This window comes from Vibrio sp. 5S239 (assembly GCF_041439575.1).
GTDB lineage: Bacteria > Pseudomonadota > Gammaproteobacteria > Enterobacterales > Vibrionaceae > Vibrio > Vibrio kanaloae.
On sequence record NZ_JBGOOM010000019.1, the window covers coordinates 1 to 57,671 of the forward strand.

53 protein-coding genes, 1 tRNA gene and 1 other annotated feature (1 of these 55 running past the window's edge) are annotated in these 57,671 nt (G+C 44.6%); of the genes, 25 read left to right on the top strand and 29 right to left on the bottom strand.

Annotation, left to right across the window (positions count from 1 at the left end):
• Positions 1–319: 319 nt before the first annotated feature.
• Genes pgsA through uvrY form a run of 3 tightly spaced genes read right to left on the bottom strand, consistent with a single transcriptional unit; the run spans position 320 to position 3,418 of the window.
• Positions 320–877, bottom strand: coding sequence for a CDP-diacylglycerol--glycerol-3-phosphate 3-phosphatidyltransferase (pgsA, locus tag ACED48_RS14490; protein WP_017055120.1), 558 nt, complete (start codon positions 875–877; stop codon positions 320–322).
• 46 nt (positions 878–923) lie between these two features.
• Positions 924–2,756: an excinuclease ABC subunit UvrC gene (uvrC, locus tag ACED48_RS14495; protein ID WP_029626781.1), complete on the bottom strand. Its 1,833-nt coding sequence runs from the start codon at positions 2,754–2,756 to the stop codon at positions 924–926.
• A 17-nt stretch (positions 2,757–2,773) separates the two neighbouring features.
• The gene (gene uvrY, locus ACED48_RS14500) at positions 2,774–3,418 is read right to left on the bottom strand and encodes a UvrY/SirA/GacA family response regulator transcription factor (RefSeq protein WP_017055118.1); all 645 of its coding nucleotides are present in this window, start codon (positions 3,416–3,418) and stop codon (positions 2,774–2,776) included.
• Between the two features lie 425 nt (positions 3,419–3,843).
• Here uvrY and ACED48_RS14505 point away from each other — a divergent pair, with 425 nt between their 5' ends.
• Positions 3,844–6,207, top strand: coding sequence for a DNA polymerase II (locus tag ACED48_RS14505; RefSeq protein WP_017055117.1), 2,364 nt, complete (start codon positions 3,844–3,846; stop codon positions 6,205–6,207).
• Positions 6,208–6,298: 91 nt separating this feature from the next.
• Here the strand turns inward: ACED48_RS14505 and ACED48_RS14510 are convergent, their stop codons facing one another.
• Positions 6,299–7,066 carry a hypothetical protein gene (locus ACED48_RS14510; RefSeq protein ID WP_017055116.1) on the bottom strand — a complete coding sequence of 256 codons (768 nt, stop codon included), beginning with the start codon at positions 7,064–7,066 and terminating at the stop codon, positions 6,299–6,301.
• A 137-nt stretch (positions 7,067–7,203) separates the two neighbouring features.
• Between ACED48_RS14510 and yeiP the strand changes: the two genes are divergently transcribed.
• The 3 genes from yeiP to ACED48_RS14525 all read left to right on the top strand — a co-directional run bounded on the left by yeiP (position 7,204) and on the right by ACED48_RS14525 (position 8,743).
• Positions 7,204–7,773 (top strand): elongation factor P-like protein YeiP, encoded by a 570-nt coding sequence (yeiP, locus tag ACED48_RS14515; protein WP_017055115.1) that lies wholly within the window; start codon positions 7,204–7,206, stop codon positions 7,771–7,773.
• Positions 7,774–7,783: 10 nt separating this feature from the next.
• Positions 7,784–8,113 carry an HI1450 family dsDNA-mimic protein gene (locus ACED48_RS14520; RefSeq protein ID WP_017055114.1) on the top strand — a complete coding sequence of 110 codons (330 nt, stop codon included), beginning with the start codon at positions 7,784–7,786 and terminating at the stop codon, positions 8,111–8,113.
• Between the two features lie 147 nt (positions 8,114–8,260).
• Entirely contained in the window at positions 8,261–8,743 is a 483-nt protein-coding gene (locus ACED48_RS14525) for an RNA methyltransferase (RefSeq protein WP_017055113.1), read from the top strand.
• A gap of 231 nt (positions 8,744–8,974) precedes the next feature.
• On the opposite strand, the gene rluB is transcribed toward ACED48_RS14525, so the two are convergent.
• From rluB to ACED48_RS14540, 3 genes are all read right to left on the bottom strand, one after another.
• Positions 8,975–10,009 carry a 23S rRNA pseudouridine(2605) synthase RluB gene (gene rluB, locus ACED48_RS14530; RefSeq protein ID WP_017055112.1) on the bottom strand — a complete coding sequence of 345 codons (1,035 nt, stop codon included), beginning with the start codon at positions 10,007–10,009 and terminating at the stop codon, positions 8,975–8,977.
• A 159-nt stretch (positions 10,010–10,168) separates the two neighbouring features.
• Positions 10,169–10,789: an L-threonylcarbamoyladenylate synthase gene (locus tag ACED48_RS14535; protein WP_017055111.1), complete on the bottom strand. Its 621-nt coding sequence runs from the start codon at positions 10,787–10,789 to the stop codon at positions 10,169–10,171.
• 55 nt (positions 10,790–10,844) lie between these two features.
• Entirely contained in the window at positions 10,845–11,714 is an 870-nt protein-coding gene (locus ACED48_RS14540) for a PHP domain-containing protein (protein WP_017055110.1), read from the bottom strand.
• Positions 11,715–11,834: 120 nt separating this feature from the next.
• Here ACED48_RS14540 and ACED48_RS14545 point away from each other — a divergent pair, with 120 nt between their 5' ends.
• From ACED48_RS14545 to trpA, 7 genes are all read left to right on the top strand, one after another.
• Entirely contained in the window at positions 11,835–11,960 is a 126-nt protein-coding gene (locus tag ACED48_RS14545) for a trp operon leader peptide (RefSeq protein ID WP_017055109.1), read from the top strand.
• Positions 11,907–12,021 (top strand) — a sequence feature (Trp leader region). (Overlaps the previous gene by 54 nt.)
• A gap of 125 nt (positions 12,022–12,146) precedes the next feature.
• Entirely contained in the window at positions 12,147–13,754 is a 1,608-nt protein-coding gene (locus ACED48_RS14550; protein WP_017055108.1) for an anthranilate synthase component 1, read from the top strand.
• Positions 13,755–13,756: 2 nt separating this feature from the next.
• A complete protein-coding gene (locus ACED48_RS14555; protein WP_017055107.1) occupies positions 13,757–14,401 on the top strand; it encodes an aminodeoxychorismate/anthranilate synthase component II in 645 nt (214 codons plus the stop codon).
• Between the two features lie 9 nt (positions 14,402–14,410).
• Entirely contained in the window at positions 14,411–15,406 is a 996-nt protein-coding gene (gene trpD, locus ACED48_RS14560) for an anthranilate phosphoribosyltransferase (protein WP_017055106.1), read from the top strand.
• A 25-nt stretch (positions 15,407–15,431) separates the two neighbouring features.
• The gene (trpCF, locus tag ACED48_RS14565) at positions 15,432–16,883 is read left to right on the top strand and encodes a bifunctional indole-3-glycerol-phosphate synthase TrpC/phosphoribosylanthranilate isomerase TrpF (RefSeq protein ID WP_017055105.1); all 1,452 of its coding nucleotides are present in this window, start codon (positions 15,432–15,434) and stop codon (positions 16,881–16,883) included.
• A 131-nt stretch (positions 16,884–17,014) separates the two neighbouring features.
• A complete protein-coding gene (trpB, locus tag ACED48_RS14570; RefSeq protein ID WP_017055104.1) occupies positions 17,015–18,205 on the top strand; it encodes a tryptophan synthase subunit beta in 1,191 nt (396 codons plus the stop codon).
• The gene (gene trpA, locus ACED48_RS14575) at positions 18,205–19,011 is read left to right on the top strand and encodes a tryptophan synthase subunit alpha (RefSeq protein ID WP_017055103.1); all 807 of its coding nucleotides are present in this window, start codon (positions 18,205–18,207) and stop codon (positions 19,009–19,011) included. The genes trpB and trpA overlap by 1 nt, the downstream gene beginning before the upstream one ends.
• 117 nt (positions 19,012–19,128) lie before the next feature.
• Here trpA and ACED48_RS14580 read toward each other — a convergent pair whose 3' ends face one another.
• Both ACED48_RS14580 and ACED48_RS14585 read right to left on the bottom strand, forming a co-directional pair.
• Positions 19,129–19,926 carry a slipin family protein gene (locus tag ACED48_RS14580; RefSeq protein ID WP_017055102.1) on the bottom strand — a complete coding sequence of 266 codons (798 nt, stop codon included), beginning with the start codon at positions 19,924–19,926 and terminating at the stop codon, positions 19,129–19,131.
• A gap of 69 nt (positions 19,927–19,995) precedes the next feature.
• Positions 19,996–21,402, bottom strand: coding sequence for a nodulation protein NfeD (locus ACED48_RS14585; protein WP_017055101.1), 1,407 nt, complete (start codon positions 21,400–21,402; stop codon positions 19,996–19,998).
• Positions 21,403–21,811: 409 nt separating this feature from the next.
• On the opposite strand from ACED48_RS14585, the gene ACED48_RS14590 reads away from it, so the two are divergent.
• Positions 21,812–23,131, top strand: coding sequence for a dicarboxylate/amino acid:cation symporter (locus tag ACED48_RS14590; protein ID WP_371692163.1), 1,320 nt, complete (start codon positions 21,812–21,814; stop codon positions 23,129–23,131).
• A 120-nt stretch (positions 23,132–23,251) separates the two neighbouring features.
• Here the strand turns inward: ACED48_RS14590 and ACED48_RS14595 are convergent, their stop codons facing one another.
• Both ACED48_RS14595 and hisC read right to left on the bottom strand, forming a co-directional pair.
• Complete coding sequence (locus ACED48_RS14595) at positions 23,252–24,025, bottom strand: ABC transporter substrate-binding protein (RefSeq protein WP_017055099.1); 774 nt, start codon at positions 24,023–24,025, stop codon at positions 23,252–23,254.
• Between the two features lie 10 nt (positions 24,026–24,035).
• The gene (hisC, locus tag ACED48_RS14600) at positions 24,036–25,160 is read right to left on the bottom strand and encodes a histidinol-phosphate transaminase (protein WP_017055098.1); all 1,125 of its coding nucleotides are present in this window, start codon (positions 25,158–25,160) and stop codon (positions 24,036–24,038) included.
• Positions 25,161–25,340: 180 nt separating this feature from the next.
• Here hisC and ACED48_RS14605 point away from each other — a divergent pair, with 180 nt between their 5' ends.
• The 5 genes from ACED48_RS14605 to ACED48_RS14625 all read left to right on the top strand — a co-directional run bounded on the left by ACED48_RS14605 (position 25,341) and on the right by ACED48_RS14625 (position 28,578).
• Positions 25,341–26,231, top strand: coding sequence for a LysR substrate-binding domain-containing protein (locus tag ACED48_RS14605; RefSeq protein ID WP_017055097.1), 891 nt, complete (start codon positions 25,341–25,343; stop codon positions 26,229–26,231).
• A 210-nt stretch (positions 26,232–26,441) separates the two neighbouring features.
• Positions 26,442–26,990: a septation protein A gene (locus tag ACED48_RS14610; protein ID WP_017055096.1), complete on the top strand. Its 549-nt coding sequence runs from the start codon at positions 26,442–26,444 to the stop codon at positions 26,988–26,990.
• A 302-nt stretch (positions 26,991–27,292) separates the two neighbouring features.
• Entirely contained in the window at positions 27,293–27,691 is a 399-nt protein-coding gene (gene yciA, locus ACED48_RS14615; RefSeq protein ID WP_017055095.1) for an acyl-CoA thioester hydrolase YciA, read from the top strand.
• Between the two features lie 193 nt (positions 27,692–27,884).
• A complete protein-coding gene (locus ACED48_RS14620) occupies positions 27,885–28,181 on the top strand; it encodes a YciI family protein (RefSeq protein WP_004741234.1) in 297 nt (98 codons plus the stop codon).
• 1 nt (position 28,182) lies between these two features.
• Positions 28,183–28,578 carry a GspS/AspS pilotin family protein gene (locus tag ACED48_RS14625; protein WP_017055094.1) on the top strand — a complete coding sequence of 132 codons (396 nt, stop codon included), beginning with the start codon at positions 28,183–28,185 and terminating at the stop codon, positions 28,576–28,578.
• Between the two features lie 92 nt (positions 28,579–28,670).
• On the opposite strand, the gene metE is transcribed toward ACED48_RS14625, so the two are convergent.
• Positions 28,671–31,034: a 5-methyltetrahydropteroyltriglutamate--homocysteine S-methyltransferase gene (gene metE, locus ACED48_RS14630; RefSeq protein WP_017055093.1), complete on the bottom strand. Its 2,364-nt coding sequence runs from the start codon at positions 31,032–31,034 to the stop codon at positions 28,671–28,673.
• A 281-nt stretch (positions 31,035–31,315) separates the two neighbouring features.
• On the opposite strand from metE, the gene ACED48_RS14635 reads away from it, so the two are divergent.
• Complete coding sequence (locus tag ACED48_RS14635; protein WP_017055092.1) at positions 31,316–32,227, top strand: LysR substrate-binding domain-containing protein; 912 nt, start codon at positions 31,316–31,318, stop codon at positions 32,225–32,227.
• 111 nt (positions 32,228–32,338) lie between these two features.
• On the opposite strand, the gene ACED48_RS14640 is transcribed toward ACED48_RS14635, so the two are convergent.
• Positions 32,339–32,539, bottom strand: coding sequence for a DUF4250 domain-containing protein (locus tag ACED48_RS14640; RefSeq protein WP_017055091.1), 201 nt, complete (start codon positions 32,537–32,539; stop codon positions 32,339–32,341).
• Positions 32,540–32,652: 113 nt separating this feature from the next.
• On the bottom strand, positions 32,653–33,333 hold the full coding sequence (locus tag ACED48_RS14645) for a hypothetical protein (RefSeq protein WP_017055090.1): 681 nt from the start codon (positions 33,331–33,333) through the stop codon (positions 32,653–32,655).
• Positions 33,334–33,661: 328 nt separating this feature from the next.
• On the opposite strand from ACED48_RS14645, the gene ACED48_RS14650 reads away from it, so the two are divergent.
• Complete coding sequence (locus ACED48_RS14650; RefSeq protein WP_017055089.1) at positions 33,662–35,977, top strand: YgiQ family radical SAM protein; 2,316 nt, start codon at positions 33,662–33,664, stop codon at positions 35,975–35,977.
• 111 nt (positions 35,978–36,088) lie between these two features.
• On the opposite strand, the gene ACED48_RS14655 is transcribed toward ACED48_RS14650, so the two are convergent.
• Positions 36,089–36,727: a helix-turn-helix domain-containing protein gene (locus ACED48_RS14655; RefSeq protein WP_017055088.1), complete on the bottom strand. Its 639-nt coding sequence runs from the start codon at positions 36,725–36,727 to the stop codon at positions 36,089–36,091.
• A gap of 132 nt (positions 36,728–36,859) precedes the next feature.
• On the opposite strand from ACED48_RS14655, the gene ACED48_RS14660 reads away from it, so the two are divergent.
• Positions 36,860–38,074 carry a benzoate/H(+) symporter BenE family transporter gene (locus tag ACED48_RS14660; protein WP_017055087.1) on the top strand — a complete coding sequence of 405 codons (1,215 nt, stop codon included), beginning with the start codon at positions 36,860–36,862 and terminating at the stop codon, positions 38,072–38,074.
• A gap of 74 nt (positions 38,075–38,148) precedes the next feature.
• On the opposite strand, the gene ACED48_RS14665 is transcribed toward ACED48_RS14660, so the two are convergent.
• From ACED48_RS14665 to ACED48_RS14675, 3 genes are read right to left on the bottom strand one after another with little or no spacing between them, the layout of a single operon-like run.
• Complete coding sequence (locus ACED48_RS14665; RefSeq protein WP_017055086.1) at positions 38,149–38,613, bottom strand: GtrA family protein; 465 nt, start codon at positions 38,611–38,613, stop codon at positions 38,149–38,151.
• Positions 38,600–40,087 carry a glycosyltransferase family 39 protein gene (locus tag ACED48_RS14670; RefSeq protein ID WP_017055085.1) on the bottom strand — a complete coding sequence of 496 codons (1,488 nt, stop codon included), beginning with the start codon at positions 40,085–40,087 and terminating at the stop codon, positions 38,600–38,602. Before ACED48_RS14670 ends, ACED48_RS14665 begins: the two co-directional genes overlap by 14 nt.
• Positions 40,084–41,103: a glycosyltransferase family 2 protein gene (locus ACED48_RS14675; protein ID WP_017055084.1), complete on the bottom strand. Its 1,020-nt coding sequence runs from the start codon at positions 41,101–41,103 to the stop codon at positions 40,084–40,086. The genes ACED48_RS14670 and ACED48_RS14675 overlap by 4 nt, the downstream gene beginning before the upstream one ends.
• A 125-nt stretch (positions 41,104–41,228) precedes the next feature.
• Here ACED48_RS14675 and ACED48_RS14680 point away from each other — a divergent pair, with 125 nt between their 5' ends.
• The 4 genes from ACED48_RS14680 to ACED48_RS14695 all read left to right on the top strand — a co-directional run bounded on the left by ACED48_RS14680 (position 41,229) and on the right by ACED48_RS14695 (position 45,178).
• Positions 41,229–41,906 (top strand): response regulator transcription factor, encoded by a 678-nt coding sequence (locus tag ACED48_RS14680; protein ID WP_017055083.1) that lies wholly within the window; start codon positions 41,229–41,231, stop codon positions 41,904–41,906.
• Positions 41,903–43,201 carry a HAMP domain-containing sensor histidine kinase gene (locus ACED48_RS14685; RefSeq protein WP_017055082.1) on the top strand — a complete coding sequence of 433 codons (1,299 nt, stop codon included), beginning with the start codon at positions 41,903–41,905 and terminating at the stop codon, positions 43,199–43,201. The genes ACED48_RS14680 and ACED48_RS14685 overlap by 4 nt, the downstream gene beginning before the upstream one ends.
• A gap of 92 nt (positions 43,202–43,293) precedes the next feature.
• Positions 43,294–44,223: a pyridoxal-phosphate dependent enzyme gene (locus ACED48_RS14690; RefSeq protein WP_017055081.1), complete on the top strand. Its 930-nt coding sequence runs from the start codon at positions 43,294–43,296 to the stop codon at positions 44,221–44,223.
• 217 nt (positions 44,224–44,440) lie between these two features.
• Positions 44,441–45,178 (top strand): dienelactone hydrolase family protein, encoded by a 738-nt coding sequence (locus tag ACED48_RS14695; protein ID WP_017055080.1) that lies wholly within the window; start codon positions 44,441–44,443, stop codon positions 45,176–45,178.
• A 78-nt stretch (positions 45,179–45,256) separates the two neighbouring features.
• Here the strand turns inward: ACED48_RS14695 and ACED48_RS14700 are convergent, their stop codons facing one another.
• The 5 genes from ACED48_RS14700 to ACED48_RS14720 form a co-directional block, all read right to left on the bottom strand.
• Positions 45,257–46,510, bottom strand: a complete 1,254-nt coding sequence (locus ACED48_RS14700) for a D-amino acid dehydrogenase (RefSeq protein ID WP_017055079.1) — start codon at positions 46,508–46,510, stop codon at positions 45,257–45,259.
• Positions 46,511–46,736: 226 nt separating this feature from the next.
• Positions 46,737–47,663, bottom strand: a complete 927-nt coding sequence (locus tag ACED48_RS14705; protein ID WP_017055078.1) for a LysR family transcriptional regulator — start codon at positions 47,661–47,663, stop codon at positions 46,737–46,739.
• Positions 47,664–47,870: 207 nt separating this feature from the next.
• Positions 47,871–47,961 (bottom strand) — tRNA-Ser (locus ACED48_RS14710).
• A 163-nt stretch (positions 47,962–48,124) separates the two neighbouring features.
• Complete coding sequence (locus ACED48_RS14715; RefSeq protein WP_017055077.1) at positions 48,125–48,574, bottom strand: L-alanine exporter AlaE; 450 nt, start codon at positions 48,572–48,574, stop codon at positions 48,125–48,127.
• A gap of 248 nt (positions 48,575–48,822) precedes the next feature.
• On the bottom strand, positions 48,823–51,276 hold the full coding sequence (locus ACED48_RS14720; protein ID WP_017055076.1) for a hybrid sensor histidine kinase/response regulator: 2,454 nt from the start codon (positions 51,274–51,276) through the stop codon (positions 48,823–48,825).
• A 171-nt stretch (positions 51,277–51,447) separates the two neighbouring features.
• Between ACED48_RS14720 and ACED48_RS14725 the strand changes: the two genes are divergently transcribed.
• Positions 51,448–52,017 (top strand): UPF0149 family protein, encoded by a 570-nt coding sequence (locus tag ACED48_RS14725; RefSeq protein ID WP_017055075.1) that lies wholly within the window; start codon positions 51,448–51,450, stop codon positions 52,015–52,017.
• A 115-nt stretch (positions 52,018–52,132) separates the two neighbouring features.
• On the opposite strand, the gene ACED48_RS14730 is transcribed toward ACED48_RS14725, so the two are convergent.
• The 6 genes from ACED48_RS14730 to tolA all read right to left on the bottom strand — a co-directional run.
• Complete coding sequence (locus ACED48_RS14730; protein ID WP_017055074.1) at positions 52,133–53,164, bottom strand: potassium channel family protein; 1,032 nt, start codon at positions 53,162–53,164, stop codon at positions 52,133–52,135.
• 179 nt (positions 53,165–53,343) lie between these two features.
• Positions 53,344–54,405: a quinolinate synthase NadA gene (gene nadA, locus ACED48_RS14735; RefSeq protein WP_017055073.1), complete on the bottom strand. Its 1,062-nt coding sequence runs from the start codon at positions 54,403–54,405 to the stop codon at positions 53,344–53,346.
• Positions 54,406–54,614: 209 nt separating this feature from the next.
• On the bottom strand, positions 54,615–55,403 hold the full coding sequence (gene ybgF, locus ACED48_RS14740; protein ID WP_017055072.1) for a tol-pal system protein YbgF: 789 nt from the start codon (positions 55,401–55,403) through the stop codon (positions 54,615–54,617).
• A gap of 33 nt (positions 55,404–55,436) precedes the next feature.
• Entirely contained in the window at positions 55,437–55,979 is a 543-nt protein-coding gene (gene pal, locus ACED48_RS14745; protein WP_017055071.1) for a peptidoglycan-associated lipoprotein Pal, read from the bottom strand.
• A gap of 111 nt (positions 55,980–56,090) precedes the next feature.
• A complete protein-coding gene (gene tolB / locus ACED48_RS14750; protein WP_017055070.1) occupies positions 56,091–57,446 on the bottom strand; it encodes a Tol-Pal system beta propeller repeat protein TolB in 1,356 nt (451 codons plus the stop codon).
• Between the two features lie 17 nt (positions 57,447–57,463).
• Positions 57,464–57,671: the 3' portion of a cell envelope integrity protein TolA gene (tolA, locus tag ACED48_RS14755; RefSeq protein ID WP_017055069.1), read on the bottom strand. Its footprint extends 860 nt past the window's final position; only the last 208 of its 1,068 coding nucleotides appear in the window; the start codon falls outside the window, past its right edge; the stop codon is at positions 57,464–57,466.

The following is a 57,671-nucleotide window of genomic DNA, read 5'->3' on the forward strand; positions in this document are numbered from 1 at the left end:
AACCGAGGTCCACGGATTTGCAATCCGCTGCATAGCCACTCTGCCAAGGCGCCTTAGTAACTCCAGTCGAATCGCTCATTGCCATCCTCTTGGGTACGGGATGCATTTTACGGATTCAGACGATTGAGTCAATATTATTTTTGTATTTTTAATTCGTTTGGGTAGATTTCATACGAAACAGGCCAAATAGCTGACTTTATGTTCAAAACACACTGTGAGCGGGTTATTCAAAGGAGATCTATATCACATTAGATGTCCAGTATTGACAACTTAACCTAAGGTTAAAGATCAAAAAAGCGAGCCTCAGCTCGCTTCTTCATCAATGATGTTTCTCGTCTAACAAATCGTCTTTGGCGGCCATCAAGTATTGCGCCATAGACCAGTAAGTTAGAAGCGTTGCAGCATAGAGCGCAATATAACCAACCCAAACCATCCAATCGTCATAACGCCAAATAAGTACCCATAACGCGAACATTTGAGAAACTGTTTTAACCTTACCAACCCAAGACACAGCAACACTTGCACGTTTGCCGATTTCCGCCATCCATTCTCGAAGAGCGGAAATAATAATTTCGCGAGCAATCATAGTTACCGCTGGAATAGTAATCCAAATTGAGTGGTAATGTTCAGTAATAAGTATAAGAGCAGTTGCAACAAGTACTTTATCAGCGACAGGGTCAATAAATGCACCAAAGCGAGAGGTTTGTCCAAGCTTGCGTGCCAGCATGCCATCTAGCCAATCGGTGAAACCCGCAACCCAAAAGACCATTGCAGCAGCAAAAGGAGCCCATTCATAAGGTAAGTAAAAAACCACAACGAACACTGGAATCAGAAATAGTCGCAGCAAGGACAAAATGTTAGGTATATTTAAACGCATTTTATTAGGCTCTTATTAATCGCGCGTCAATGGTGCGGGATTTTTACTATTGTTTCAATGCTTGATAAATATTTTCTGCCAAAGAATGACTAATGCCCGGCACTTTGGTTATTTCTTCGACAGTTGCACGTTTAAGTTCTTGTAAGCCCCCCATATATTTCAGTAATGCTTGGCGACGTTTTGGTCCTACCCCTTCGATTCCTTCCAGTGCACTGGTTCGACGCGTCTTACCTCGTTTCGCCCTGTGTCCCGCAATTGCATGATTATGGCTCTCGTCACGGATGTGTTGAATTAGATGTAACGCTGGCGCATCGCTGGGTAAGTTAAATTCTTCGCCTTCTAAGGTCACTAAGGTTTCTAGGCCAGGCTTACGAGTCACCCCTTTTGCAATACCCATCATTCTTGGTCTAACCGGCCAATCTCCCCAGTATTTAGAAATAATCTCATAAGCACTATTTAACTGCCCTTTACCGCCATCAATAAAGATGATGTCTGGGATCTTATCGACATCAAGCTGCTTCGAATAACGCCTCTCCAGCGCCTGAGCCATCGCCGCGTAGTCATCGCCGCCTGTAATATCCATGATGTTGTAGCGACGGTATTCTGGTTTAACTGGTCCTTCTGGGTTGAATACCACACAAGAAGCGATCGTGCTTTCACCCATGGTGTGGCTGATATCGAAACACTCCATGCGTTTGATAGCATCCATCGACAGCACTTCTTGAAGCTCTTTAAAGCGCTGATTGATCGTCATCTTATGATTAATCTTGGTGGTTATTGCCGTTAATGCGTTGGTATTCGATAGCTTAAGGTAACGGCCTCGAGTCCCAGAAGGATTGGAGTTGAAGTGTATCTTTCGGCCTGCGACTTCACACAATGCTTCTTGAATAGGTGTGACATCATCCATCAAATCGGCATTTAAAATTAAACGAGTCGGGATGGTTCTCGCTTCATTGTGCGCTAGATAATACTGGCTTAAAAAGCTCGAAAATACCTCTTCTCGCACCGTATTGTTGGGGATTTTAGGGAAATGGCTTCGGCTACCTAAGATTTTGCCTTGGCGAATCATCAAGATGTGAATACACGCCACGCCATTCTCTTGGGCAAATCCCAACACGTCCATATCTTCCATAGAATCGTCAGATACATACTGCTGCTCTTGAACGCGTCTGATCGCTTGGATTTGATCGCGGAAAGCAGCCGCTTGCTCAAAACGAAGCTCTTGGCTCGCCTTATCCATCTTGTCGATGAGTGTTTCAAGAACCAGCTTATCTTTCCCTTGCAGGAACAGGCGAACGTAGTCGATAAGTTCACTGTACTCTTCATCAGAGATAATCGAACTGACACATGGCGCTGCACAACGACCAATCTGATACATCAAACATGGGCGTGTTCTGTTGGCATAAACCGTATCTTCACACTGACGAGCAGGAAAAATTTTCTGTATTAGGTGCAACGTCTCACGCACAGCGCCGGAATCAGGATAAGGACCAAAGTACTCTCCCTTTTTCTTCTTAGCACCACGATGCATCGACAAACGAGGATGTTTGTGACCACTAATAAAAATATAAGGGTACGACTTATCATCACGCAAAAGTACATTGTATTTAGGCAAGTACTGCTTGATGTAGTTGTGCTCAAGAATGAGCGCTTCTGTTTCCGTGTGCGTTACAGTGACATCGATCTTGTCGATATTGCTAACTAAAGCGCGTGTTTTTTCACCGTCGACTTTTTTCCGGAAATAACTGGAAAGGCGTTTTTTGAGGTTCTTAGCTTTACCGACGTAAATAACAACAGCCTCGGCGTTATACATTCGATAAACGCCAGGCTGTTCTGTTACTGTCTTAAGGAATGAGACAGAGTCAAACAAGTTAGTCACACTATACGATCTCAGTGTTAAAGGGTCTCAGTATCTAGCATTCCATGTCTAATCGCTAAATGCGTCAACTCTACATCGCCACTGATATCCAGTTTACTGAACAAACGGTAGCGGTAACTATTGACTGTTTTAGGGCTTAGATTGAGTTGTTCTGAAATATCCGTCACTCTCTGACCTTTGGTAATCATCATCATGATTTGCAATTCACGTTCAGATAAGTCTGCGAATGGATTTTCAGACGCAGGCGAAAACTGGCTCAAAGCCATCTGCTGCGCAATTTCTGGTGAAATGTATCGTTGGCCGCTATTCACCACTCTAATGGCATTGACCATTTCATCCGGACCTGCCCCTTTAGTAAGGTAACCAGCAGCTCCAGCTTGCATCACTTTAGTTGGAAACGGATTTTCCGTATGAACAGTTAAAACAATGATTTTAACATCAGGGTTGAAGCGCAAAATCTTCTTGGTTGCTTCTAAGCCACCAATACCAGGCATATTCATATCCATCAAAATGACATCTGTATTGTTAGTACGACACCATTTTGCAGCATCTTCACCGCTTTCAGCTTCCCCTGCTACGTTCATTCCACGGACGTCTTCAATAATACGTCGTATCCCTGTGCGAACCAGCTCGTGATCATCTACAAGGAAAACATTTATCAAACTTGTATCTCCACACTATTAATTGGCTCTGCAACCACTGTGCCATTTCATTTGCTTGAAACAATTAAACGAATGAACAGTGAATCGCAGCATTGAGTACATCTTAACTTAATTAGTAAAAAAAAGCTCTGTTGAATATGTGCTGAAATACGAACTTTAGCAAGTACTTATTTATAAATAAGGCAGCTAAAACAACAAGCTTTTGTTAAAAGTCAACTAGTTAAAACAACGCCAATAAAATTACATAAGATAAAAATATTTTCAATACCATTGAATAACCATTCGTGACAATTTCACTTTTTTGCTTATATAGTCCCGTTATTCAACGCTATTACCGATAAATTAATGACTATTTGGTCAGCCTGTTGTGCGAAATTCGGCGCTAGATGGTAGTATTCGATTCCCAGTTTCAATAGGTTACTACATTGGATATTCAGCAAGGCTTTGTACTCACAAGACAAGCAAGAGATTTTTCAGGGCGCACACAAATCGACTTGTGGTTAAGCACCTCTCAAGGCCCTACTCTGCTGACAATTCAAAATGAAAAACCTGTATTTTTTGTAGCTCAATCTGACGTTGAAGCATGTCAGGCAATCGCAGCGAAAGAGGCGATTGATTGCCAATTTAAGCCTCTAGAACTAGCCACATTCGAGCAAATACCTCTCGCCGCGTGTTACACCTCACTGTCGAGAAGTAGCTTTGGTTTAGCGCAAGCTTTTCACAACGAAGAAATCCAAACCTTTGAAAGCGATATTCGACTCGCCGATCGATTCTTAATGGAACGTTTTATCAAAGGAAGTATTGAGTTCACAGGATCTACTACGCAAAAAAGTCGGCATCGTCGAGTCTCAAATGCGAAATGCCGAGCAGGTGATTACTTACCTAATCTATCTGTGGTCTCGCTTGATATTGAGTGTTCGGAAAAAGGCGTGCTTTATTCAATTGGCCTAGACAGCCCGATGGACAGCCGAGTAATAATGGTCGGCAAAGCACAACAAGCTGAAACCAATATCCAATGGGTTGCCAACGAGAAAGCGCTACTCGAAGCAATGATAGCTTGGTTCTCTGAATTTGATCCTGACATCATTATTGGTTGGAACGTTATCGACTTCGATTTTAGGCTGCTACACAAACGTTCAGAATGGAACGAAGTGAAGCTCAACATCGGCAGAGACAACCAACCGAGCTTTTTCCGCAGTTCGGCACAAAATCAGCAAGGCTTTATCACGATTCCAGGGCGCGTTGTCTTGGATGGCATCGATATGCTCAAGACTGCGACCTACCACTTCCGTTCTTGGTCACTTGAATCGGTATCGCAAGAACTGCTTGGTGAAGGCAAAGACATCCACAACGTTCATGACCGTATGGATGAGATAAACCGAATGTTTAAGTTCGATAAACCTTCACTCGCTAAGTACAACCTTCAAGACTGCGTGCTAGTCAACAGCATCTTCGAACACACTCACTTACTCGACTTCGCGATTGAACGCTCTCGATTAACCGGTGTAGAACTGGATCGCGTTGGTGGATCTGTTGCTGCCTTTACTAACTTATATCTGCCTCAAATCCACAGAGCGGGTTATGTCGCACCGAACTTAGAGCCAGAGAATTGGATTGCAAGCCCCGGCGGTTATGTGATGGATTCAATTCCCAACCTCTACGACTCAGTTTTGGTACTCGATTTTAAGAGCCTGTATCCATCGATCATTCGCTCGTTTCTGATTGACCCTATGGGGCTGATTGAAGGGTTGAAGTTGGAACTAGGGACTGCAGAAAACCAAGCGGTTGATGGTTTCCGCGGTGGACAATTCCACCGTTCTAAACACTTCTTGCCTGAGATGATTGAAAACCTCTGGGCTGCACGTGATGTGGCGAAGAAGAACAACGAGAAGGCGTTCTCTCAGGCGATTAAGATCATCATGAACTCATTCTATGGTGTGTTAGGTTCGTCTGGCTGTCGTTTCTTCGATACCCGGTTAGCGTCTTCGATTACCATGCGTGGGCATGAGATCATGAAGCAAACCAAAGTGCTTATCGAAGACAAAGGCTACCAAGTTATCTACGGCGATACCGATTCAACCTTCGTGTCTCTGAATGGCAGTTATGATCAACGACAAGCCGACGAGATCGGGAATGAACTTGTCGCTTACATAAACGATTGGTGGACGAATCATCTCAAAGAGACCTACAACCTAACCTCGATACTTGAATTGGAATACGAGACTCACTATCGCAAGTTCCTGATGCCAACCATTCGAGGTTCAGAAACTGGCTCGAAGAAACGTTATGCAGGCTTAATCACTCAAGGCGACCAAGAGAAGATCATCTTTAAAGGACTAGAGAGTGCACGCACCGATTGGACACCTCTCGCCCAGCAATTCCAACAAACCTTGTATGAGATGGTGTTTCACGACCAAGATCCAACCGACTATGTCAGACAGTTTGTCGATAAAACCTCTGCTGGCAAACATGATGATTTATTGGTGTATCAAAAGCGCTTACGCCGCAAATTACATGAATACCAAAAGAACATTCCGCCGCAGGTTCGCGCAGCTCGTATGGCCGATGAGATTAATGCTCAGTTAGGACGCCCTCTTCAATACCAAAACAAAGGACGTATTGAGTATTTGATTACTCTGAGTGGCCCTGAGCCCAAAGAGTATTTAAAGAGTGGTATCGATTATCAGCACTATATCGACAAACAGATTAAGCCCGTCGCAGAGGCTATCCTACCCTTCATCGGTTTAGATTTTGAAAGAGTCAGTGGGCAGCAGTTGGGTCTGTTCTAGCACTATTTTATATGCCCTTTAAACGAAAAAAGCAGAGACATGCTCTTCAGCACGCTCTGCTTTTTAGTATCAATTAACCAGTTATAAATCTCTATCCGATTCTGAACTCGGTTTTCTGATACTGCTTAATCAACCATTCACCAAAGCCATCAAGAATACCGATCACCGAACGTTTAGGGATTGGTCTACCAGAAAGTAAAATCCCCAGTCTTTGGATTTCGACTTCTCTATCTGGGTGATACTTCAAGAACTGTTGACCACACTCTAATGGATCATCGTACCAATATTTATCGCGGTACATCACCAGTGAGTAACTCGCTCGTAAAAGCTTCTTGGCGATAATCACCTGCGCAGCGATTTGTTGTTCTGACGTTGTCGCTCGTGCAATCTTGTTGCGATACACCGCTAACCAGTTTTCAGCATCCATATTCCAGTGCTTAGCAATTTCCCAACTTGTTTCAAAATCACCATAGCAATCTGACAAATCTTCACCATGCACACACACGGCTAAATGCTTGAGCATAAAACCCCATGTGAAGATGTTGTCGAAATCGACTATCTCGCTCACTAAGGTAGTTTTAATCGCGACTTGAGTGACCTGCGGGAAGCTTTTTTGGAAGCGCCATTTAATGGTGTTTAACAGCGTGGTTCGTTGTTCAGGAAACGGGCGGTGTGTCACTACAACCACATCAAGATTTGAGCGACCGACGACGGCTTGCTTGCGAGCGACACTGCCATAAATATAGACACTGTGTAGATTAGAACCTAACCCACCTTTTAAGAAGGTAATCAGATCGTTAACCACAGGTTGGAATTCAGGTTGAAAAGGCTGTGTTGGGTCAATAACAGGTAGCTGCATAGGTCGTTTCGGTAAATAAAATAATGATTTAACTATAACTCTATGATCGCCTAGGTGACTTTATGATTCAAGCTATTCCTATTTATAGCATCTCCGAGATATAATCAGCGGATAGACCCAATAAGGACAAACACAAAATGCCTAGAGCAAGTGAAATTAAAAAAGGTTTTGCTATCACAGTAGAAAGCAAAACAGTGATCGTTAAAGATATCGAAGTAACAACACCAGGCGGCCGTGGCGGCCAAAAAATTTACCGCTTCCGTGGTAACGATGTAGCAACTGGCGTTAAAACTGAAGTTCGCCACAAGGCTGACGAAATCGTTGAAACTATCGACGTAACTAAGCGTGCAGTAATGTTCTCTTACGTTGATGGCAACGAGTACATCTTCATGGATAACGAAGATTACACTCAATTCATCTTCAACGGTGAAACAATCGAAGACGAACTACTATTCATCAACGAAGAAACTCAAGGTATGTACGCGATCCTTATCGATGGCAACGCTGCGACGCTTGAGCTACCAACCTCTGTTGAGCTAGTTATCGAAGAAACTGACCCTTCAATCAAAGGTGCATCAGCGTCTGCTCGTACTAAGCCTGCTCGTCTATCTACAGGTCTTACAATCCAAGTACCTGAGTACATCGCGACTGGCGACAAAGTAGTAGTAAACACTGCTGAACGTAAATACATGAACCGCGCAAGCTAAGATACTTATTATGACCGAAGCTAACGACCTAATGTCTTATGACGACGCAATTGACACTGCATACGACATCTTCCTAGAGATGGCACCTGACAACCTAGAACCTGCAGACGTGATTCTTTTCACGGCTCAGTTTGAAGATCGTGGCGCAGCAGAGCTTGTTGAAACTGGCGATGATTGGGTTGAACATGTTGGCTTTGAAGTCGACAAAGAAATCTACGCTGAAGTGCGCATTGGTCTTGTGAATGAAGCGGATGACGTTCTAGACGACGTATTTGCTCGCATGCTAATCAGCCGTGATCCAGACCATAAGTTCTGTCACATGCTGTGGAAACGCGACTAATACCGCTGTTGACGCTCATCTGCATGAGTAAACAAGTATTCATGTACGCTAGTTAAAAGTTAGCCGAGCCCATTGCTCGGCTATTTTTATCACGCTATTCCCCATCGTGACTACCCACTTTCATCATCAACGTTAGATTCACTGATTATGACCAAAGCAAAAACAGACACACAATCGAAAGGCTATGCCTGCATTGGCCTAGTTAATCCAAAGACGCCTGAAAACGTAGGCTCAGTAATGCGAGCGGCTGGCTGCTACGGCGCCAACTCTGTGTTTTACACGGGCACTCGCTACGACCACGCGCGAAAATTCCATACCGATACCAAAGAGAAGCACCTAGAACTGCCTTTAATTGGTGTTGAAAATCTGAAAGACATCATTCCAGTAGGCTGCGTACCTGTTGCTGTCGATCTGATTGAGGGCGCAAAGCCTCTACCGGATTACAAACATCCACCACGTGCGTTTTACATCTTTGGCCCTGAAGACGGCACGCTAAAGAAAGAGATCACCGACTTCTGTCGTGAGACGATTTACGTCCCAACCAATGGTTGCATGAACCTAGCCGCATCAGTAAACGTTGTGCTTTACGATCGATTAGCGAAAGGCGATAACTTTTCGAACCATAAGTAAATACAACGAGATACGAAAAGATTTATAGATGCGCGTAAACGAGATAAGAGATGCGAAGAGCATGCTACTGCCGATTATGGCAGTATGTTTTCGATACTCGATTACTCGTATCCCGCATCTTTTACTTCTTCTAGACGTAAAAAAACCTGCTCAATGAGCAGGTTTTTTAGTATTCAGTGCTTTTAGCTAATGAAGCTTTAAGCTTAAGAACTGTAGCAACTACTGCCGTAATTACTGACGTGTTCTTGGCTTAGCTGGTTTAGCCGGACGACCGTTGTTCAGTTTAGGCTTACTTTTGTTAGCCTGAGGTTTGCCTTTGTTTGCAGCTGGAGCGCTACGACCTGAATCAGGTGTTGTAGTACCGCGCGTTGCAGGCTTCTTGCGTTTAGTTTGATTGCTACGGCCTTTTGGTGCGTTTGCACGCTCTTCGTGACGCTTAACAGCACGACGAATTTTTTGGCTACGAGAACGCTCACGCTTACGAGAAGTGTTTGAAGGATCAAGGTCCAACAGTGTCTCTTTCTCTGGCTTAAGCTCAACAAGCTCACGCAAGTAGTTAACTTCTTGAAGATCTAGCTCTTTCCAACCGCCACGAGGCAGTTTCTTATCAAGGTAGATATCACCGTAACGTACACGTTTCAGACGGCTTACTGTCGTTTCTTGAGATTCCCAAAGACGACGAACCTCACGGTTACGACCTTCGTTAATCGCTACGTAGAAAGTATGGTTCATACCTTCACCGCCAGCGTAAACCACATCTTCAAAACGAGCCATGCCGTCTTCTAGTTGTACGCCACGAGTAACGTTTTTAACTTTTTGCTCAGTCACTTCACCGAATACACGTACTAGGTACTCACGCTCAACCTGACGGCTTGGGTGCATTAGACGGTTTGCAAGCTCACCATCAGTAGTGAAAAGCAAAAGGCCTGATGTGTTTGCATCAAGACGACCAACTGAAATCCAACGAGAACCACGGATCTTAGGTAGACGATCGAAAACAGTACGGCGGCCTTCAGGATCGTGACGAGTACAAAGTTCACCTTCAGGTTTGTAGTAAGCAAGTACACGACAAACCACTTCTTCAGAAGCCTTGCCTGAAACAGTATGGCCATCGATACGGATCACTGAGTTCTCGTCTTCAAGACGCTCGCCCAGTTTCGCAACTTGACCGTTAACACTTACACGACCAGATTTGATTAAACCTTCTAGTTCACGACGAGAACCGTGACCAGCTCGCGCTAAAACCTTCTGTAATTTTTCGCTCATTTACTCTTTTCTACCTAATTGTCGTCTTCACAGACGTCGAATGAATTTTTCGCGACCAAATCGCGGTCGCGTATTATCGCAAATAACCTGCCAAAAAGCACTTGTTATTTACTGTGGCAGGCTTGCTGTATCGTTACAGACTGTTAATCAGTAAAGCGATTATTCAAACGGCGCAGGATCGCCAGCACCACGACGTAGAACCACTGCATCATCGTCACTGAAGTCAATAACCGTCGTCGGTTGCTCACCTAGGTAGCCACCATTCAAAATCACATCAACCGCATGCTCTAGACTGTCACGAATTTCTTCTGGATCCGACTCAGTAGTCTCGTTACCCGGAAGAATCAATGACGTCGACATCAGTGGTTCGCCCATCGCTTCCAACAAGTCGAGTGCAATCTTGTTGTCTGGGACACGAATACCAATCGTTTTACGCTTGGCATTCATCAAACGCTTTGGCACTTCTTTGGTTGCTTTAAAGATAAACGTGTAAGCACCTGGCGTATGTGCCTTAAGCAGACGGAAAGCCACGTTATCGACTCGTGCATACAGTGACAACTCAGAAAGATCACGGCATAACAAAGTGAAGTTGTGTTTATCATCTATACGGCGAATTTTACAAATACGTTCAAGTGCTTGTTTGTTTTCAAGCTGACAACCCAGCGCATAACCGGAATCTGTTGGATAAACCACAACTCCGCCATTGCGAATGATAGCAACCGCTTGGCTGATTAAACGCGCTTGTGGGTTATCTGGGTGTACATAAAAAAACTGGCTCATTGTTGATCCTCGTTATCGAATCTCTCGACTCTATCATCAGAAGGAGCTGGTTCACCTAAATACTGTCATTGGTATCAGATGGTGAAACCGTTTGAAACTCCCAATCTTTCCATACTTCTTCGACCCCAGAAGGTAGCCAGAGATTACGTCCAAGTTCCATCCACGGAGACGGATAATGGAAGTCACTGCCTTGGGAGGCTAATAGTTTGTATTGTATAGCATAATCCGCAAGTGTGCGCCTTTCTTGTTGCGCTTGCTGAGGTTGAGCAACTTCCATAGCGTCACCCTTTGCTTCAACAAATGCAGCGAGAAGACGCTTAATCCACTTCGCGGTGAGCCCATACCTTCCAGGGTGTGCTAGCACAGCTTGTCCACCTGCCGCATGAATGGCCGTTACAGCGTCACCCATTGAGCACCATGTTGGTGGTACATAACCTGGATTGTTGCGAGTCAGAAACTTTTTAAACACTTGCTGCATGGTTTTCGCGTAGCCATTATCGACTAACCACTTAGCAAAGTGAGCGCGAGTAATAGGCGCATCACCCGCAATCACTTTAACTTCTTCTAACACCCCTGCTCGGGTCGCTTTTTCGAGTCGTTGAGCAATCATCTCGGCACGCCCAATACGATGAAGCTTTTGTTGTTCAATTAACGTTTTCAATTCTGGCGATTCAGGATCGACGTTTAACCCAACAATATGGATATCTTTGTTTTGCCAAACGGTTGAAATCTCGATTCCGTTAATCAACTGAATAGGAAGGTTGTTGTCAGCAATATAGTTGCGTGCTTCAGCAAGTCCATCAGTCGTATCATGATCTGTAATCGCTAACGCTTCGATGTTAAAGCCTAGCGCTCGGTCAATCAGCTCAGGTGGAGTAAGTCGGCCATCTGAGGCTGTTGTATGACTATGTAGATCAATTCTCATATATTCTTTTTCATTGTTTTCAATTTTTATCGTTATATTTGTGTCAACACACTTGACCTGCAAGAGTAAAACTAGTTAACTAGTACACAAATACGAAGTATCACATTTGATAGGTCCACTATGTTACAAGAATTTAACCAGTACCATAAAGATAAAGTTTTAGAACTTTCTTCAGCAGAAGCAAGTTCAGAACTTAATTGGTGGCGCACTTGGACAAGTTCTTGGTGGGCTAATGTGTACTTCTAGTTAAACGATTTGTTTATAAAAAAGTTATCACTAAGCCCGCTTTCATAGCGGGCTTTTTAATTTGTCGAACATTTCACATTCCACTCACTAACAAATCAACGAGTTGACCATATTCTATATTGGGTGAAGGGTATCTTTATGCGACTATGTACGGCAGGAAATATAAAAAATCATAAAGGAGGTCTTGTGAACAAGGCCATTGAAATCAAAAAGCTGGGAGCTATTGAGACCATCAATTCTTCAGTTCCCTACTCGCAAGATCCAACCAGTGTTTTTCATACGTTGTGTGAAAATAAAACAGACAGCTTGCTGCTGGAATCTGCTGAAATTGAATCCAAACAGAACCTAACAAGCCTACTCCTTATCGATTCTGCAGTTCGCATCGTATGTCGCGGACATGAAGTAACCTTTCAAGCGTTGACTCAAAACGGTCAAGCACTGATCGAGCATCTAACTCAAAACGTTAAAACAGAGATTAAATCTGATCTGAGCGAAAACTTACTAACGCTATCTTTTGTCGAGCCAAGCAACGAATTGGACGAAGACTCGCGTTTAAGAGAAGCCTCTTCTTTTGACGCTCTACGTTTGGTTCAGCACAGTTTCGAGCAAGACCCAAGCAACAAACACGCGTTATTCATGGCTGGCCTATTCGCTTACGACATCGTGGCAAACTTTGAACCGTTAGGCGATGCGGAAACAACCAACAAGTGCCCTGACTTTGTATTCTACGTAGCTGAAACACTACTGCGTTTCGATCACCAAGAGCACGAAGGCCTACTTCACGCGAGCTTGTATGCTCAAGATGATAGCATCAAAGCGCAATTAACTGACCGTCTAGCCGACATTCAAACTCAATGTCAGTCACTGAAAGCCATCACAGAAGTAACGCCACTAGACAACGTTGAAGCGGTACCAAGCGTTTCAGATGAAGAGTTCTGCCAAACGGTTCGTAACCTAAAAGAGTACGTAGTTAAAGGCGACGTATTCCAAGTAGTACCTTCACGCCGCTTTACTCTACCTTGCCCAGCTCCACTGGCGGCTTATAAAGAGCTCAAGCAAAGTAACCCAAGCCCTTACATGTTCTACATGCAAGATGAGCTGTTTACTCTGTTTGGTGCTTCTCCAGAAAGCGCGCTGAAATACGAAACCGAAACCAACCAAATCGAGATTTACCCAATTGCTGGTACTCGTCGCCGTGGTAAGCGCCCGAATGGTCAAATCGATTTCGACCTAGACAGCCGTATCGAGCTTGAATTGCGCACCGACAAGAAAGAAAACGCCGAGCACATGATGCTAGTCGACCTAGCACGTAACGATGTAGCTCGTATTGCTGAAGCAGGCACTCGCCACGTAGCAGACTTGCTGAAAGTAGATCGCTACAGCCATGTAATGCACTTGGTTTCTCGTGTTGTTGGTCAGCTCCGTGAAGACTTAGATGCTCTGCACGCTTACCAAGCTTGTATGAACATGGGCACGCTAACGGGCGCACCAAAAATCCGCGCAATGCAGCTTATTCGTGACGTAGAAAAAACGCGTCGCGGTAGCTACGGTGGTGCAGTCGGTTATCTAACCGGTGAAGGGACTCTAGATACTTGTATCGTAATTCGTTCTGCTTACGTTGAAGATGGCGTTGCACAAGTACAAGCTGGCGCTGGTGTGGTATTCGACTCTGACCCACAAGCAGAAGCCGATGAAACTCGCGGCAAGGCACAAGCGGTTATCTCTGCGATTCAAGCTGCACATACTAAAAGCGCAGCAGCAAATCAGCAAACATCAAACAAGAAGGAGTCGTAATCATGGCTGATATTGTATTCATCGATAACTTCGACTCGTTCACTTACAACCTTGTAGACCAGTTTCGTTCATTAGGTCACAGCGTAAAAATTTACCGTAACAACATTCCGGCAAAGGTTGTTGAAGCAGCGATCAACGAACTAGACAACCCTGTTGCACTGCTTTCGCCTGGCCCTGGCGCTCCAGCAGATGCGGGCTGTATGCCAGAGCTGATTCAGCTTCTAAAAGGTAAAGTGCCAATGATTGGTATTTGCTTAGGCCACCAAGCAATTGTTGAAGCCTATGGCGGCACCGTTGCAGGCGCTGGTGAAATCATTCATGGTAAGGTGTCGATGATGGAACACCAAAACCATGCGACTTACCAAAGCTTACCTTCGCCATTGGCTATCGCTCGCTACCACTCTCTAGTGGCAACGCATGTATCTGATAGCCTAACGGTGACAGCTGAAGTCGATGATTTGGTGATGTCTGTGGTTCAAGAACAAGACAAGGTTTGTGGATTCCAATTCCACCCTGAATCAATTATGACGACCTACGGTGCAACGCTTCTTGCGAACGCTATCGAATGGGCTCTTGAGAAACCTATTCATTTAGAGAAAAGCTCTCCCCTTGAGAAGACAGCGACTCTTGACCAAAAGACTAACTAGGACGAAATCATGGAACAGATTAATAAGCTTTACGAACAGCAGTCTCTTACTCAAGAAGAAAGCCAACAGTTATTTGATGTGATCATCAAGGGTGAACTTGACCCAATCTTGATGGCTTCAGCGCTGACTGCACTAAAAATCAAAGGCGAAACGCCCGATGAGATCGCAGGCGCAGCAAAAGCACTGCTTGCGAATGCAAACCCGTTCCCACGCCCTGATTACGATTTCGCAGACATCGTAGGTACAGGTGGCGACGGTCACAACACCATTAATATTTCGACGACTTCTGCGTTTGTTGCCGCAGCGTGTGGCTTAAAAGTCGCGAAGCACGGTAACCGCAGTGTATCGAGCAAATCAGGCTCTTCTGACTTACTAGACTCGTTCGGTATCAACCTAGCGATGACAGCAGAAGACACACGTACGGCTGTTGATGAACTTGGCGTAGCATTCCTATTTGCTCCGCAATATCACGGCGGTGTACGTCACGCGATGCCGGTTCGTCAAACAATGAAAACACGCACTATCTTCAATATTCTTGGCCCACTGATTAACCCAGCGCGCCCTAACATCGAATTAATGGGTGTTTACAGCAAAGAGCTAGTACGCCCTATCGCAGAAACCATGTTACAAATGGGTATGAAGCGCGCGGCGGTTGTTCACGGTAGCGGCCTTGATGAAGTAGCGATTCACGGCGAGACCATGGTTGCTGAAATTAAAGATGGCAAGATTCACGAATACACAGTGACACCGGCTGACTTTGGTTTGAACACTCACCCTCTTGAAGCGATTAAGGGCGGCGAGCCAGAGGAGAACAAATCCATCACAACCGATATCCTGACGGGTAAAGGCACTGAAGCCCAAGTTGGCGCAGTGGCAGTCAACGTTGCTCTATTGATGCGTCTGTTTGGTCACGAAGACCTAAAAGCCAACGCACAGCAAGCGATTGACGTAATGAACTCAGGCAAAGCGTACGAGCTTGTACAAAAGCTTGCTGCGCACGCCTAACGAACGACGAATCGAGACAAAGAACATGACACAGACTACCGATAAACTGTCGACCCACGTTTCAGTCAAAGAAGCTGAAATGGCGGAAGTATTAGCAAAAATCGTTCGTGATAAATACCAATGGGTTGAAGCACGTAAGCAGACTCAACCATTAGATGAGTTTAAAGCATCACTAACTGCAACAGACCGCAGCTTTTATTATTCTCTGAGCGGCAAGCAAACTGTTTTCATCACCGAATGTAAAAAGGCATCTCCGTCAAAAGGTTTAATCCGTGATGAGTTTGACCTGGACTACATTGCGTCGGTTTACAACAACCACGCAAACGCGATTTCAGTGCTGACAGACGAGAAGTACTTCCAAGGTGACTTTGAGTTTTTACCTAAGGTTCGCAGCATTGCTAAGCAGCCTATCCTGTGTAAAGACTTCATGGTTGATACCTACCAAGTTTACTTAGCTCGTCATTACTCCGCTGATGCTATCTTGTTGATGCTATCGGTACTGGATGACGAGGAGTACAAAGCGCTGGCAGAAGTCGCTCACTCACTCAACATGGGTGTGCTAACCGAAGTCAGCAACGAAGAAGAACTTCACCGCGCAGTCGCTCTAAACGCAAAAGTGATCGGTATTAACAACCGTAACTTACGTGACCTTTCGACTGATTTGAACCGTACTAAAGAGTTGGCGCCGCTGATTCGCGAACTGGCACCAAACGCAGTCGTGATTTCAGAGTCTGGCATCTACACACATCAACAAGTGCGTGACCTTTCAACGTTTGCAGATGGCTTCCTAATCGGTAGCTCTCTAATGGCTGAGAAGAACCTTGAGCTTGCGGTGCGTAAAGTAACGCTGGGTGAAAACAAGGTGTGTGGTTTAACTCACTCTGTTGATGCAGCGAAAGCGTATCAAGCTGGTGCGGTATTCGGTGGCCTGATTTTCGTTGAAGCATCTAAGCGTTATGTGGATATCGAAGCAGCTCGTTTGACTATGAGCGGCGCACCTTTGAACTACGTAGGTGTGTTCCAAAACCATAGCGTTACTGACGTTGCGAAAACGGTTTCTGAGCTAGGCCTGTTCGCTGTGCAATTGCACGGTGATGAGTCTCAAGCATATGTCGATGAGCTAAAACAATCACTGCCTGAAAGCGTTGAGATTTGGAAAGCTTATGGTGTTGCTTCTGGTGCTGATTCCGGTGCTAAAAGCTCGCTACCAGAATTACTGGAAAGCAACGTGACTCGCCACCTGCTAGATACTAAAGTGGGTTCTCAAACAGGCGGCACAGGCCAAGTGTTCGATTGGAACCTAATCAACAACCAAAGCGCAATCATGTTGGCGGGTGGCCTAAATCCTGAAAATGCTAACCAAGCGGCTAAGTTGGGCTGCTTGGGGCTAGACCTAAACTCTGGCGTTGAATCCGCTCCAGGTAAAAAAGACGCAGAAAAACTGCAACGCGCTTTTGCAGCGATTCGTAATTACTAGTCCAAGCTCGGCGTTAGAAATTAGAAAGCAGAAACTAAAAACATATTTGTGAGCTTTGCCTTCTGCGAAGCTCAAGCAAGATTAAATGACTTGGTGTGAATACACATCAATAGAATTGAAGGAATAACACAATGGCTAAACTCGATGCCTACTTTGGTGAATACGGTGGTCAATACGTACCGCAGATCCTAGTGCCAGCACTAGACCAACTTGAACAAGCATTTATCGATGCACAAGCCGATCCTGAGTTCCGCAGCGAATTCATGACGCTTCTTCAAGAGTACGCTGGTCGTCCAACGGCGCTAACGCTAGCACGCAACTTAACAAAAGGTACAAAGACCAAACTGTACCTAAAGCGTGAAGATCTACTTCACGGCGGCGCTCACAAGACAAACCAAGTACTTGGTCAAGCATTGCTAGCAAAACGTATGGGTAAAAACGAAATCATCGCTGAAACTGGCGCAGGCCAACACGGTGTGGCAACGGCTCTAGCATGTGCTCTATTAGGTCTTAAGTGTCGTGTATACATGGGTGCAAAAGACGTTGAACGTCAAAGCCCGAACGTGTTCCGTATGAAGCTAATGGGCGCAGAAGTTATCCCTGTTCATTCTGGCTCTTCAACGCTAAAAGATGCATGTAACGAAGCGCTACGTGACTGGTCTGCAACTTATGAAGACGCGCACTACCTATTGGGTACTGCGGCTGGCCCTCACCCATTCCCAACGATTGTTCGTGATTTCCAACGCATGATCGGTGAAGAAACGAAGCACCAAATCTTAGCTCGTGAAGGTCGCCTTCCAGATGCGGTTATCGCTTGTGTCGGCGGTGGTTCAAACGCTATCGGTATGTTCGCTGACTTTATTGAAGAAGAGTCTGTACGCCTGATCGGTGTAGAGCCTGCTGGTAAAGGTATTGATACCGACCAACACGGCGCGCCACTTAAGCACGGCAAAACGGGTATCTTCTTCGGTATGAAAGCACCACTGATGCAAGATGATAATGGCCAAGTAGAAGAGTCTTACTCTGTTTCTGCTGGTCTAGATTTCCCATCAGTTGGTCCTCAACACGCACACCTAAATGCTATTGGCCGTGCTGAATACGACAACGTGACCGATGACGAAGCGCTAGAAGCTTTCCAAGCTATCGCGCGTAACGAAGGTATCATCGCAGCGCTAGAGTCATCTCATGCTTTGGCTCATGCCATCAAAATGGCTCACGACGATCCAGAGAAAGAACAACTATTGGTCGTTAACTTATCTGGCCGTGGTGACAAAGATATTTTCTCTGTACACGACATTCTTAAAGAGAAAGGAGCATTATAATGGATCGCTATCAATCACTCTTCACTCGCTTAGCTGAAAAGAATCAGGGCGCATTTGTACCATTCGTAACGGTTGGTGATCCTAACCCAGAGCAATCTCTTAAGATCATGGAAACTTTGGTTGAAGCGGGTGCAGATGCACTTGAGCTTGGTATTCCATTCTCTGATCCGCTTGCAGATGGCCCAACAATCCAAGGCGCAAACATCCGTGCATTAGATTCAAAAGTCACGCCAGATGTGTGTTTTGACCTTATTGCGCAAATCCGCGCTAACTACCCAGAGCTGCCAATCGGCCTACTGATGTACGCAAACTTGGTTTACGCACGTGGTATCGATAACTTCTACGAGCGTTGTGCAAAAGCAGGTATCGATTCAGTACTGATTGCTGATGTACCAACCAACGAAAGTGGCGAGTTTGTTGCTGCAGCTAAGAAATTTGACGTTCACCCAATCTTTATTGCTCCACCAACAGCAAGTGATGAGACGCTTCAGTCGGTTTCTGAGCTAGGTGGTGGTTACACTTACCTACTTTCTCGTGCTGGCGTAACGGGGGCAGAAACCAAGGCAAACATGCCAGTAAGCGCACTGCTTGATCGTTTGAACAAATTTGACGCTCCACCAGCACTACTTGGTTTCGGTATTTCTGCTCCCGAGCAAGTAAAAGAAGCCATCGAAGCTGGTGCTGCCGGTGCTATCTCTGGCTCAGCGGTTGTGAAAATCATTGAAAACAACGTTGAACAACCAGAAGCAATGCTTAAAGCACTTGCTGAGTTTGTAACGCCAATGAAAGCGGCTACGCAGAAATAATCTACGGTCATTAAATAGACGCTCGTAAGCAATGGGCAGTAAATAGAACCAACGATTCAAATAAAAAAAGGCTCCACAGTTGTGGAGCCTTTTTTTATTGCTTTTCATTTGAGCCAATCACTCATCGGCTTTCATCGCTTTCTTAATCGCAGCCTCATTTATCGTCGCTTTGATCGGGTCGGTTATCTTTTCCACTAAATCGATGGGCATTGGGAAGATAATGGTGGAGGTCCTTTCGTTAGCCACCTCGGTTAGCGTTTGCATATATCGCAATTGAATAGCATTAGGCGCCTTATTCAAGACTTCTGCAGCCTCTCTAAGCTTAGCCGATGCTTCGAGCTCACCAGTCGCATGTATCACCTTAGCTCTACGGGTGCGCTCAGCTTCCGCTTGTTTCGCTAGAGCTCGCACCATACTCTCATCAAGATCAACATGTTTAATCTCAACATTGGCTATCTTAATTCCCCAATTATCCGTGTGTTGATCCAGTATCAATTGTAAGTCTCTGTTGAGTTCTTCTCGCTCAGACAACAGTTCATCCAACTCATGCTGCCCCAATACTGAACGTAACGTCGTTTGTGACAACTGACTGGTCGCTTCGAGGTAGTTCTCCACATTATTGATCGCCATCTTTGGATCCAACACTCTGAAGTAGACTACCGCATTGACCTTAACCGACACATTGTCACGAGTGATCAAGTCTTGTGTCGGTACGTCCAATACGATTGTTCGTAAATCCACTCGCACGATCTGTTGAATAAAGGGGATGATGATAATCAACCCCGGCCCTTTCACACCATAAAAGCGCCCAAGGAAGAACACCACTGCGCGCTCGTACTCACGTAAAACTCTGAACATGCTGGCTATCAACAAGATAACGAGCACGATGACAATACCTATAATGTGTATAAACATAACCGCCCCCTAATGGTAACGATGGTTAAGCAATTAATAATTCGATAAAGTTTGCCATGCATGGCGCGCCTAACTAGGTTTCGATGAACTCTCATCGGGCAGCGCCTCAACACCCAAAGAAAGCCCTGTTAGCTTGGTGACTCTGATACTCTGCCCCGCTTTCAGTTCATCGGCGCATTTGGCTTGCCAGATCTCACCTTCAACCAGCACTCGACCCGCACCCGGAAAACCGCTGACCACCTTACCTGTCTCGCCAACCACCGCTTCCATCCCCGTGGTCACTGGTCTGTTTCTCACTCGGACTAGCATTGATATTGTTACGACAATAAACGCCACAGAGAACAAACTGATTCCAATAATTAGCGGCAAGGCGATTTGGTAACCCGGTACCTCTGTGTCCATCAGCATGATTGAGCCCAATGTAAATGCAGCGACGCCACCCAAACCGAAAATACCAAAACTCGGGCTAAACGCTTCTGCGATCATTAGCGCAATGCCCAACAAGATCAAAGCAAGGCCAGCATAACTTACAGGCAGCATTTGTAAGGAATACATGGCGAGCAACAAACAAATACCACCAAGCACACCCGGTAAACCACCGCCAGGGTTATAGAACTCAAGCAACAAACCGTAGATACCGATAAGCATGAGAATATAAGCCACGTTCGGGTTGGTGATAACCGAGAGCAAACTAAAGCGCCAGTCTTGTTCTCGCTCAACAAAAGCCACCTCGTTGAGCAGAATTTCCTGGCTGACACCGTTGATTGTGATGGTGCGCCCATTGCTCATCTCGACCAGTTGCTGAATATCGCTGGCAATGAAATCAATCACGTTAAGTTCGAGTGCATTCTCTGAATCCAAACTCGCTGCTTCTCGCACCGCCTTTTCTGCCCACTCTTCATTACGATTGTGCAATTTAGCTAGGCTAACAATGTAAGCCGAAGCATCATTGATCACCTTTTTCTCCATCGCAGTGGTGGCTTTTACTTGCTCGGAACTCTCTTCTTTGGGTGAACCTTGCTCATTGGCTGTGGCGTTGTCGTCTTTATTCGCGTCTTCTTGTGGGGATAACGGATTAGAAGGGCTTTTACCTCCACCAAGAGACACTGGAGTTGCTGCCCCCAAATTAGTTCCTGGGGCCATAGAAGCGATGTGACTGGCGAGAAGAATATAGGTCCCTGCACTTGCTGCGCGTGAACCTGCTGGTCCAACCCAAGTTGCTATCGGAATCGGTGACGTGGTGATGGATCGAATAATGTCGCGCATCGACGTGTCTAACCCGCCGGGCGTGTTCATTTTCAATATGATGAGCTTAGCTTGCTCATCGTGAGCTTGTTCTATTTCTCTCGTAAGGTAATCACTGGTCGCCGGACCTATACCTCCATTCACCTCTATAACCCAGACATCATCTGCCAGAACATTCGCAGAGCTAAACAACAGAAGAAACGCAAACAAGTACTTTAATATAAAAGTCATAGCCCCTCTCCTTACAATTGAGATGCTAAATAGACGTTTATTTAAAGCGTAGAGGTAACATCTTGGTAATAATTCGTTATCTTAAGCATAGCTCAGGCTGGATTTCCCACAACACACTTATCAATATTTCCCCCATATCCAACGAGCAAAAAAAGTGCACAAATGAAACGTAAATGTTAACAACACATCCCTACCACTAAGCAGAGATAATTATTCACAAAATATCTGGCAATGCTAATTTTATAAATAAAGCAAATACTCAAGCAAAAAACCCAAAAAGCAAACGTTTGCTTGAACACAAAAAAGCGACAAATAACATTAGACCACGTGTTTTTAGAGGGCTTTCACCTCAGCTCATATTGATAAATGTAAAAGATACGTGTAAAACTCTTAACGAAATATTTATCCAATGGCACATCGTACATTGGTGAGTAGTTCTGGGATTTTTATATTTAGTAGCACAGAGGTTATGGAAGTGTTAAAAGAAAAGAATTTACTAAGCAATATCGGCATTCAAGTCGTTATTGCAATGATCGTCGGTACCGTAGTCGGTGCAATGATGGGTGACAGCGCAACTATGTTCGCTCCACTGGGTGCTATCTTCATCAACTTGATCAAGATGCTGGTTATTCCTCTAGTCGCGGTTGCCCTAATTTCAGGTGCTGCAGGTCTAGGTAATAGCTCATCGGCTGGTAAAGTCGGTGTAACAACACTGGGTTACTTCGCACTAACGTCAGCACTTGCTGTAGCACTAGCGCTGGTAATGGGTGAAGTATTCGAACCAGGCCGTGGTATCGATGTTTCTGGCGTAGAAGGCATGTTCTCTTCTGAATACGCTGCGAAAGGCGAGCTTCCAACGTTTTGGGCAACCATCACTGGCATGATCCCGACCAACGTTTTCCAGTCACTGAATGAAGCAAACATTCTGCAAATCCTTGTTTTCTGCTTATTCTTTGGTATTGCGATCTCTAAACAAGCAAAAGAGAAACGTGACCCTATCATCAACGGTGTAAATGCGATTGTTGATGCAATGGTTTGGATGATCAACAAGGTTATGATCATCGCACCACTTGGCGTGTTCGGCCTAATGGCAGAAGCAGTAGGTACATTCGGTTTTGGCGCACTTATGGTTGTGTTCAAGCTGTTTATTGTTTACATCGCTGCGATTCTGATCTTCGGCTTTGTGGCTTATCCACTGATGATTCAAATCTTCACTAAGACTTCTGCGAAGAAGTTCCTAGTGGCAATGAAGAAGCCTCAAGCGGTTGCACTATCAACAGCCTCTTCAATGGCGACACTGCCAGTAACAATGGAAACGGTAGAGAAAGAACTTGGCGTTCGCAACTCTACGGCTTCATTCGTTCTGCCACTTGGTGCGACGATCAACATGTCTGGTAACGCAATTTACTATGGCCTAGTGGCGATCTTCTTCGCACAGCTGTTCAACATCGACCTATCTATGGGTGCTTACGTTGCTATCATCGTAACGTCTACGCTAGGCGCAGTTGGTCAAGCAGGTGTTCCAGGCCCTTCTTTCCTAGTGGTTGCGGTTCTTCTTGCGGCAGGTATCCCTATCGAAGGTCTACCTCTATTGTTCGCTCTAGACCGTATCTTCGACATGATCCGTACTGCTCTGAACATCACTGGTGATGCAGCATGTGCAGTCATCGTTGATTCTCTGATCAAAGACGAAGCGAAAGAAGCTGAGCTACAAAAACAGCAAGCGTAATAAATAAACGCTAAGTTGGTGGTATTGAATTTATACCACGAACATCAACGAAAAAATCCGAGAGCCTCACAGCTCTCGGATTTTTGTTTTTGGTGTTCTAGTTTTTAGGCGTTAGACGAATTACAAATCAGCGCCATAAATATCAAACGTGAAGTACTTAGCGGCGATCTTGTCGTAAGTACCGTTTGCTCTAATCTCTTCAATCGCGGCGTTGAATTGTTTCGCCAGTTTTGAGTCCTGCTTTCTTAATGCTAAAGCCGTACCCTCGCCAATGTAGGCTTTGTCGGTTACCGCTTTACCTTTGAATTCGAAACCCTCTCCTTCTTTCTTATCTAAGAAAGCAAGCGACAGTTGATCTGAGTTACCGAAGGTGAGATCTAAACGGCCATTTTGCAGATCAAGGTACACTTCGTCCTGACCTGTGTACCGCTTGATATTTACGATGTCACCAAACTTATCGGTTACGTAGCGATCATGAATCGTACCTTGCTGAACACCGATGGTTTTGCCTGCTAAGCCTGTCTCATCAATGCTGAACTCCGCGCTTTTGGCAGCAACAAATACGGCTGGTGTTTGGTAGTACTTATCGGTGAACAAAATCTTGCGCTTACGCTCTTCGGTAATACGCATCGACGCCATAATCACATCTGACTTTCTTGCCAACAAACTTGGAATTAACGAATCCCAGCTTTGTGAAACCCAAGTACAATCGAGTTTGGCTTGCTCACACAAGGCATCAGCTATCTCAATATCAAACCCGACAGGCACACCGTCACTGTTTTTGTAGTTGAATGGCGGATACGTAAAGTCTGACGCTAAACGGATTTCTTTCGCCTGTACTGTTGTACCAAGTAAAGCGGCCGCACAAGCGAGTCCGAGAATTATCTTTTTCATCATTGCCATCCTAGATATGATTTTTATCGAGTTGAGGTTGAGTTTCTTTATGTTGAGATTGTTGATTTTGTCCTAATTCGGTTTGGTAGCGTGTTAGTGACGTTATCACTTCTAACATGCTCTCTTGGCTACCAATGCTGATTCGAACGCAGTTACGTAAAGCCGGTTCGTGGTTTTGGTTCCTTGTTACAATGCCATCCTTCATCAATACGCTAAACAGTTCATGCCCCGATTTTTGACGTAACAAAATGAAGTTGGTCGATGACGGATAAACGTGTTCAATAAAGTCGAACTGCATTAACTCCGCAGCAAACTGATTACGAATCTCTACCAGTTTAGCGGTCGCCTGTTTCATCACGGCAACACGCTCATTAGATAACGCCTCTAAAACTATCTGAGACGAACAATCTGGCATTGGGTAAGGGGGAATCAGCTTAGATACGTATTGCATCACGTTAGGGCTCGCCAAAATAAAGCCACAACGTACGGCTGCGAGTCCAAACGCTTTAGATAAAGTACGGATAACGACGAGATGCGGATAACGCTCAATAAGGCTCACGGCCGATGTCTGAGGTTCAAATTCAATATACGCTTCATCGACCACGACTAGCGATTTTCCGACGGTCCTCTCGAGTACTTGAGTCAAATCTGATTTAGGAATCACATTGCCGGTTGGATTATTGGGAGAGCAAAGAAAAACGATATTGGCCAACTCGGCTTTTTTCACAATGTCAGCAACGTTTAAGCTAAAATCTTCCTGTAAAGGAGAGTCGAGCGTTTCAATCGCCAGTGCATCAGCGCAAAACTCATACATGGCATACGTTGGTGAACAGATAAGAATCTTGTCTTGATCTGGCTTACAAAATGCCCTGATCAGAAGATCAATTGCTTCATCCGCACCACGGACCGCGATTGTTGGAGCTTCTGTTGCGCAATATCTTTGATACGCCTTGGCAATATCTTGTGGTAAGAAATCTGGGTAGCGATTATAGCTTGGCTCAGCTTCGAACAAAGTGCTCTCTAGTTCATTGGCATTTAACCAGACACGTCCATCACCACCAATTCTTCTTGCCGATTGATAAGGTATTAATTTTTTTACGGCCTGAGGTACTAAACTATCAATAAAAGATGTCAAAAACTGTCCCTTCCATGTAATAACGATGCCTTCATCACTGCCTTCATATTCAAAAAATGCGAACTATACACATATTGAATCACAATTGATGATTAAGTATTTACATTCAAACAGAACACTATTGATAAATGAATCGAAATAATCACATAATAGCCATGATAAAAAATCATAGGTAAAGAGATGAATCGAACCCTTCCCTCAACCAAAACCTTGCTCGCGTTCTTATCCACCGCAAGGCACCTCAATTTTACTCGAGCGGCACATGAACTCAATGTCACGCAAGGAGCAGTGAGCCGTCAGGTACTGTCGTTTGAAGAAAGTCTTGGCTGTGATCTCTTCTATCGGCATGCTCGCGGGTTGTCGTTAACGCCCAAAGGGGAGGAATTGGTCCCTCTCATTCAAGGGACAATTCAACAACTGCAATCAGCTCTCAATCAAATTGCCACTTCACCCTCTAAGATCAAACTCAACGCGCCAAGTTGTATTACTTCTTGGTTGTTACCTAAGTTAATGTCGTTTCAACAGGCTTACCCCGAGATAGATGTTGAGCTTACATCGACCATCAAGCACGTTTTCGAGCCAAGCTTTGACCCATTTGATGCGGTGATTACCTATGGCAAGAAACCCAACCAACAATCGATTGTTAGCCAACTACTGTTCAACGAGCAACTCGCCCCCATCTGCCAAGCACAGAGTATTGTGCCGAGTCATCGGATAAACAGCACTTCGACTGTTATCAAGCCACACAAACTTGCTCAGTACACTTGGTTACACGCCAACAATGAGCAGAGTGATTGGCGACTTTGGTTGGAGCATATCGGGAGCCTCGACCTTTCAAGCAAGAACAACCAACAATTTGCCACGCTCGATCAAGCCATGAATGCGGCCATTCAAGGGTTTGGGATTGCCATAGGCGATATCACACTCGCTCAGCAAGATATCGATTTGGGCCGATTGGTGAAAGTGAGTGAAGACAGTGTCTTTTCCGGAAATGGTTACTTTTTAATTCAACCAAAGAATCGTCAGAATGCGTCCCTGTCGACTTTAGTAGATTGGCTCGTTGATAAATGAGCAAGAGATAGAGAACACCTAAGATAGTCTGAAAAGTAAAGGCTATTTAGAAGACACCAAGAAGTTCATTCATCGCTATCAAACAGCGCCGATGAATTGATTGGCCGATAAAAATAATTAGTTTTGCAGCCAATTGCCTTGGGCTATTTAGCATCGGAGTAATTTTAGTTAGACTGTTTGCAACTCAACTAACTGGATATTCAGTGCCACATGAAACAAATTCTTGATTTCATACCCCTCATCATTTTCTTTGCACTTTATAAGATGTACGACATCTATACAGCGACTGGTGCTTTGATCGTTGCATCTGCTGTTCAAATTGTTTTGACGTACTTGATCTACAAGAAAGTAGAGAAAATGCAGCTCATCACTTTTCTAATGGTTGCCGTATTTGGTGGCATGACTATCTTCTTGCACGACGACAACTTCATTAAATGGAAAGTAACCATCGTTTATGCGCTGTTCGCTATCGGTCTGACAGTCAGCCACCTTATGGGTAAATCTGCTATTAAAGGTATGTTAGGTAAAGAGATCACACTGCCTGAGCCTGTATGGGGCAAGATCAACTGGGCTTGGACTCTGTTCTTCACTTTGTGTGCGATCCTCAATGTTTACGTTGCCTTCAACCTGCCGTTGGATATTTGGGTTAACTTCAAGGTGTTTGGTCTGCTCATCGCGACCTTGTTGTTCACATTACTGACAGGTGTATATATTTATAAGCATTTACCAAAAGATCAGCATTTGCCAAAAGACCAGTAGAAAGAGCTAACGGATAAAAATACCGACGAGAAGTAACTCTAAGGGATGAGTCCTCATTCCCTTTTTGATACAATTCTTATCAATATTCTATTAACAGTGGCCAATGATACTCGTGATCATTGGCCACTGGCTTTTTTGTGTTGCGGAAACTGGTCAAAATAAAGCCTATTATTTAATGAAAACCTCACTAAATTAGCAATCATCTGGTTTCTTGTTGTTCATTGCACTCATTTGCCAATGTGCTTAACCAGTCAACACATCAATTTTTATTTAAGATAATCAATACCACCAAGAGTACGACAATGACTATTCAATCAACTTTGAACCCGATTGGTTCTTTACTTCTTCGCACATTAGCGATGCCTTCTGATACAAATGCAGCAGGCCAGATTTTCGGTGGTTGGATAATGTCTCAACTGGATCTGGCTGGCGGCATACTGGCGAAAGAGATCTCAAACGGAAAAATAGTCACCGTGTCAGTATCAAGCATCGAATTCAAACAGCCAGTTTCGGTTGGCGATGTCGTGTGTGTTTATGGTGACTGCACTAAGATTGGTCGTAGCTCTATGAATATAGACCTAGAAGTATGGGTTAAGCCTGTCCTTGATCACGGCATCGGTGACCGTTACAAAGTATGTGGCGCGACCTTCAACTACGTGGCTGTTGATGAAAGTGGCAAGCCTCGCGCTATCAACAAATAATACCTTTTATTAAGAGAGTTATGTCGATGGTCTTTAGTTTGTATAAATGAAATTGCTAAAGACCATCAACTCTCTCGCACCAATTCACAATTTCTTATCATTAGCCCTTCCAATACCAATTAGTTCGCGTAAATTAGCAAGATAGCGAATATAAACACCCCAATTTAGTGAAGTAAAATAAGGATATCTCAATATGTGGTACGTGATTTTTTCTCAAGACGTCGAAAATTCATTAGAAAAACGCCTAAGTGTTCGCCCACAACATCTAGAACGCCTACAAACACTTCACGATGAAGGCCGACTGTTAACAGCAGGTCCAATGCCAGCGATTGACTCAGATAACCCTGGCGAAGCGGGCTTCACAGGTTCAACTGTAATTGCCGAATTTAACTCTTTGGAAGATGCTCAAGCATGGGCAGACGCTGACCCGTACATTGATGCTGGCGTTTACCAAAATGTGATTGTAAAACCATTCAAGAAAGTATTTTAACGTGAAAAAATGGATTATTGGCTCACTGGCTTTAGCTCTACTTGCAGGCTGTGCTTCAAGTGAGCAAGACGAACAAAGACAGCTAGAGATGATGGCGCAGCACCGAGCTGGCGTTTTATCTGCTGGTCTGCCGATTGAGTATGGCCCACTGTCGGTCATGCGTGTGCTAGCAAAAAACACCGTGATTGAGATCATGATGATTTACAACCAAGATGCTAAAGGTGCAAAACCTTTAAACCAAGTTGTAGATATGAGTGTGAACAGCTACTGCACCAACTCTGAAGTGAGAGCAAACCTCGATATGGGCTTGGCTTACAACATCAAGATTCGTAACACACGCGGACAATTGATGGTTGAGAAGCTGATCAGCAAAAATACCTGTCAGAGCAGCAGTTAGATTCGAGATTTAAACAAGCATAAAACCAGAAGGCCTCGTATTTGCGAGGCCTTTATTTTTTAAGAGTAAACAAATCTTAGCGTTAGTTAAGCTTAAACTTCTTCTGACTCCCACTCTTTGCGCAGTGCTTTTGTCGCCGAGACTAAGTTAGTCAGTGCGGCTTCTGTCTCTGCCCAGTTACGAGTCTTTAATCCGCAATCAGGGTTTGCCCACAAACGTTCAGCTGGAATTTTCTCTGCTGCTTTCTTTAGCAAATCAACAATCCACTCTTGTGAAGGGATGTTTGGTGAGTGAATGTCATAAACACCGGGGCCAATCGCATTCGGGTAGTTGAACTCTTCAAACGCTTTGAGTAGCTCCATATTCGAGCGAGAGGTTTCAATGGTAATCACATCGGCGTCCAACGCGGCCACTGAATCAATGATCTCATTGAATTCGCTGTAACACATGTGAGTATGAATCTGAGTTTCTGGTTTAGCACTCGCCGCTGAGATCTTAAAGGCATCGACCGCCCACTCTAAATATTCTGCATGGTCACGTTTTTTCAGAGGTAGACCTTCGCGAATCGCTGGTTCATCGATTTGGATAATGTTGATACCCGCGTCTTGCAAATCAGACACTTCATCTCGCAGAGCAAACGCTAGTTGGCTAGTGATCTCTTTACGTGAAATGTCTTCACGCGGGAATGTCCAACATAAGATAGTGACAGGGCCTGTCAGCATCCCTTTCATCTGCTTCGAGGTCAGAGATTGGGCATAGGTCGACCATTCCACCGTCATCGGTTTCTCACGTTCTATATCCGCGACTACAATCGCTGGTTTCACGCAGCGAGAACCGTAGCTTTGCACCCAACCAAATTTGGTGGTTTGGAAGCCTGCTAGATTCTCAGCAAAGTACTCCACCATATCATTACGTTCAGCTTCGCCATGAACCAGTACATCTAAATCTAAGGCTTCTTGACGCTTAACGGCATCCGCAATATGGCCTTTCAGTGCAGTGTTATATTCCGCTTCACTCAGTTTTCCGGTGCGGTAAGCACTACGCTGTACACGGATCTCTCCGGTTTGTGGGAACGAACCAATGGTTGTAGTTGGCAATAACGGTAAACCCAGCACCTCAGATTGGTGTGAAGCGCGTTCTGCATAAGGAGCACTACGCTCCGCTAGCGCTTTGGTAATAGTGTTAATACGAGCTTGAACTTGCGGCTTGTTCACATGAGTCGCGCTCTTGCGCGCAACAATCGGTTGGCTATACGTCTCACACGCTAAAATGGCATTTTGATCGCCGTCAAGCGCAGCACCCAATAAGCTAACTTCCGTGACTTTCTGTTTCGCGAAAGCAAACCAACTCTTCACTTCTTCGCTGAGTGTATCCTCTAACTCAAGGTCAACCGGGCTGTGCAGCAATGAACATGAACTTGCGACCCAAAGCTTATCGCCTAATTTCTCTTTCACAGGTTGTAGTTTTTCTAGCTGAGCGGCTAAGTCTGCTCGCCAAACATTGCGTCCATTGATTGCACCTGCAGAAAGCACCCAATCTTCAGGTAGCTTAGTCACCACTTCATCGAGTTGTTGCGGTGCGGCAGCCAAATCGATATGTAAACCGTTGACGGGCAGTTCCACGATTTTATCTAACGTGTCAGTCACCGAATCAAAGTAGGTGGTAAGTAATAACTTCACATCGCCTTGAATCACTTGATACGCCAACTTGAATGACTCTACCCATGGCTTTTCAAGTTCCAAAGAAAGGATTGGTTCATCGATTTGAACCCACTCAACACCCAACTTAGCGAGTTTTGCCAGAATAGTTTGATAAGCAGTAAGCAGACGCGGGAGCAAGGTTAAGCGGTCAAAACCCTCTTCAACTTCTTTGCCGAGATATAAGTAAGACAGCGGGCCGAGAAGAACTGGCTTCACCTTATGCCCCGCTTTAATCGCTTCACTCACTTCATCAAACAGTTGTGGCCAGCTCACTTCAAACGAATCGTCCTTACTGAATTCAGGCACAATGTAATGGTAATTAGTGTTGAACCATTTGGTCATGTCAGACGCCGCAGCACCATCTTTAGCGCTTTCTGAGCCATGTTTCCCGCCACAACAAGTTGGCTGCTTTTGAGATTGTATTTGAGTTTGAGATTGCCCGCGACCAACGCGGAACAAGGTATCTAAGTCTGGGAAGGCTTTTTCGTCTTCGCTACCACCAGCGTGTCGCTTAGGTACATGACCTAGAAGTAACGTCGTTGTTAGAACATGGTCGTACCATGCGAAGTCACCCGCAGTTGCAAAGCTAAGATTCGCGTCAGCTTGTACATTCCAGTTACGATTTCTTAGTTCGCTACCGAGTTGCTTTAAATCTGATTGGTTAATCTCACCGCGCCAGTATTTTTCTAAAGTGAATTTGAGTTCGCGTTTTTCGCCGATACGTGGGTAGCCTAAAATATGCGTTGTCGTAGTCATGAACCTGTTCCTTATTCAATAATTTTTAGTGTTCGATCAAACTGCCTAGCTTATGGTTTAAGTTCTTCAAAAGGCGTCTGGATGGCTAAACTATCTCCCTAATCTGAACGATGAACAACGTCCAAATATTCATATTGTTTATTAAAAATATTCATCTTGAATAATCTAAAGCTGAAAGAATTAAATCCATCTGGACATCTAGACGTTTACAAATGAAAGAAAACCCCGTAGGGTGATTATTAAGAAATATTGAATTGGCTTAGGGAATATGAGGAAAACTCATGATAGAGCTTAAACACCTTCGAACATTGACTACCTTAAGAGACAGCGGCTCGCTAACAGCGACGGCAACTTCTCTTCACTTGACTCAGTCGGCGCTTTCTCACCAACTGAAAGACCTTGAGGCGCGTATCGGTGGTCAGCTTTTCCTACGTAAAACTAGACCAGTTAAGTTCACCTCTGAAGGTGAGATTTTGCTTAGGCTTGCCGATGAGATACAGCCAAGAATAGCTAAAGCGGAGAACGAACTCGCGAGCCTGAAAGAGGATGTGAATGGTCGTTTGCACATGGCGATTGAATGTCACTCATGCTTCCAATGGTTAATGCCCGCTTTGAAGGAATACCAAGTGGCTTGGCCAAGCGTAACGCTCGATTTTTCATCAGGCTTTGGTTTTGAACCGCTACCCGCATTAATGGCTGGCGAGCTAGACTTGGTGATCACCTCAGACATTCAGCCCCGTTCAGAGGTTCACTATGAACCACTCTTTGATTTCGAGATGCGTTTGATCACGGCTATTAATTCACCTTTAGCAGAGAAGTCCAGCATCGACCCACAAGATCTTAGTAATGTGACAATGCTTTCCTATCCCGTTCAAAAGCAACGTCTCGATGTAGTGAAACACTTTTTGCAACCTGCAGGTGTAGAGCCAAAGAAATGGAAACAGGCAGATAACACATTAATGTTGGTGCAAATGGTATCAGCTGGTCTAGGGGTCGCTGCCTTACCAAACTGGGCTATCAGTGAATTTTCAAGACAAGGTTTAATCGCTAGTAAACCATTGGGCGACGGCTTATCGCGACGACTGTTTGCTGCGGTAAGAAACTCAGAAAAAGACAAACGCTATCTACAAGCTTTCTTTAGCACAGCAAGACAGCAAAGTAAGAGTCACCTTGATGGTATTGAAGTCGTTTAAGATCGATACATGATGATGTGATACAAGCCAGCACTATAAGGAAGAAACAAAAAAGTCACAGGTTCGTTCTGTGACTTTTAAATGGTGTCGATTCATGAGCTAATTTATGACTTATCTCGAATAAGACTTAAACTGGTTAGTCAGTGGATCGTATTGATAGCCAAGCATATCCAACTTACCCACAACACTTTCTGTATCCATTTCATACATACTGATCAGCTCTTCAAAGCTATCGCACTCTAAACGAAGCTTCTCATTCACAATTCCAAGCAAAATAATGCTATCCAGACTTTTGACGTTGCTTAAATCCATCCCGTACTCCTTACGAACCTACCGACTAAAGTTAAGTTTAGAACGCTTACCAAGGTCACGCTAAAAAATAGATCACACTTCTTAAATCAGATGAATGGTTACAATGCACAAAGTTACAGTACCCAAACTGGCGTTAAACCAACAGCTGCCGCTAATAACATCAACAATGAAACCGTAAGCTGAAGCTTTTCAGGTGTCTTAACGAACAGTAAATGCCAACACCAAACCACGATGGAAGAGATAAGCAAAGCAAAACTAAACAACAAGGTTGAAATAACAGGTTCTAGTTGCGCTTCAGACAGTGAATAAACGTTAATCACGGTCGCCAATACCACTAGCATGCCACTTAATACGCCCACAACAGGCAGAACGCGGTGAAATGCTTGTAAGCGCGTTCTTGCGATAGTCAGCAGTAAATGTCCGAAAGAAGCACCCAGTAAAGCCACCTGCACCACAGTCGTAATAATACCAACTGGATTTACCTGTTCGCTTGCTTGGATAGCAACGTATGACAGCGCCAAACCACACGCAAGATACATCACCCAGACAGGGCCTGAGTCACGTGTCTTCTTAGTTTGAACTTGAGAATAGAAGTAAAAGATAGCGAATACGATAAGAAACGCTTCAATTCTCAATGAAGCAACAGCAAGCCAAAGCACGCCAATCGCAGGTAACATCTTGTGAATACGGCCACGTTGTCCCGGGCAAATATCCCCTTTTACCAAGATGAGGGTTAAGATCAGTTGGGCTCCCAATAGCATCGGAGCAAATTGTACTAATAATGATTCGACCATTATGGATCTACTTATTCAGACTTATTTTCGCGAATAATATCAAAAACTGCTGCGAACACTAATCAAAATAACAAATTAGCCACTCTACTTAACGCTTCAACTATGCTGAGGTGTAGCTCTTGTGTCTTATTTCACCAAAATGACTAAAGACACTAGAATTAACAAGGGCATGTTCTACTGGCTACTCTAGTCTCATGCCGCTATAATTCCCGCCTCAAAAATCAGAGGTTGAAATATGTACAGCAATATCACTCCTATTCACGAACACAAAAAATACTGGGCCGAGTGCTACGGAACCGCACCCTTTTTGCCTACCAGTAGAAAGGAGATGGATGCTCTTGGATGGGATAGCTGTGACATTATTATTGTAACGGGCGACGCTTATGTCGATCACCCAAGCTTTGGTATGGCTATCATTGGCCGTTTGCTTGAAGCTCAAGGCTTCCGCGTGGGCATTATTGCCCAACCTAAGTGGGACAGTAAAGATGCCTTCATGGAACTGGGTAGACCTAACCTATTCTTCGGCATCACAGCGGGTAACATGGACTCCATGATCAACCGCTACACCTCTGATCGCAAATTACGTCACGATGATGCTTACACGCCAAACAACGAAGGTGGCAAGCGTCCTGACCGTGCAACTCTGGTTTACTCTCAACGCTGCCGTGAAGCTTATAAAGGCACGCCAATCGTGCTTGGTGGTATCGAAGCAAGTTTACGCCGAGTTGCACACTACGATTACTGGTCAGATAAAGTCCGTCGCTCTGTACTGTTTGATGCAAAAGCTGACATTCTTCTTTTTGGCAACGCTGAGCGTGCGCTAGTTGAAGTAGCACACCGCATTGCTGACGGCGAAGACATGTCTACGCTGACTAATATTCGTGGTACTGCAATCAATATTGCAGCAGCCCCTGAAGGCTTCAAAATCATCGACTCTTCTCGTATCGAAAAGCCGAACAAAGCTTACGTGCCCGTAAACCCGTACGAAGTGGAAACGCAATGTGATACCAAGAAAGACGAAAAAGTGGAAGAAGTAAAGGCACAACCCATTGCCATTCGCCCTTCTCGTCACGATGCAAAAACAACTGCTGTTCGTATCCCTGCATTCGAAAAACTAAACAACGACCGTATTCTCTACGCTCACGCTAGCCGTATTTTACACCTAGAAACAAACCCGTATTCAGGTCGTGCTTTGATTCAACGTCACGGAGACCGTGAACTTTGGGTTAACCAAGCACCAATTCCATTGACCACAGAAGAGATGGATTACGTATTTGGCCTTGCTTACAAACGTGTTCCTCACCCTATGTACGGCAAAGCGAAGATTCCTGCTTACGACATGATCAAAACCTCTGTGAACATCATGCGTGGTTGTTTTGGGGGTTGTTCTTTCTGTTCAATCACAGAGCACGAAGGTCGTATCATTCAGAACCGTTCGAAAGAATCTATCTTGGATGAAATCGAAGACATTAAAGATAAAGTACCTGGCTTTACCGGTACTATTTCTGACTTGGGTGGCCCAACAGCAAACATGTACCGTTTAGGCTGTTCAGACCCGAAAGCGGAAATTAACTGTCGTCGCCCATCATGTGTTTTCCCGAAAATCTGTGAGAAGCTAAACACAGACCACCAGCACACGATTGACCTTTACCGCTCAGCGAGAAAAGTTCCGGGCATTAAGAAAGTAATGGTCGCATCAGGCGTTCGTTATGACCTTGCGATTGAATCTCCAGAATACGTACGTGAACTTGTAACGCATCACGTAGGTGGTTACTTGAAGATTGCTCCAGAGCATACTGAAAAAGGCCCTCTGGATCTGATGATGAAACCGGGCATGGGCACTTACGATCGTTTCAAAGAGATGTTCGAGAAGTACAGCGCTGAAGCCGGTAAGAAACAGTATCTAATTCCTTACTTCATCTCGGCTCACCCGGGCACAGAAGATGAAGACATGCTTAACCTTGCGTTGTGGCTGAAAAAGCACAACTACGAGTGTGACCAAGTACAGAACTTCTACCCATCGCCAATGTGTAATGCAACGTCGATGTACTACTCAGAGACGAACCCTCTGAAGCGTGTGAAATATAAGAAGCGTGAAGATGTGCCAGTACCTAAAGGTGACCGTCAACGTCGCCTGCATAAAGCACTGCTTCGTTACCACGATCCAGAAAACTGGAAGATTATCCGTGAAGCGCTAATCGATATGGGTAAGAAGCACCTTATCGGTGACAAGCCGGGCTGTTTGATTCCGGAAGAAGACTTTGATGCACAAACACCGGCGCAACGTCGTAAGTCTGGTCGTCACGGCTCGCAACGTTTTGCAACTAAGCACAGTAAAGCTCAACCGGGTCTTGGCGGCGAAAGCCCACGTAACCATTCTAAGCCTGGTGGCAATAAGCCTAAACCGGGTGGTAAGAAGCCAACAGGTAGCCAAGGTAACGGCAATCAGGGCAACGGAAAGCAGAACGGTAATGGTAACGCGCATAAACCAGTGACTGGCTTCATCAAAAAAGCCCCTGCTAGTCAGCAATCTCAAGGCAATGGCGGCGGGAATGGCAAGCCAAACCGTAGCAAAGCGGGTAATGGTCAAGGTGGTAAACCTGCAAGTAACGGAAAGAATCGCCAGCGCGCAACACAGCGTTAATATAGCTATAGCGACTTCATTTACTTGGTTATCATATTAATAAAAAGCGCAGCTATTTAGCTGCGCTTTTTTGTGTCTTGAAAGTTTTCCAAACCGTTTACGTCAGTAAAGCTATGAACGCTGCCACTGGTCAGGATAATGGATGATGTTATGGAAAACCGCTTGTTCAGTTCCAATGTTCTTGTATCCATGAAGTTGTTCGGCATTAAAGCGTACCGCTTGTCCCGGGCTCAATTCATACCAGCTATCATCGAAGAACACCGCCATACGACCTGAGATACACAAGATATGCTCAATCACCCCAGTACTGTGTGGTTCAGAAAAGTGCTCATAGTTTTCTGCGAGCCCAAGCTCATACACTTCAAAGCCTAACGAGGGTTCAAAAGGAAAAACAACACTGACTGAGAAGCCCTTATTCAGGCTTTCATCGCGCAGCTCATTAGCGTCTCGGAACAAGCTCACTAGTTCATCACTAGAGCAAGACAGAATCAAACTCGAAAATGAAACGTTCAAGCCGGTCGCGATTTGCCACAACTTAGCTACAGTCGGACTAGACTCTCCACGCTCGATCTGACCGAGCATTGCTTTACTGACTCCAGTCGCCTTTGCGGTTGCGTCAAGGCTCCACCCTTTCTCTTTACGAATTCGTTTTAGGTTGTGGCTGACTTGCAACTCGTCTTGACCACTTAAGCTCTCTTTTAGATTAACGCTAGCTTCTACATTCATGTTCTTCGGCATGTTTTCGTTCATCTACCTACTTAAGTTTGCTCACGACTAAAATCATCACGAACAAAATTTATACAAATAACACTTGTGCGTTATAGCGCACAAATGCTAAGTTAAGTTCTATGTATGTTATAACGCACAACGAGAGTAGTTAGTATGGGTCAGATTAAGTTTTCTCACATCAGTACTGGTTTTATTGCGGTATTTATCGGTTATGCGAGTGCGGCGGCGATCATCTTCCAAGCGGCGACCAGTGCAGGAGCAAGCCAACAACAGATCGCTTCATGGTTTTGGGCGCTCGGAATTGGTATGGGTGTGACGACGATTTTGCTTTCGTGGCGATACAAACAGCCAGTCGTGACCGCATGGTCTACGCCGGGTGCTGCGCTACTTATTACCTCATTGGATGGGCTCACCGTAGAGCAAGCTGTAGCTATATTCTTATTTAGCTCACTGTTAATCACTATTACGGGTCTAACAGGTATCTTTGACACGCTACTTAAACGAATCCCAACATCGATTGCCTCTGCAATGCTAGCGGGGGTGTTGTGGATGTTTGGCATCGGGATATTTACCTCTTTGTCTCAAGAGGCGATTATCATCGGCACCATGTTAGCCGCGTATATTTTCGCTAAGCCTAAGTTTAGTAATTTATTGATTCCGTTTATCTTGTTGCTTGCCGTTATCATGAGTGGCGTCGCGGGGAAACTCGATTTATCTGATGTGAGCTTAATGCTGACTCAACCTATGTTCATCACCCCAGATTTTGATTTGGCGTCTTTATTGAGTGTTGGTATTCCGTTATTTGTGGTGACAATGGCATCTCAAAATTTGCCCGGATTTGCGGTATTGAAAGCCAATGGTTATAACCCACCAGCGTCACGCATTATCACCACAACAGGCGTTACGGGGTTATTACTTGCGCCCTTTGGCGGCTTTGCCTTTAACTTGGCAGCGTTAACAGGCGCAATATGTATGAGCCCAAATGCCGATCCTAATCCGAAAAGTCGTTACAAAGCAGCATTAGCGATGGGTGGTTTCTATCTGCTGGCAGGGATATTAGGCACAACCTTTGTGTCTCTGTTCTCATCGGTTCCGCAAGCCATCATTATAACTATTGCGGGATTAGCCTTATTGCCAACTCTTGCGAACTGCCTAACAACGGCACTTGCTGATGAGACTCATAGGGAGGCTGCGCTCCTCACCTTCTTGCTTACCGCTTCGGGGATTAATTTTGCCGGAGTTGGAAGCGCATTTTGGGGACTATGTTTAGGGTTAACTTGCTACGCGATAAAGAATTGGCAACTAAAAGCAGCTCGAACAAAACAGGCTCAACCTACACAAGCGAACGAAGGCAAAGAGCAGGGTTAAATTCACCTTCAGAGCTATCCAGAGATTCAATAAAAAAGGCAAGTCATTAGATGACTTGCCTTTCTTTTTCTTGTCTAGCGGGTAAAGACCCAATACTGACTAAACAAGTAGTTAGTCACCATGCCGACCAAAATACCAACGGCCATTGAGATAAACACAGCACCTGTAAACGCTGGCAGTAATTCTGTCATCAACTTGAAGCACAAGAGATTCGGCACTGCAGATATCGACGCTGAGAACATGAACTTTTGCCACTGAATCAGCTTTTCGGACCAACTCCCCTGACCTTTGAACTCAAAGGTCAGAACTCGATTACCAAACCAGGTTGTCGTTGCAGCAACGATGAAAGAGCCAATTCGAGCACTCATCAACGGCAGTCCAATAACATAATGCAGCAACGCAAACACAGAGCAATCAACAACAAACCCACCAACCCCAACCACAGCAAATCGAACCACCTTGTGGTGAGAGCGTAACCTCTGACTGTGCGTTTGAAGCTTGTTGTTGAACATTCGTAACCCCGAGTTAACGCTGAACATCGCTGCCACTTTGAATGTGACTCAACGATAGATTTGGCTTGATGCTTGAGCTATGACAGCTGAATAAAGCACGCTTTATTTTCACCGTTGGCTCTAGAATACACGTTAATGCATTCTCTTTAATCTTGGTTTCCACTTCAGATCTTTTACCAATCAGATAGAACTTATCAATGCCATCTAGCTGCTCGATATCGAGAAGTCTTTTCGCTTGACCATGACTGTAAAATTGCCCAGAGAATGGTCGTTTACCCACGTAAAAGCTTGGCGAAGAATCCGTAATCTGTTCGAAAATAATACGGTCACTTTTCTCGTTCGCCTTGCCGAGATTCAGGTAGACCATCGCAATCATTAGCAACACAGGTAGAACCAAAGCCACGCTCGAGAACCACTTCTTATCTTTTTCAATTATGAGTATAGCAACCAACAAGCCAAGGGCCGGAATACCCGGCAACACATACGCAGGAAGAATATTACCCGACATGGTGAAAAGAATTAGAGGAGAGACCAACCAACACACAAGGAATGAAAACAACCCATTATGTTCAGCGTTAACTTCTGCGATTTTCTTACGACGAGCAAATGCCAATATAGGCAACACAATCGACCACGGCGCAGCCGCTTGAATCCAGAAAACCCAAATCATTCCTCTTGTTTCATCATGGGCCGAACCATAAAGATCCCCTTCCCAACCACTCACAACAAAACGCTTAAAGTGCTCGCCAACAATAAAATAATCAATAAATCCCGGTGTTGCCATTTCAGCCATGATGTACCAAGGCAAAGCAATCGCCAGCATCACACCTAAGCCAGACAACAGGGGAAAGCGTTGCCATAGCACTTTGAAAGCGCCAAAGAAGCCATGTTGCAATACTAACCAAGGGAAGACAGCGATACCCATGATCACAATCGCTACCGGCCCTTTTGCCAGCAAGCCTAGTGCTAAACCAATGAAACCAACATAGCCCCAAGATCGATTAGTCTTCGCATTAACTTCTCCCTTCGAACCCTCTCCTCCTAACCAACATAGATAGAAACCTAACATGGCAATGGTCATCGCTAACGTTAACGCCATGTCGGTCATCACAGCACCCGCCGCAATAGAGAAAATCCCACATGTCGCCAATACCACAGCCGCCACCAAGGCACTTTGTCCGGTACGCTTGGCCATGTACGCAACCAACAGAATCGTCGCGAAACCGGCTAGCCAGTGAGGTGCACGAACAGCAAACTCACTCAAACCAAACAGTTCAATCCCCGCTGCGCTCATCCATGTGAACAACGGTGGTTTACCCCAAAAAGGGATGCCGTAATCAAATTGAGGGGTTAACCAATTGTCGGTTTCTACCATCAAGCGAGCCATTTCACCGTAGCGCGCTTCCGTAGTATCCATTAACGGATAAGTCGCCAAAGATAGGAGTCTTAGAACCAGTACAAAAGCCAACAAATACCATAGGTGCGTTCGGTTCAGGCTCATGCTGACTCCTCTAATTTAAAATGTGTTTTCAATGCAGGGGTATCGACCACCGATTGGATCAGATACAAAGGACGGTTCTTGGTTTCGATGAAAATACGACCTATGTACTCCCCCATTAAACCAATACTCAGAAGTTGAATGCCGCCAAGGGCAAGTTGGACCACCATCATGGATGGGTAGCCCGTAATCGGCTCACCAAACATCATGGTTTTGAACACGATGAAGACGCCATACACAAAAGCAGTAAGTGCCACTAAACCACCAACAGCCGTCGCAATACGCAGTGGGCGGATAGAAAATGATGTGATGCCATCCATCGCCAATCCGATTAACTTGAGGTAGTTCCACTTGGTCTCACCACAGAAGCGAGCATCACGCTTAAATTGAAGCGTCGCTTGTCGGAAACCCGGCCATGAAAAAATGCCTTTCATGTAGCGGTTGCGTTCTGGAAGCTGATTGATATGGTCGACAACCTCTCGGCTTAACAGTCGAAAATCACCCACATTCTCAGGAACATCAATCTTCGCAGCCACGTTCATGACTTTGTAAAAGCTTGCCGCTGAAAACTTCTTAAACCACGTTTCACCATCACGCTGGCTGCGCTGCATATTGACGACGTCATAACCTTCGCGCCACTTGGCAATCATTTGCGGGATAAGCTCAGGTGGATCTTGTAAGTCAGCGTCTAGCAAAATCACCGCTTGTCCACGACAGTGATCAAGGCCTGCGCTCATCGCTGATTCTTTGCCAAAATTACGGCTTAAACCGATAACAGAAATTGAGCTATTGATTGAAGTGAATGAACTCACCAAGTCCAAGCTGTTGTCTTTGCTGCCATCGTCGACATAAACAATCTCACTCGTGATAGGTAAGCTATCGAGAACCTTAGTGAGGCGAGAGTGGAACTCTTCCAACACCTCTCGTTCATCATAAAAAGGCACAATGATAGACAAAGAGACCGCAGGGTTAATCTGCGATGTGGATATCTCTGGGCGGCTAATATGAAGTTCAGACATAATATGTTCTTCTATTTTTTAATCTGGAGCCAATCTACCCTCCCATAAGTGAAAGTTATGTTATTGACATATTTTTCACGCTCACTCAGGATAATGTTACCGTCTATTTCTGTATGAGAATCAAAATGAAACGAGTTCTATTAGTCGAAGATAACCGTGAAATTGCAGGTGTCTTGTTTGATTATTTTGAGTGTATTGGCATGGAACTCGATTATGCGGACAACGGTGAGCTTGGCCTACAACTCGCGTTGGAAAACTCATTTGATATCATCATATTGGATCTGATGTTGCCAAGAATGGACGGCCTCACGGTTTGTAATAAACTGCGAGACCAAGGCAACGCGACACCTATTTTGATGTTGACCGCATTGGATAGCCGCGAAGATATGCTAAAAGGCTTTGAACACGGTGCCGATGATTACCTCACCAAGCCTTTCGATTTGGATATTCTAGAGGCAAGAATGAATGCGCTGGTTCGTCGTTACCGCGGAAAAGTCGCCTCTTCTAAGCTTCAGTTTGGTGAACTCACCATCGACCAAAAAACGCGTAAAGCCTACCGTAAAGACAAACTGCTCGCACTTAACCCAACCACTTACACCGTACTTGAGATGCTGTGCCAAAAAGCACCTGAGGTAGTGACTCGTGAAGATATTTCCTACAAGTTATGGCAGGAAAACGAACCCAACAACGATGTGCTACGCAGTCACATCTATCAGCTGCGTAATCAACTCGACAAGCCTTTCGACACGCAAATGTTAATCACTGTGCCTAAAGTTGGATTCCGCTTGGAGTCGTCGAATTGATCTTAAATGTTCTCACAAGCACCAAAACCTTAACCGGCCGCCTAGCGGTTTTTTTTGGGTTAATGGCGGTTATTGTCTCGGTCTTTACCTACATAGTGTTTATGTCTGCGCTTTATCTATCAGAAGATCGCGTGGGGGAAAGACGCATCCTGATCGACCGTAACTATGCGGTTGGTTTATTCCAAGCAGGCGAAAGCGGTGAGTTAAGAATTGATGACCTGACAATCGCCTACAACGATCTTTCATTGATACCTGCAGAATACCTCAAGTACATTAAAGGCAAAGAAAGCTTTGTTGGCGAAGTAGGTGAAGAGCCTAACTCTCGCATGGTGTATGTAGGTGAGTATTCTGATAAAGGTCAAACCCACCCAATCGTTCTGCTTTCCGAGATCGACCGCGTCGAGTTTGATATTTACGAACTGGTTTATGCGACCACCTTTGTACTAACGTTACTCTCTATTCTAATTTTTAGCTTTGGTGCTCTGCTCTATCGGTTATCTAAACGGTTAATTGAACCCTTTAACTCTATTTCCGAACAACTGGAATCGAATAAGCTTAACCTCAATGAAGAATTTAGTGTCAATGACGACGCCGCGGTGGAGTTTCGTCAGCTCACTAACCAACTCAATCAGTATCGAAGAGAAATCAATTCCTTACTCAAGCGTGAACAGGCGTTTGCTCGTTACTCAAGTCACGAATTAAGAACACCGTTAACGGTCGCTCGTGGCGCAAATAAATTACTGCTAAGAAGTGAAACCACCGAATTTCAATCTCGCCAAATTGAGCGCATTGACGAAGCCATTGTTCAGATGTCAGAAATGGTCGATGCCCTGCTTGGTCTCGTTCGTTATGAAAGAGACATTGACGATACACCGCTACGTTTGTTTAGCCAGCAAGAGCTAGAAACTATCATTGCTAAAAATTCATTGCAGGCTGACGAGAAGGAAGTCGAGATAACCTTACAAGTTCAATCAGAACCAACCGTTCAAGCCACCAGCGCGCTCATGAATATGTTGATCGGAAACTTGCTGAGAAACGCGATTGCAGCCACTAATAGCGGTACAGTAACGATCACCCTTTCCCAAGACAGTCTTGTTATTGAAGACCAAGGCGAAGGCCTGCAGGAGCAATACAACCCGAATGGACATGGGCTGGGATTATTGATTGTCGATGACTTGTGTCAGCGTTTTGATTGGGACTTTGAATTGTTCAATCGCAGCTGTGGTGGATGCACAGCCAAGATCACCTTTCAAGCCGATTCATCCGCGTCAATATCGAACGAAAACTTGATTTAGTTGGTTTACAGCCGCCTCTGGCTACTAGATACTCGTCCGTCCTATTTGATTTAAAAATGCTGGCTCTTTAGTTAGCATTTTATTTAAGTGCGATGAAACTAAATAATAGCCCTGTAACTCAGCATCAATTTAACAACCACACCTTTTTCTTAAAGCGTGACGATCAGCTTCACTCCCATTTTTGCGGCAACAAAGCCCGCAAGTTCATGAAGCTGCTGGAAGACGAGCACCCAGAAACCACAACCTTGATCAGCTATGGTTCTGCGCAGGCTAATTCTCTTTTCTCACTCGCGGCACTAGCAAAGATAAAAGGTTGGGCGCTTGAGTTCTACGTCGACCACCTGCCTCAGTGGCTAATAGAACGCCCAATAGGTAATTACCGTGGTGCTGTAGACCTTGGCGCTAAGGTAATTTCAGTCAAAGAAACAGGCTCCGAGCTTCATCCACAAGCGTATATCGAGCAAGTGAGACAACCTGACTCCAACTGCATTGTATTACCAGAAGGAGGACGCTCTCAGCTTGCTGAGTATGGTGTAAAACAACTGGCGATGGAAATACTGAGCTGGACTCGCTTCGAAAACCAACACGATTTTGTGGTCTCCCTGCCTGCAGGGACAGGCAGCACTGCGCTGTACCTTCATAAGCATTTAAAGCTGCACAACATCCCAGTGTTAACCTGTGCTTGTGTTGGTGGCAGCAACTATTTAACACAGCAATTTAATGAGCTTGGTGAAACCGATCATCCACAGATCTTATCGCTCGAAACCAAACACCACTTTGGAAAATTGTATCAGCAGGATTATCAAACTTGGTTGGATCTACAAGAGCAAACCGACATCGAGTTTGACCTGCTTTACGATCCATTGATGTGGCAATGCTTAGAACAATGGCAAAAAGATAACCCAACTAAAACCATCATTTACATTCACCAAGGTGGCATCTTAGGTAACGAATCGATGTTGCCACGCTACCAGCGAAAATATCCAGACATGTTCCGAATTACGACTAACGCTTCCTGGTAATTGCTCTCTTTACTTCTAATTCAAGCTATTGAATTGCCGTTTTCTGATAACACCGCCAAACAACCATCACACTTCATCGTGATGGTTGTTTAACGCAATTCCCCTTCACTTTTCACACCTACCCTTGCACTTCAAATTAGAAACAGAAATCTGGCGAGAATCATCGCGTTATCTATACTTTCGATTGGAACGTCATTGTCATCTAAAGGAATAACGCATGCGAAAACTCACTACACTCGGCCTGTTTTCAGTTTTACTACCCTTTTCAGCAATTTCTGGAGAAAACGTTACTTACCAAGTCGACGGGATGGACTACGAAGGGTATTGGAGTGAAGCCAGTGACCAAGCGCCTCTGGTGCTGCTAATACACGATTGGGATGGCTTAACCGATTACGAAAAGAAGCGTTCTGAGATGCTCAACGAACTCGGTTACAACGTGTTCGCCATCGACCTATTTGGTAAAGGCATTCGCCCAACCGAAGTGAAAGACAAAAAACAACACACAGGCGAGCTGTACAAGGACCGAGAGAAAATGCGTGCGCTGCTCAACGCTGGAGCCATGGAAGCGAAAAGACTTGGGGGCAACTTAGATAATAACGTGATGATGGGATACTGCTTTGGCGGAGCTGCTGTATTGGAAGCGGCTCGTGCTGGGATTCCTTCGAAGTCTTACGTCACCTTCCATGGCGGTTTATCAACACCAAAAGGCCAAGACTACTCGCAGACAAAGGCCCCGGTTGTCGTGTTCCACGGCACAGCTGATGCCATGATCTCAATGCAAGATTTTGGCAATCTCGCCGCTGAACTTGAAACGACCAAGGTTCCACATGAAATGATCACCTACAGTGGCGCTCCGCATGCGTTTACCGTGTTCGGCTCCAATAATTACCAAAATGAAGCAGACCAAAAATCGTGGGAACGATTCACGCATGTGTTAGAAACCACTACCCGATAAGCGGCAACTCCACAACAAAATCAGCCCATGCTAAATGATAAACATGGGCTGATTCGTATAACCAAGTCTTTTGATGAACTAGATGTAACGATGAATACTCAAGTCATCTGATTTAATGTCACTATCAGAGCCACTGACCACACTCGCTAACAGCTTTCCTGAGCCACACGCCATCGTCCAACCCAAGGTTCCGTGTCCCGTATTGGTAAACAAATTCTTGATTGGCGTTTTACCGATGATAGGAGTGCCGTCTGGCGTCATCGGCCTTAAACCTGTCCAGTATTCAGCCTTAGAGAAGTCCCCTGCTTGTGGGAATAGATCTTTTATCACCATATCAATCGTGGCTTTGCGTTTTTCTGGAATCAGGTAATTAAACCCAGCAAGTTCTGCGGTACCAGCAATACGAATACGGTCATCAAAGCGGGTCATCGCCACCTTATAGGTTTCATCCATAACAGTCGAAGTTGGTGACTTATCTGCATTCACGATCGGTAGTGTTAATGAATAGCCTTTCACTGGATAAACAGGAATCGACAAATCGACTTGCTTCAATAGTTCTCGAGAATAGCTTCCTGAAGCAACCACGTAAGCATCCGCTTTGAACTCGCCTTGAGTCGTTGTAATACTCTCAATGGTTTGATTCTGATGATTGAGCTTGACCACTTCGGTATCAAACACAAACTGAACTCCGATTTTCTTGGCTTTCTCAGTCAAGGCTAAACAAAACTGATGGCAATCCCCAGTTTCATCATGAGGTAAATACAAACCGCCAACGAGCCTATCTTTAACGTCCGCCAAACCCGGTTCTACTGAAAGGCACTGTTCGACTCCAAACAGCGAGTGCTCAATACCACTTTCATGTAGGAGCTTCATATCTTGCTGAATCGCGTCCAGTTGCTTCTCGCTTCTGAATACTTGTAAGGTTCCCTTTTGTCGGCCTTCATAAGCCAAATCTTCGCTGGTCCTTAGATCAGTCAAACAATCTCGGCTATAATTTGCGACTCGTAACATACGCGATTTGTTCTGTGCATATTTAGCTTCGTTACAGTTGGCGAGCATCTTCGTCGCCCAAGAAACTAACTCTGGAGAAAGTGACGGCTTCACTTTTAGAGGCGCATGTTCTTGGGTAAGCCATTTCATCGCTTTCAATGGAATACCAGGCGCTGCCCATGGTGAAGAATAACCGTAAGAAATTTGCCCGGCATTCGCAAAGCTAGTTTCCTTACCACTGCTATCTTGACGATCAATAACCGTGACCGAGTGACCTTCTTTCGCTAGGTACCAAGCACTGGTTAACCCAATTACACCGCTGCCAATTACAATTACTTCCATTCTCTTCCCCTAATACCCAGCAAAAGCTCAATCGGCTAAACACTGTTTTTAATTCAAATATTATTTTCGTTAATAATTTGTAACTTATTCGGCAGGCGTTGATTTAACAATAGAGGTTCCGTTGATAAAAAGTCAATTCAACTTAGAAACGAATTTGGAAGTTGGGAACTGTGATATTAGCGGTATTTAGAAGCTTGGGAGGAGTCGTTACATAAGTCTATGATGCCTAAATATTGTAGGCATCATGACTCAAGAACGTTGCATTTTCGAGCAAAAAACCTAACAATGTTTCGGCTTGAAGCGTAAGTGCTCGGCCTTTTAAAGATTGAACCTTAACGGTTGCTTTCGATAACATTTCCAACTCGGTCGCAACCACTTCAATCTGTCCTGACTTGATCTCATCAATCACGGTAAGCTTTGGCATAAAGGTTACACCCAACCCTGCTGACACAAAGTTAGTGAGTGCCGTTACCGAGTTAGTTTGAAGCTTTGGTTGTAAAGTAAGATGAGATACCTGCTCAGCGTGTTTTACCAGCCTTCCCATTCCTGTCGAGTTATCGATTAGCGCGACAGAAACATCTTTAATATCCTGCAGTGTTATAGGAGCTTCTTTACTGGTAAGGAAATGCCCTTTAGGTACGATGAGTTCCAGTGGGTGGCTACGCTCGACATGCGAATGCAACTTAGGGTGTGGAGCAGAAGCATAAGTGATTGCAAAATCTATCTGTTGATCTTCAAGCATTTTGACGGCATCAAGAGCTCCCGCAATCTCAATAGAAAGGTTGATATCGGGATAACGAGTCATGAAGGTTTGCATGGGTTTAGCCACCAAGTTGGTAATAAAGCCTTCACCAATAGCAATACTGACGTTACCCCCTTGGAGGTTTTTAAGCTTAGTCAGCCGAGCTAACACTGCCGCTTCTCCGCGAACGACAGAACGATAATAATTCAATAGTTCATTACCCGCCTCAGTTAACAGTGAGTGGCGGTTATTTCGCTCCCAAACTTTCATTTCAGCCTGAGCTTCTAGTTGCGTTAGCATCCTACTCATCGCCGCTGGGTCGACGTTCATCATTTTGGATGCGTTACGTAGTGATCCATATTTGGATAACGCATTTAAATATTCAAGCGCACGGATATTAAAGTGATGCATTCAACTACCTTGTAATTCGATTAACCCTAAACCAAGCGTCTCATAAGTTTGGCATTCAAATATATCCCAATTTATCGAGATCTCGTTTGCGCTTACTAACTTGTGCACCGAGTCACTTCAGACGAAATGTTGAAGGTATTGTAAGTTGAGAATTATAGAGGCTCTAGAACGAGAAAACCCCAGCATTTCTGCTAGGGTTTTGAATAGTGGTGGAAGGATGGGGATTTGAACCCCAGATACGCTATAAACGTATACTCGCTTTCCAGGCGAGCGCCTTAAGCCACTCAGCCATCCTTCCACAAATTTTGTGTTAAGCTTGTCACTCAACGAGGCGCTACTTTATTGATTCTGCTTGCTTTGGTCAAGGGGCATTATCAAAAAAAGTGCCTTTTTCAGTTTGTTCGATTACAAATTAACTCATTAGATCAAAAACAAACCAAGTATCGCTTATTTCACTTTATTTATGCTTGTTGGTAATAGCCTGGAACTCTAAACCATTTACGGCACATATCTAAGAAATAACCATAAAGTACGCCCATACCACATGAAATAACCGCGTTGCTAGTAACCGCGGTGACAATCTGGTCAGTTGAAGCGCCTACTGCTAGTAAAATCCCAGCATACACTGGCGATTGGAATAACACGTAAGCCATAAGATCGGCCAAGTTCTTCATCAATGAACTTTCTGAAAGTTTTGCACCATTACGTAAGAACCAATCACGAAATACACCATAAGGCCAAGCAATAGCAATGTTTACCGGAATAGATAACGTTCTTGAAGCAAGAGACTGCTCAAACGTCATGCCGGAAATAAACACTTCTACGATCATGCCAGAGATAAAACAGAAAACTACCATAGCAAATGTATCCGCAGCTGCATTACGAATACAAAATGGACCACGAGACTTCATTAGAGACAACCCTGAAATATATCACTGCTTGATCAGTGATTTAGTGACACATAAACAAGGCACATTCGCACCCAGCCAGTTAATATCACCATTAAAACACAACGTTAGCAGTTATACATTCCAAATTACAAATCAAGTGGTAAATTAACAACCAAAAACCACTTAAAAAGCAGTCACTTTGACCAAAAAACCACATAGAGGTTAAAAGTTACGCAATTTGACGTTCACTTCCTGTAATTAAACAACACCTAAGCCATAGGTAGATTTACAGTAATGATATCAATAACATCTTGCGCGGGACGCGTTCCCGAGAAGACGTACTCTAGAGCCTTATCAATTTGAGATATAAGTTCTGTATTGTTCATAGGTTTAGCGTGAACACGCAGATTCTCTAGCGCAAATTGAATCTGCTCTAAATTGTTGTCTTCTAACGCCACGTACAGTGTCACTAGCAACTCTTCGATGTTGCCTTTGCTTCGTAACTCAGGCTTAGGCAGTGACTCATTTTTACTTTTCCAATCGTGATCTTTTACTTCTTGAATTTCCGGAGCACAAACTTCTGCTTCATGGAATTGATAAAGCTTATTCGAATAACGAAATAACGCATCGTCGAGCTCCCGTTCGTCAATTGGTTTAGCTATAATGTAATCCACACCAGCACCGATCATACGTTCGCGAGTCTCTTTGAAGACATCTGCGGTACAACCAAATATTAAGACAGATGAAACATCACCAATTAGAGCGCGAATAGCCGTTGTTGATTCCACTCCATCCATCACTGGCATGTGGTTATCCATCAACACTAAATCAAAGTGCTCTGTAACGACAGCTTGTAGCGCAAGTTCGCCGTTTTCAACGTTCTTACAGGTAAATCCTTTACTGCTCATAAAGGTTTCAATGATGACGGTGTTGGTCCTGTTATCCTCAACAATCAACACTTTCAAGCCAGAGTAATCCAATTTTTTATGAGGTAGGCTTTCTATCTCACCAGGTTGGCAAGGCTTAATCTTTAAGCGAACATCAAAGCTAGTGCCAATCCCCTCTTCACTGGTAACCGTGATACTGCCACCCATAAATTGGGCAATTTCCTTCACAATCGCTAAGCCTAGGCCTGTACCACCAAAACGTCTTGTAGTCGTAGATTCTGCTTGCTCGAAAGGTTTGAAGATGCGTTTTTGCGCTTCTTTAGATATGCCTATTCCGGTGTCACGAACTCGAATACTAAGGAAAACATCATTTCCTTCGATAATTTCTTTCAGGTACACCTCAACAAAACCTCTTGAAGTGAACTTCACGGCGTTGTTCAGTAGATTAAACAAGATTTGGCGCAGTCGAGCTTTGTCCGAGAAGTACCAACGGCCAGAAGGCACCTCAGAGTACACTTTGAATTGAAGTCCTTTTTCGGAAGACAATGTGTAGTAGACACTGTTGATACTTCCGATGATCGAATCGAGTGGGAAACGGGTTTCATCTAGATCTAACCTGCCCTGCTCTATCTTTGAAAAATCCAATATCTCATTAAGCAAAGTCATCATATGATCCCCAGACTCATACAAACTTTTAAGATGCTTCTCTTGCTCTCTGTTTAAAGGGGTTTTTAGCAGAATTTGGGCGGTTCCTAAAACGCCATTCATTGGAGTTCGGATTTCATGGGATAAGGTCGCAAGGAACGCTGTTTTTGCATTGGTTGAGGCCTGAGCCTTAACCTTTTCCGCTTCGAGGTAAATGGTCTTTTCGTTAAAGGTTTTAATCAAGTGGCCAATTTCATCATCACTTGAATACTCAACATCAATGATCTCACCCGCTTTTGAAGCGTCGATCTTAACTGCTATATTGGTAATTGGACTAATCAAGTAGCGGTTCAACAAGTAATAACCCGCCATGACACACACGAGCAATAGCGGAACAATACCGCCCTCAATATGCATCACCAGACGAAACACCTCGTCTGCCACCAATAGTTTTGAGTTAACCACTGCGACTTGCCAATCGAAGTCACCAAACTGGTTATTACTAATGTAGACTCCCTCGACAAGATTGAAGTTATGAGAAACCAGAACTTGGTTGAGATTATCTCTTATAGTGATACCAAGGTTATATTCCTCCGCGTGGGTTTTAATGAAACCCAATAACTCTTCCAGAGAGAGATCCACTGTCGCAATACCGGCAAAGGTGCCATCGTAATAATAAGGGGAAGACGCCGTAATCATTCGAACGTGTGTGTACGGGTCGACATACACATCGCTCCATACGGTGCTTCCTTGCGGCTCATCAACAACAGAAGTGTACCAATATTCTTGATGGTAAGGCGCGTTCTTAGGATTGTTATAAGAAAACAGTTGATCAATCTTGCCATCATCGGCTTTGTTGAAAAAGTAGCTGTTCAGGCGTTTATTCGGATCAAGTGCGTAAGGTTCTGGCCAAATGCCCGCGCTAACGATCGTATCGTCGCTCGCCGCCAAAATTGACTTTAATACCGAAGCAACCTCTGAACCTTTTCGTTGTTTCTGAGCGAAACCGACTAGGCTATCGACAACACCTTTAGAGCTACTGAGTGGCTCTGTAATCAATGCGGATAACAACTCAGCACGTAGGTCTAGGTTTTGTTCTAATTCGGCACGTACAGGAGTCTCTACGACGTGGTACGTCACGCTACCGACAATGGCAATGAACATGGCCAAGTATAACCCGAGCGCTACCATACTGTTTTTCTTAAGAGACGACCGTATCTGCATAATTTTTTTGTTATTTTCGTTTTTGTTAAACCTAGTGTTTATCATCAAGGACATCAAGCCTTTTTAGATTGAAGCTTGATTGGCGCAAGTTCATTGGTACTATAAGCGCAAATATGTTCCCTTTTACGGTACCTCACTTTGACTTTACAAGATATTCTTGCGCTTCCAGAGTTGGAAGGAAAGCTAATCACAGAACACAAAACCATAGGATTTGTCACTGCAATGGCAGCGGCACCTAACGTATTACCTCCTCATGAATGGCTTCCGTTCCTTTGGGGTGGTGAAGAAGTCGCTCCTTTTACTGATGGTGAGCAACTTGAAAGCTACATTGAAATTATCATCGCGCTTTGGAACGAAACCCGCCCAGAACTGATTGAAGGCACTTGGGTTTGGCCTGAAACTTGTCAATTGGATGATGAAGAAGTCGTCAACACAGCTGCTCGCGATTTTTGTGAAGGCTTACTTCAAGGTTGGCAGATTGCCCGTGATGATTGGGAAACATTGATGCCAGAAGACAGCGAAGACAATGCGCTGGTTGGCGGTGTGCTGCTTTCACTAAGCATGCTTTACGATCCAGAAACCTCAATCGCGACACTTGCAGAGCAAGGCATTGAAGGTTTAGAGCAGTTCGAAGAGATCTTTAATGCGGTTCCTGTGATGCTGTGCGGTCTAACGCAACGTGGCATTGCATTAGCTGAAGCTCAATAACCTAGAGAATATTAATAAGCTCTGAAAAAATAAGCTTAACTCTCTCGACCAAACAATAACAAAAGGCCTCACTTCACAATGAGGCCTTTTTTAGTTCTGAAGGTATATCAATCGTTTAAAAGCCTTTCCAATCGAAGTGATCAATTCGTTCATCTGCAATATAGAACAACTTAGTCCCGCTGTTGACCACTTGGTCTAGCTCAGGGTTAAGCTCAATACCACTGCCCGTATCAATCGCAATCAACGTGGCTTGATACTTCTCTTTGAACACCGAAAAAATTGGCGCAACCGTTACAGGCTCAGCCCCCTCAGGGTAATAAGTTGAATATTGTGTCATCCCCCTTGTCGTACTCAATAGCTCTTGGTGAAGCGCACTCGACCCCGGATCTACCGCAGCCTTGGCCAGCATTTCTGCCCCCACCGCCGGAATACATTCTGAGTTAGGGCAATGCTGATGCAACAAATCACTCAATGCTTCATCTTTAAAGTACACCAGAAGGTGCGCCTTAGGATTTCGGTTCGCGCAGTAAAGCGCCGCAGATAAAGTTATATCGTCTTCAGGATTATCAATGAGAATACAACTGGCCGACTCAATGCCCGTTTTCTCCATCTCTTTGCCATCGGTGTAGCTGTTTACTTTAACGAAATTTATTTCACCGGGTAACGGGTTCTCGATATCTGAACGCGTACATAACACGATTGGTCGTTTACCCGTTTCTTCGTGCTGTAACATACGAATGAGGTGAATGGTTCTTTGCTCATTCCATCCAAGCATCAAAATGTGGTTGTCCACTCTAACTCTCCTTTTTCCTAACAAACCCGCTCGCCAATATTCAACACCTTCTGTCGCGACCTTACCGAGTAATGCCGCGAAAAGACTAAGCCCTCCCGGAATCACGAACAGTATAACGATCCATCGTCCTGCATCTGTCGTTGGTGATAAATCACCGTAACCCACCGTCGACGCAGTCACGACTAGATAGTAAGCGAATGTGGTAAACGAACTGGTTAGGTCCGATTCACCCGCTAGATACAACGTCGACCACGACAAAAATACGTAACCAAGAAAGGTAAACAGCAAGTTTTTTCCGTTCAAAACAAAGATATTTGCTTTGACCCAGCGTTTGAGTTGTAACCAGATTATCATTCGAGCCTCAAATCTTTTTCTCTTACTTACATGCTAGAAAAAATACGCGATATCAACAAGATGTACCATAAGAAAAAGATACATGGCCACAAGATTGATACTCGCAACCTATCTTTAGGTACAAAAAAACCAGCACTACAAGCTGGTTTTCTATTCATAATAACAGCCCAATAATGAAATTAAGCGTTGCCTTTCACTTGCACATTAAGCTGTTCAGCAAAATCTAACATGCGGTTCAATGGAATAAGAGACTTAACGCGTAATTCGTCAGAAACGAAGATCTCGTGTTGCTCACCACCATTCTCAAGCGCGTTTTCAATCGCTTCAAGGCCATTCATTGCCATCCAAGGACAGTGTGCGCAGCTACGACACGTTGCACCAGCACCGGCTGTCGGCGCTTCAATCAGCTCTTTTTCAGGAACCAATTGCTGCATCTTAAAGAAGATACCTTTGTCTGTCGCAACAATCATCTGTGGATGAGGCAGCTCTTTTGCTTTCTTGATCAGTTGGCTTGTTGAGCCTACAGCATCAGCCAGTTCAACCACGCTTGCTGGTGATTCTGGGTGAACCAAGATAGCCGCATCTGGGTATACCGATTTCATTTTTTTCAAAGCATCAGCTGAGAACTCATCATGAACGATACACTCACCTTGCCAAAGCAACATGTCAGCGCCGGTTTGATTTGCGATGTAAGAACCTAAGTGACGATCTGGGCCCCAAATAATGGGTTTGCCTTCAGCGTCTAGGCTTTCAACGATTTCTAAAGCGATGCTCGACGTAACTACCCAGTCTGCACGAGCTTTAACAGCTGCAGAGGTGTTCGCGTATACAACCACGGTATGGTCAGGGTGAGCATCACAAAATTCTGTAAATTTGTCAGCCGGACAGCCAAGATCAAGTGAACATTCAGCTTCAAGTGTTGGCATTAGAATGCGTTTTTCAGGAGTAAGAATCTTTGCAGACTCACCCATGAAACGAACACCAGCGATGATCAAAGTGCTTGCTGAATGACGGTTACCGAACTTAGCCATTTCTAATGAATCACCAACGAAACCACCAGTTTCTTCTGCCAAAGCCTGAATTTCAGGATCGGTGTAGTAGTGTGCAATTAGAACTGCATCTTTTTCTTGAAGTAGTTTTTTGATGTTTACGATGTGGGCCTGTTTTTGAGCGTCGCTCAATGGAACTGGCTTAGGCGGAAACGGGTAAACTGTATCGATTTTATCTAGTATATGACTCATTGCTCTTGCTCTACGCAACTTCTTCCGAGAATCCGAGTATTCTACACAGGACAGCGATTGGGATCAAAAAGGATTGGTTGCAAGCGGTGGCTAGCTAGTGCTTAAAACGCATAAACAAGGCGATGCGTTGGCATCACTAACAAGATGAGTAAACACTAAACGGAAGTGAACAAATATAAAAAAGAGGCGCCTAAGCACCCCTATTTTGTTTATAAGTGGGTTTTAGCCACGTTTGCCGAAGCGCTGTTTGGGTATTCTGTGACGACTTGTTGGTAATATTTCTTAGCTTGCGTCGCGTTGTTGTTGCGCGCAGCTATGTCACCAAGCTTAACCAGTGCATCTGCTCGCTTGTTTGAGTCTTTATAAGACACAACAGCAGCGAAGCTCTTCACCGCTTCTTTATCTTGCTTCTTAGCGAAATAAAGCTGACCTAACCAGTAATGTGAGTTAGGTGTGAAGGTAGAATCTGGGAAGTCTTTTTGAAACTTTTGGAATGCTGCGATAGCACCCGTGTAGTCTCGTTGCTTTAGAATCATATCTACAGCATTTTGATAAGCAGTTTGCTCATCTACATCAGTACTGAACGTACCAGAAGCGTCTTTAGAGCCTTCGCTCGCCGCCACTGCTACCGTTGCAGTACCTGCAGCTTTCACCTCGCCTCTTACACGATCCAGCTCGATGAACAGTTCACGCTGACGCTCTAGCATTTGCTTCATATCGTAGCTGTTTCGCTCCAGCGCACCTCGAAGTTCACTGATCTCCAGTGACATATCATCGATTTGCTGCTGCATTTGAAGCTGAACTAGGTTGCGATTTTGAAGCAGGCGCTCTAAACGCTCAATATCTGATTCGTTAGATACAGCCCCTGATCGAGAGGAAGATGATGAATTGGTTGCGGTGCTATTGAGATCGGATACTGGAGCTGGTGCAGCGAACACGGTGTTCGCTGCACTTGCCAGTAACGAAAGCAAAATGACTCGCTTTGTGTTACTGAACATGAGGCAATTCCTCAATTATATAGTCTACTAAAATTAGTAAACTAGTACTGCGCGACGGTTTTTAGCGTACACATCTTCAGATTGACCTAGAAGAAGTGGCTTCTCTTCACCGTAGCTTACGATAGAAATTTGGTCTGCTTGAACACCTAGCGCTTGTAGGTATTTAGCTACAGCTTGTGCACGACGCTCGCCAAGTGCGATGTTGTACTCAGGAGTACCACGCTCATCAGCGTGACCTTCGATAGTAACGTTCATGTCAACGTTCTTACTCAGGTAAGCTGCGTGAGCTGCTAGTATTGCTTCGTAGTCGCTAGCGATAGTTGAGTTATCGAATGCGAAGTAGATTGTTTGAGTTTCACGTAGCGCTTGCTCTTTAAGCTCTTGCTCAGACAGTTGACCGTTAGCGTCAATTGGCGTTACAACCGTTGTATCTACGTTGCTTTCTGAACCTGAAGTTGTTTGGTTGCTTTCAGTACCAGATGTTGCAGATGTCGCTTCATCCGTTGAACTACATGCCGTCACTGCCATTACTGGTAGTGCAATCATCAAGCCTTTAAGAACTTTATTAAGTTGCATCTTATTTTCCTTACGTTATCAAACTTAGTTTCTACAGCGACTAAGTGCTATAGATAGTTAAATGCCACAATAGTTAACACTATCAATAGCTAATAGAATGTATCACTTTAGCTAGAGAAACGGTGACCATGCAGGTGCTCTTACACGTCCGTTGGTTGCCGGTAATCTCGCTTTAAAACGCCCATCAATAGAAACCATCGAGAGTACGTTTGTCTTGTTGTAAATAGAGCTATAGATAACCATACCTCCATTCGGTGCAATACTTGGTGATTCATCTAACAATGTTTTTGTTAGTATCTGAACCGCACCAGTTTCCAAATCCTGTTTAGCCAAGTTAAAGCCTGAGTTGCTTCGATTTACCATGATTAGGAATCGTCCATCAGGAGTGATCTGACCACCTAAGTTTTGGCTACCTTGCCAAGTAATACGAGATGTCGAATTATTTGACAAATTTACATTATAAATCTGTGGTTTACCACCACGATCCGATGTGAAAATAAGAGACTTTCCATCTGGATGCCAGAATGGTTCAGTATTATTCGAACGGCCTCGGGTAACTTGAGTCAGCTTACGGCTAGCAAGGTCAAGTGTGTACACCTGAAGGCTGCCTGTTTTCGACAATACCAATGCTAATGTCTTACCATCTGGCGAGAATCTTGGCGCACCATTATGACGAGGATATGAAGTCACCTTCTCACGCTCACCTGTATAAATATTCATAATGAATATTTCAGCTTGGCCATTTTGGAAACTCACATAAGCCAGCTTTTTGCCATCTGGTGACCATGATGGCGACATAAGAGGCTGTTTAGATCGAAGTACCAAACGCTCATTAAAGCCGTCATAATCCGCCACACGAAGCTGATATGGGTACTTATCTTTATCGTTCACTACCACATAAGAAACACGTGTTAAGAACGCGCCTCTTTCACCAGTTAACTCTTCATAAACTAAATCAGAAATACGGTGTGCATACTCTCTCAAGCGTTTACCGGAGACCGTTGCCTTTTTATTAAACAGCACATGGTCTTTCGAAAGCACCAATTGACCTTCATCACTTAACGCTCGGCTTTGTCCTTTAGTCAATTGACCACGAACAATGTCGACCAATTGATAGTTCACCACATACTGCCCTTCGACATTTCTACTGATACTACCCGTCAGCAATGAATCAACACCTAGATTGGTCCAAGCATCAAAATTCACCTCAGTTTCACTGTAAGGCGTTTGAGGCATTTTGCTTGTCGGAACGGGGCTAAATTTACCACTGCGCTGTAAGTCAGAAGCAATAACTGCTGATACGTCATGTGGCAACGGTTCAGTTCCTTCCCAACGAAAAGGGACAATAGCGATAGGTCGTGCAGAGTTAATACCGTCTGTAATAACAATTTCTAATTTAGCAAAAGCTGAACTAGAAAAAAGAAAAGCCATAACAAACAAGCTTTTTAAAAAGTTACCTTTAAGCATAAGTTGTCCATTTCTCATTATGGGATGAACCGAAAATCAAAATCTCGGAATATATTTTGTAGTGACGAGTCCTGTGGAAAATCAAATTCTCTTGCTTTAACTGTCGCAGCCTTAGCGGCTGAGCATAACTGACGATTACCACTAACGACGGAGACCCTTTTCACTACAGCTTTACTTCCACCGATTGGTGTCAATTGAATGTTAAGGATGCACTCCTCACCACGG

Bases quoted from the DNA above. Each gene is read 5' to 3' on its own strand.
- pgsA (WP_017055120.1), bottom strand. From the start codon at position 877: ATGCGTTTAAATATACCTAACATTTTGTCCTTGCTGCGACTATTTCTG.
- ACED48_RS14510 (WP_017055116.1), bottom strand. From the start codon at position 7,066: ATGCAGCTACCTGTTATTGACCCAACACAGCCTTTTCAACCTGAATTC.
- yeiP (WP_017055115.1), top strand. From the start codon at position 7,204: ATGCCTAGAGCAAGTGAAATTAAAAAAGGTTTTGCTATCACAGTAGAA.
- ACED48_RS14520 (WP_017055114.1), top strand. From the start codon at position 7,784: ATGACCGAAGCTAACGACCTAATGTCTTATGACGACGCAATTGACACT.
- ACED48_RS14525 (WP_017055113.1), top strand. From the start codon at position 8,261: ATGACCAAAGCAAAAACAGACACACAATCGAAAGGCTATGCCTGCATT.
- rluB (WP_017055112.1), bottom strand. From the start codon at position 10,009: ATGAGCGAAAAATTACAGAAGGTTTTAGCGCGAGCTGGTCACGGTTCT.
- ACED48_RS14535 (WP_017055111.1), bottom strand. From the start codon at position 10,789: ATGAGCCAGTTTTTTTATGTACACCCAGATAACCCACAAGCGCGTTTA.
- ACED48_RS14540 (WP_017055110.1), bottom strand. From the start codon at position 11,714: ATGAGAATTGATCTACATAGTCATACAACAGCCTCAGATGGCCGACTT.
- ACED48_RS14545 (WP_017055109.1), top strand. From the start codon at position 11,835: ATGTTACAAGAATTTAACCAGTACCATAAAGATAAAGTTTTAGAACTT.
- ACED48_RS14555 (WP_017055107.1), top strand. From the start codon at position 13,757: ATGGCTGATATTGTATTCATCGATAACTTCGACTCGTTCACTTACAAC.
- trpD (WP_017055106.1), top strand. From the start codon at position 14,411: ATGGAACAGATTAATAAGCTTTACGAACAGCAGTCTCTTACTCAAGAA.
- trpCF (WP_017055105.1), top strand. From the start codon at position 15,432: ATGACACAGACTACCGATAAACTGTCGACCCACGTTTCAGTCAAAGAA.
- trpB (WP_017055104.1), top strand. From the start codon at position 17,015: ATGGCTAAACTCGATGCCTACTTTGGTGAATACGGTGGTCAATACGTA.
- trpA (WP_017055103.1), top strand. From the start codon at position 18,205: ATGGATCGCTATCAATCACTCTTCACTCGCTTAGCTGAAAAGAATCAG.
- ACED48_RS14580 (WP_017055102.1), bottom strand. From the start codon at position 19,926: ATGTTTATACACATTATAGGTATTGTCATCGTGCTCGTTATCTTGTTG.
- ACED48_RS14585 (WP_017055101.1), bottom strand. From the start codon at position 21,402: ATGACTTTTATATTAAAGTACTTGTTTGCGTTTCTTCTGTTGTTTAGC.
- ACED48_RS14590 (WP_371692163.1), top strand. From the start codon at position 21,812: ATGGCACATCGTACATTGGTGAGTAGTTCTGGGATTTTTATATTTAGT.
- ACED48_RS14595 (WP_017055099.1), bottom strand. From the start codon at position 24,025: ATGAAAAAGATAATTCTCGGACTCGCTTGTGCGGCCGCTTTACTTGGT.
- ACED48_RS14605 (WP_017055097.1), top strand. From the start codon at position 25,341: ATGAATCGAACCCTTCCCTCAACCAAAACCTTGCTCGCGTTCTTATCC.
- ACED48_RS14610 (WP_017055096.1), top strand. From the start codon at position 26,442: ATGAAACAAATTCTTGATTTCATACCCCTCATCATTTTCTTTGCACTT.
- yciA (WP_017055095.1), top strand. From the start codon at position 27,293: ATGACTATTCAATCAACTTTGAACCCGATTGGTTCTTTACTTCTTCGC.
- ACED48_RS14620 (WP_004741234.1), top strand. From the start codon at position 27,885: ATGTGGTACGTGATTTTTTCTCAAGACGTCGAAAATTCATTAGAAAAA.
- metE (WP_017055093.1), bottom strand. From the start codon at position 31,034: ATGACTACGACAACGCATATTTTAGGCTACCCACGTATCGGCGAAAAA.
- ACED48_RS14635 (WP_017055092.1), top strand. From the start codon at position 31,316: ATGATAGAGCTTAAACACCTTCGAACATTGACTACCTTAAGAGACAGC.
- ACED48_RS14640 (WP_017055091.1), bottom strand. From the start codon at position 32,539: ATGGATTTAAGCAACGTCAAAAGTCTGGATAGCATTATTTTGCTTGGA.
- ACED48_RS14645 (WP_017055090.1), bottom strand. From the start codon at position 33,333: ATGGTCGAATCATTATTAGTACAATTTGCTCCGATGCTATTGGGAGCC.
- ACED48_RS14650 (WP_017055089.1), top strand. From the start codon at position 33,662: ATGGATGCTCTTGGATGGGATAGCTGTGACATTATTATTGTAACGGGC.
- ACED48_RS14655 (WP_017055088.1), bottom strand. From the start codon at position 36,727: ATGAACGAAAACATGCCGAAGAACATGAATGTAGAAGCTAGCGTTAAT.
- ACED48_RS14660 (WP_017055087.1), top strand. From the start codon at position 36,860: ATGGGTCAGATTAAGTTTTCTCACATCAGTACTGGTTTTATTGCGGTA.
- ACED48_RS14665 (WP_017055086.1), bottom strand. From the start codon at position 38,613: ATGTTCAGCGTTAACTCGGGGTTACGAATGTTCAACAACAAGCTTCAA.
- ACED48_RS14670 (WP_017055085.1), bottom strand. From the start codon at position 40,087: ATGAGCCTGAACCGAACGCACCTATGGTATTTGTTGGCTTTTGTACTG.
- ACED48_RS14675 (WP_017055084.1), bottom strand. From the start codon at position 41,103: ATGTCTGAACTTCATATTAGCCGCCCAGAGATATCCACATCGCAGATT.
- ACED48_RS14680 (WP_017055083.1), top strand. From the start codon at position 41,229: ATGAAACGAGTTCTATTAGTCGAAGATAACCGTGAAATTGCAGGTGTC.
- ACED48_RS14690 (WP_017055081.1), top strand. From the start codon at position 43,294: ATGAAACTAAATAATAGCCCTGTAACTCAGCATCAATTTAACAACCAC.
- ACED48_RS14695 (WP_017055080.1), top strand. From the start codon at position 44,441: ATGCGAAAACTCACTACACTCGGCCTGTTTTCAGTTTTACTACCCTTT.
- ACED48_RS14700 (WP_017055079.1), bottom strand. From the start codon at position 46,510: ATGGAAGTAATTGTAATTGGCAGCGGTGTAATTGGGTTAACCAGTGCT.
- ACED48_RS14705 (WP_017055078.1), bottom strand. From the start codon at position 47,663: ATGCATCACTTTAATATCCGTGCGCTTGAATATTTAAATGCGTTATCC.
- ACED48_RS14715 (WP_017055077.1), bottom strand. From the start codon at position 48,574: ATGAAGTCTCGTGGTCCATTTTGTATTCGTAATGCAGCTGCGGATACA.
- ACED48_RS14720 (WP_017055076.1), bottom strand. From the start codon at position 51,276: ATGGTAGCGCTCGGGTTATACTTGGCCATGTTCATTGCCATTGTCGGT.
- ACED48_RS14730 (WP_017055074.1), bottom strand. From the start codon at position 53,164: ATGATAATCTGGTTACAACTCAAACGCTGGGTCAAAGCAAATATCTTT.
- nadA (WP_017055073.1), bottom strand. From the start codon at position 54,405: ATGAGTCATATACTAGATAAAATCGATACAGTTTACCCGTTTCCGCCT.
- ybgF (WP_017055072.1), bottom strand. From the start codon at position 55,403: ATGTTCAGTAACACAAAGCGAGTCATTTTGCTTTCGTTACTGGCAAGT.
- pal (WP_017055071.1), bottom strand. From the start codon at position 55,979: ATGCAACTTAATAAAGTTCTTAAAGGCTTGATGATTGCACTACCAGTA.
- tolB (WP_017055070.1), bottom strand. From the start codon at position 57,446: ATGCTTAAAGGTAACTTTTTAAAAAGCTTGTTTGTTATGGCTTTTCTT.